The sequence below is a fragment of the Thermaerobacter sp. FW80 genome, from assembly GCF_004634385.1.
GTDB lineage: Bacteria > Bacillota > Sulfobacillia > Thermaerobacterales > Thermaerobacteraceae > Thermaerobacter > Thermaerobacter composti.
Genome location: NZ_CP037895.1, coordinates 461372 through 519042, shown reverse-complemented (window position 1 = coordinate 519042; position 57671 = coordinate 461372). Strand labels below are relative to the sequence as shown.

The window sequence follows — 57671 nt, the reverse complement described above, 5'->3', positions numbered from 1 at the left end:
AGCAGGCGCAAGCCAACCTCCGGGCCGCGGGCGTGGACGAGCCCATCCGGGCCGTGGTGGCCGATGCGGGGTACTGGAGCGAGGCGAACGTGAAGCAGGCGCCGGCCGAAGGGCCGGAGCTGTTCCTGGCGACGAGCAAGGAGTGGAAGCATCGTCAGGCGGTGAAGGATGCACCCCCTCCGCGGGGCCGGATCCCCAAGGGGCTGAGCCTGCGGGAGCGGATGGAACGCAAGCTGCGGACCCGGCGAGGGCAGGCGATCTACGCCAAGCGCAGCCAGACCGTGGAGCCGGTGTTTGGGCAGATCAAGGCCGTGCGAGGCGCCGACCGGTTCCTGCGTCGCGGTCTGGCGGCGTGTGACAGCGAGTGGAAGCTGCTCTGCTTGACCCACAACTTGCTGAAGCTCTGGCGAAGGGTGACGGAGAGATCCGCGTCCTTACCCTTTCGTTGCACTGCTGCGGCGCCGGCGTAGAAGGGCAGCGACCGGGGCCCCCTCACCGACGCGATGCTGACCGCCAACCCATGCGATGTTGCTGTATAGGCTCAGTACCTTCCAGCCCGTCCCGATCAAGTCAGTGTCCGTGAAACAGGCTCTTCAGCGGCGAAGATTTCGGAGGCCAGCTGTCGGTGCAGATCGTGTAGGTACTGGCCGGCGAGCCGTCCTTGTTGGAGGCACAGCAGCGGGGGTCGTCTAACCAGGCGACGGGATGATGGAGGCTGACCCTCCGGTTGCGGTGGCACCCCCCGACGCCTCAGCGACCCACGCGCCGGTTGTCGACGCCTCCGCCGCGAGGAGGTTCATGGACGATCCAGAGGACTTGCTCGAGGAGACCGCGGTCTACTGATGGTGCGATTTAGGGGATCCGCTGGCGAAGGTAGGCCAGCACCCTCTCCCGGGGGACACGGATGAGGCCCTCGCTGTTGTGCTCCGCGGCATCTACCTCGCCAGCGTCCTCCGGCCAGCCCCGCCGTCGGCAGACCGCCACCACTTGGGCCGCCTGATCTTCCGGCACCCCGTGCTCAAGCAGCAGGCGCCGAATGCGACGCAGGCGGCCGGCACGGCGCTTGCGGATGCGGCGCATGCGGCGTTTCTCCGCTCGGCCCTTAATGCGGTGTCGGATATGGTCCTGCCCGTGCTCCAGATCCACGACCAGCATGTAAACCGGCTCAGCAGGTCCCTTGTCCGGGATCTGGACGACCGAGAGGCCGATGTAGCGTTGGGATCCATCCCTAACCGATAGCGTCACCCAAGGCTCCCCCTCCCCGGCGGCCATGAGCGGCCCGGTCGACTGCGAAAAGGAAGACCTCATCGCTCTTGAAATGGCTGGTGTTGGTTCCTCGCGTCTCAATTTTACAGTGCGTTCTGGCCTTCTCCAAATTTAGGCGCCTTGGCGAAGCACACTGAATGAGCGTCGAGAAGAAATGGAAGGGAGGGTAGGATAGCGGCTGTCCGAAACGGTCGAGGGCACTTAGAGACTATCGAGGGTGCGGAGGAGTTCGTCGAAGTCGGCCATCGCGAACGCCTTCGTGTTCTAGCACTCGTCGAGCCCGAGACGGTCTATTCGATTCCGCATACGGCGATCCGCCATCGCCACCGCAGCATACGGAGGTACCGCTCCGAGATCCTCGATGTCCATGATATCGCCTTGCTTTTACCTCCGGCATTTATGGGGCTCCTGAGACCGCCGGCTCTGGACCCGACACGATATATGCCATCGAGATCGGAGCGGTTGCCACGCGCGGTTTACACCGCCACAAAGGAACTCACGTGGCTCTGGAGAATTACGGAAACACGTTCTTAGGCCAGGGATGAGGGGGCCAGGTAGTAGCTTGCCAATCCTGCAAGCAGACTGGCGGCTGGATTTGGTCGGCCCCTCGTCCCGGCTTCGATCAGGACAGGAGGTTAAGGCGATGGTTGAGGGATGATTTTTCAATCTATACGGGTGCCTGTTCTAAAGACATCATTGTGACGAAGTGCAAGAACATTATCATATGACGACAGCCATATCTCAATTAATGCCTTACCAGGCGCCATAGTGAGGAAAAAGGCCACTCTCGGAACTGAAAGGGGAGGTATAAACTATGCCGAGGACATCACCCATCCAACGTCGACTGTTGGAGGAATTCAAGAATTATATTTGAGCCTGTTTCACGAACCCAGGTATTTCCACAGGATTGCACCCACGTGGGTTTAAGTGAGGCCATTGGTTCGCATTCGCCATCGCCCGAGGTGTCCCTATGGCCTACAACTTTCGCCCGGTGAACCGTGACCAACTGTACCTGCTCCCACCGAGCCTTCGCGACTGGCTGCCTGAGGACCACCTGGCCTGGTTTCTGATCGACGCCGTCGAGCAGATGAACCTGCGGGCTTTCTACGAGAAGTACCGCGTCGACGGTTGGGGCGGAGAGAGTTACGACCCGACCATGATGGTGACGCTGCTGCTGTACGCCTACTGCGTCGGCGAACGGTCGAGCCGGCGGATCGAGCGGTTGTGCCTCGAGGACGTGGCCTTCCGGGTGATCACCGCCAACCAGAAGCCGGATCCCGTGACCATCGCCCGCTTCCGCCGGCGCCATGAGCGGGAGCTGGCCGCGCTGTTCACCCAGGTGCTGCGGCTGTGCCGCGAGGCGGGGCTCGGGAAGGTGGGCGTGGTCGCCCTTGACGGGACGAAGATGAAGGCCAACGCCTCGCTGGCGGCCAACCGAACGTATGATGTGATTCGCCAGGAAGTGGAGAAGATGCTCCGGGAGGCGGAGGCCACGGACCGGGAAGAAGAGGAGCGGTACGGCCCCGGGCGCCGTGGGGATGAGTTGCCGGAGGAACTGCGCTCCCGCCAGAGCCGGCTGGAGCGGCTGAAGGCATGCAAGCGGCGGCTGGAGGACGAGGCGGCCCGGGAAGCGGCTCGGCTGCAGGCACGCATCGAGGAGCGGAAGGCGCAGGAGCAGGCGACCGGCAAGAGGCGGCGGGGGCGGAAGCCGAAGGCGCCGGATGCCTCGGTGGATCCGGCGGCCAAGGCCAACGTGACGGATCCGGACAGCCGGATCCTCAAGACCCGGCAGGGCTTTGTGCAAGGGTACAACGCCCAGGCGGTGGTGACCGAAGACCAGCTCATCGTGGCCGCGGCGGTGACGCAGGACGCCAACGACGTGGGCCAACTCCACCCGATGCTCCAGCAGGCGCAAGCCAACCTGCGGGCAGCAGGAGTGGACAAACCCATCCGGGCCGTGGTGGCCGACGCGGGGGCCTGGAGCGAGGCGAACGTCAGACAGGCGCCGGTCGAGGGGCCGGAACTTTTCCTGGCGACGAGTAAAGAGTGGAAGCAGCGCCAAGCCTGGAAGGATGCACCCCCTCCGCGGGGCCGGATCCCCAAGGGGCTGAGCCTGCGGGAGCGGATGGAACGCAAGCTGCGGACCCGGCGAGGACAGGCGATCTACGCCAAGCGCAGCCAGACCGTGGAGCCGGTGTTCGGGCAGATCAAGACCGTGCGAGGCGCCGACCGGTTCCTCCGTCGGGGTCTGGCGGCGTGTGACAGCGAGTGGAAGCTGCTCTGCCTGACCCATAACTTGCTGAAGCTCTGGCGGAAGGTAACGAAGGGGTCCGCATCCTCACCCTTTGGTTGGATGGCGGCCGCGTTGGCGTAGAAGGGTAACGACCGGGCCGGGTCAAGTCCCGAACTGTCTGTAAAAGCGGTCTGGGTCATGCCACGGTGGCAGCGGGTGAAACCTCTTTCTGCGCCGCTCTTTGCCGTTGCCGCTCCTCGATGTAGCGCTCCAGCTGCTTTCGTTCGTGCTCGCTGAACTGCACCCGCCGCCAGCGCTCACTCGCCCGCCACAGCACGGCGAAGACCAGCTTCAGGCACTCCCGCTCGCTCCGAAACCGCGGGATCACCTTGGCGCGCCGCCGCTCCTCCTCGAAGCTGCGCTCCACCAGGTTGGTGGTCCGGACATGCTTGCGGTGGGCGGCGGGTAGCCGCAGGTGCGCCAGGCTCGCTTCCAGGTCCTCCTGCAGGCTCCGCATGGCCGAGGGATACTCCCGCCCGAACCGCTCCACCACCTCGGCCACCAGCCGCCGGCCCTGCTCGATATCCGGTGCGTCCCGGATCGCCTCCAGGTAGGGCTTGAGCACGGGCCGCGCCTCCTCCGGCACCTTGTCCAGCACGTTCCGCATCTTGTGCACCCAGCAGCGGATGCGCTCCGCCTCCGGCCACATGGCTTCCACCGCCTGGATCAGCCCCGGCGCCCCGTCCGTCGTCACCGTCAGCGGCGTCTTCAGCCCCCGGCGCACCAGATCCCGGAAGTGCTCCAGCCAGTCCTCGTAGCGCTCCTTGTTGCCCAGGCTCAGGTGCACCAGCACCTTGCTGCCGTCGCTCAAGATGGCCCAGGTGACCAGGATGCCCTCACGGCAGCCCGCCTGCCGGCGCAGCGACTCGTCGATGGCGTCGGCGAACAGGTACACCACGTCGAGGCCCGACAGGTCCCGCTGGGCAAAGGCCTCGAACTCCTCGTGGAGCGCCTCGGTGATCCGGCTCACGGTGGACCGGGTCAAAAGCGGCGCCTCGCTGCCCGCCAGCTCCGCCAGCGCATCCTCGATGTCCCGAGTCGAAAGTCCCCGGGCGTACATCTCCACCACCAGGCGCTCCAGCACGTCCGTCCGCCGCTTGAGGGCCCTCCACAGCGTGGGCTGGCACAGTCCCACCATGCCCCGCACCTGGGGGACGTCGATCTCGAGGCGCCCCTCGGCGCAACGCAGCGTCCGCGGCTTGTAGCCGTTGCGGGCGCCTTCCTGGCCAGGCTCGCGCCGCTCGTAGCGTCCGCGCCCCTAAAGCTCCGTGACCTCTGCCTCCAGCAGCTCCTGGATGAGCTTGCGGGCGCCCAGGCGGACGAGGGCATGGGTCAGGTCCTCGACCTCCGTACCCTCCCGGGCCTGCGCGGCCAGCTGCGGGCCAGCCGTGTCAAGTCAGCTAAAAATGTTACCCAACGGGTCCTGATCACTCACGTAAGGATGTTACCGAACACCTCAATCGGCGGACATGGCCGTTTCCGGGGGTTGCTGGAGGCCAGCGATCAGGTCGTCCAGCTCCCGATGGAGCTTTAGGGGGTTGAGAGACTGGCGAAGGGCCAGCCAGCGCGCCCGTTCCTCGGGCGAGAGCACGTCGCGCTCGAGGATGCGATCCAGCGGGGGCCGGGCGGCGTCGTAGGATTTGCGCACCCGGGCGCCGTCCCGGACCTTGTTCTTGAGTTTCCGGGTTGGGAGGAACAGGTTGGCGTAGAGGTCCAAGCGGGCGTAGAGCCGGTTGAGCTGTTCGACCTGCTCGGGGCGGTCGTAGCGGGCATAGCCGACGATCTCCCGGACCAGCTGGCGGTTGCGCTGCTCGACGTGGGCGTTGTCGTTCTTGCGATAGGGGCGGCTGCGGGTGAACGTCAGGTGGTGTACCTTGGCGTACCGCTGCAGGTGATGGTTGACGAACTCGGCACCGTTGTCGGTGTGCAGGCCCCAGACGGGATAGGGCCATTGGGCGATCAGGTCCTGGATGGCTTCGTGGACGGCGCGCTGGCTTCGGCCGAGCAAGGCGCGGCGGCGGCTCCAGCCCGTCACGATGTCGACCATGCTGAGGGTGTACGCGTACTGGCCGGCGGTCGAGCCGCCGTTATGTTCGACCAGATCGACCTCCAAGGCCCCGGGCCGGGCTTCGTCCCAGTCGTAGGTGGCCATGGGGATCTGGCTTTGCAGAAGCCCCGGTCGCGGACGAGGAAGCCGACGGCGCGGCTTGGGCGAGGGCATCGCAGCGAGGCGGCGGGCCAGGGTGGCGCGGCTGATCTTCTGGAGGGCCTCGCGCACGGCGTCTGTGAGGACGACTTCCCCGTGGGCGGCCAGGTGCTCGGCCATGGGCAAGAGCACCGGGTGAAGCCGTTCGGCGCAAGGGTAGTCCAGTGCTTCCCAGATCCGTGCGATGACCGGCAAGGCCTCGAGGTAGCGCAGGGCCCGCTTGCGACGGCGCTTGGCCGGGGCCGGCGGCGTGGCCTGTCGGAGGACCCGGATCGCGTACTTGCGGTGATACCCACAGACTTGCTGGACTTCGTTCAGGATCTCGGTTCGTTCCCGGCGGGTTCGGGCCGCCCAATACCGTTCTCGCATGGTGGCGAGATACTCCCGGCGGCTGGCGAGCGACATTGGCACAGCACGTCCCTTCGGTAAGATTTCTCCGTCAGTGATCCGGGACCCCTTCGGTTACATTTTGGCTGAGTGATTGCGCGCCATTGACGCCAAGGACCGCAGGTGGCTACGATATGATTAAACGATTGTGAAAGTGTTAAATGAGGGGGAACCACCCGGTGACCACAGCGCGGGAAGGAGCCCGCAATGACGTGTGCTCGAGCTTCGACCCCAACGGCGAGCGCGTCACTGCCCTGCGCGAGCGACTCGTGGAAGTGGCGGGTCTGTCCGAGTTGTTCCGGGCCCTGGCCGACGAGACGCGGACCAAGATCCTCTACCTGCTGGCGGACGAGGAACTCTGCGTCTGTGACCTGGCGGCCATCCTCGACCTCAGCCTGCCCGCCGTCTCCCATCACCTGCGCTTGCTGAAGACCATGCGCCTGGTGAAGTACCGGCGGGAGGGCAAGAACGTCTACTATTCCCTGGCCGACGAGCACGTCTTGCGGCTTATCCAGGTGGCCCAGGAGCATTACGAAGAAGAACGCTGACCCGCGCTACTGAGCGTGCTGGAGGGATTGCGGGTGAGCACGGACACACGGCGAGAACGCATGCAAAGCTATGTCCTGGAGGGCATGGACTGCGCCAGCTGCGCGCAGCGGATCGAGGATGCCCTGCGCCGCGAGCCGGGCCTGGAAGAAGCCACCGTGAGCTTCGCCACGGGGTCCGTCCTCCTGCCCCCGGAGCGGGTCGAGCGCGCCCGGGAGATCATCGCCCGCGTCGAACCGGGGGTCCGGCTCGTCCCGCCGCGTCAGGATACCGGGGCTGCCGCCCGGAACGGGACTCTTCAGGAGAGCGTTCTTCCCCACGGGCCGCACCCGGCGCCGGGCGCGGCGGCCCATCCCGCGGGGGAAGCCGTGGCAAGGGCCACCGGGGAGGCGGTGGCGCCTGGTTCTTCCGCCAAGGAAAGGACGGGCGCGACGGGCCAGGCGGAGCGGCCGGCTGAAGAGGAGGAACGTCACTCCACCTACCGCCGCCTGGCGGCCATCGGCCTGGCCACCCTGGCATTCCTGGCGGCGACCTTCCTCCACCCCCGGCTGGAGGGCACGTCCCTCGCCCTGGCGGTGGACGCCGCCTTGCTGGCCGTTTACGTGTGGGTCGGCCACGGCGTGATCGGGGCCGCCCTGCGCAACGCGCGGCGCGGGCAGTTCTTCGACGAGAACTTCCTGATGACCCTGGCCACCGCGGGCGCCATCGCCATCCACGAGCTGCCCGAGGCGGTGGCGGTCATGCTGTTCTACACCGTCGGCGAGTTCTTCCAGGACCTGGCCGTGCAGCGCTCCCGGCGCTCCATCCGGGCCCTGATGGACCTCCGGCCCGACTACGCCCACGTGCGGCGGAACGGCGAGATCTTGCGCGTCCCGCCCGAGGCGGTGGCCGTGGGCGAGGAAATCGTGGTCCGGCCCGGCGAGCGCATCCCCCTGGACGGGGAAGTGGTGGAGGGCTCGTCCTTCGCGGACACCTCCGCCCTCACGGGAGAATCGGTACCCCGGCGGGTGGAACCCGGCGACGAAGTGATGGCGGGCATGGTCAACACCCGGGGCCTGCTCACCGTGCGGGTCAGCCGGCCCTTCGGCGAGTCGTCGGTGGCCAAGATCCTTCGGCTGGTGGAGACGGCGGCCGCCCGCAAGGCGCCCACGGAGCGGTTCATCACCACCTTCTCGCGCTATTACACGCCGGCGGTCGTGGCGGCGGCCCTGGCCGTCGCGGTGATCCCCCCGCTGGTGGTGCCCGGGGCGGCGTTCGGCGACTGGCTCCGGCGGGCGCTGGTCCTGCTGGTGATCTCGTGTCCGTGCGCGCTGGTGATCTCGATCCCGCTGGGTTACTTCGGCGGCCTGGGCGGCGCCTCGCGGCGGGGCGTGCTGGTCAAGGGCTCCAACTACCTGGACGCCCTGACGCGCCTGGACACCGTGGTCTGGGACAAGACGGGCACGCTGACGCGGGGCGTCTTCAAGGTGGTGGAGGTCACGCCCTTCAACGGGTTCTCCCGCGACCGGGTCCTGGAGCTGGCCGCCCACGCCGAGGCCTTTTCCAGCCACCCCATCGCCGCCTCCATCGCCGAGGCCTACGGCCGGGCCGTAGAGCGGTCGCGCGTGGCGGGCTACGAAGAGGTCGCGGGCCACGGCGTGCGTGCCCGCGTGGACGGGCAACTGGTCGTTGCCGGCAACGACCGGCTCTTGCACCGTGAGGACATCCCCCACGAGACCTGCGAGGCCGAGGGCACGGTGGTCTACGTGGCGGTGGACGGCGTGCTGGCGGGACGCATCGTCATCGCCGACGAAATCAAGCCCGAGGCGGCGGCGGCCGTGCGCGCCCTGCGGGAACTGGGTGTCCGGCGCCAGGTCATGCTGACGGGGGACGACCGGTCCGTCGCCGAGAAGGTGGCCGCGGCCCTGGGCCTGGACGAGGTGCGCGCCAACCTGCTGCCCGAGGACAAGGTGGAGGCCGTGGAGCGGCTGGACGCCGAGCGGCGCCGCGAGGGACGAATCGGCGCCCTCGCCTTCGTCGGGGACGGCATCAACGACGCGCCGGTGCTGACCCGGGCGGACATCGGCGTGGCCATGGGCGGCCTCGGCTCCGACGCGGCCATCGAGGCGGCCGACGTGGTCATCATGGACGACAGCCCGGCCAGGCTGGCGACGGCCGTGTCCGTGGCCCGGGCCACGCGGCGCATCGTGAAGCAGAACATCGCCTTCGCCCTCGGGGTCAAGTTGATCTTCGTCCTCCTGGGGGCCGCCGGCGTGGCCTCCATGTGGGAGGCGGTCTTCGCCGACGTCGGCGTCTCCCTGCTGGCCATCCTCAACGCCACCCGCGTTCTCCGCGCGGGGTAGGACCTTCGGCCTTCGTATGCGGCCGCGGTGGACCGGCATTTCTATAGATGAGAATGCGGGGCCTTTGCCGCGGCGCGCGGCCGCCCGCCGGCGGCGCGCAGGGTGGAAGGAGGTAGGTGTGGAGGCGTGCGGCTGGAACACGTCAAGGCGGAACTGGAGCGCTGGGGCGAGGTGATCGTGACCCTTGCGTCCGGCCAGAAGTTCGAGTTGCACCTCGGGGACACCCAGTTTGACCTGCCGAACCGCCTGATCCGGATCACCGCGCCGGCGGCGCAGTTCGTCCTGGACGGCGACCAGATCGAGCACCTCGAGATGCATTTCAGCCATCCCATGTCGTGACCGAGGAGTGGCGGGTCGCTAGCCGCCCCGCCGGGCGCTGCGGCGCCACGGGGAACCGCCATCCTCTCCCGGGCGGCCGGGGACCAGGAGCCCCGGCCGCCTCTTCTTCTTCCCTTTCCCCCCATGATGTTCCCCGCGTGATTGGCCGTGTCACCTGTGATCGAAGTCAAGGCGCCAGCGATCAAGCCACTCTTCGCCGACGGTGGGGTTCCTCGAGGATGTCAGGCCAAAGGGCCTCGGCCACCGCATCCCAATCGACAACAGCCTGTGCCGCCTCCCTCAGGCGCCGCTGCTTTTGTGCCACGAGCTGCGGCTTCGCCGCCCGGTAAGGCTGGCCCGTAAGGAGCATGCGCCAGGCAACGATGAGGAGCTTGCGGGCCAAGGCCACGATGGCCTTGTGGCGCCCGATCTGACGCTGCTTCCGGTGGTAGAACGCACCCAGGGGGCCCTGATCGTGACGGGCGACGGAGTGAGCTGCTTCAACTAACGCGGTGCGGAGCAGTTTGCTGCCATTCCGGCTGATGCGCCCCCGGTGGTCCTGTTCACCGGATTGAAGGACGGACGCGTCCAGGCCGGCATACCGCGTCACCTGCTTGGCCGTTCGAAAGCGGCTCGGATCCCCAAGATACGCCCAGACGGTGGCCGCAGTGATGAGGCCCACCCCGGTGATCGTCAGCAGAAGCTGAACGCCCGGCTGGCCGGCCACCTGCCGCGCAATCTCCGCTTCCACGGCCTGGAGGTCGGCGTCCACAGCCTCCAGCTGCCGGAGCGTGTTGAGGAGAATGACGCGTTCGGCCTGCGGCAACTGGCTCAGGGCTTCTCGGTTCAGCCACTGCCGGGGGTCCACCTTCCGCGGGATGGGGAGCCCGTGTCGCTGGAACACGGACTTGGCCTGGGTCAGGTACCGCCGCCGGTTCCGGACCAACCGGTCCCGATATTGCAAAAGGCACCGGACGTCGCGGACCTCCCGCGGTGGCACCCACACGGCCGGCACCATCCCCAGGGCCAGCATCTTGGCCAGCCGTTCGGCATCCACGCGATCCGTGTGCCGACCTGCTCCCAAGCGCTTCAGCTCCAGGGGGTTGGCCAGCAGGACCTTACCGGCATACGACGAAAGCAAGTCGTGCACGTTGAAGGCGTTTCCGGTGACCTCGAGGGCGATCTCGTCATCAGCACGCAGTTGCTCAACGAAGGTCGCCCACCCGGCTTCCGAATTGGGGAACCGGAAATGCCTTCCCTTTTGCGCGTCCACCTGCCATTCGCAGCCGTGGACGTACCGTTTGTGAAGGTCCAGCCCGAAATACCGTGGCACGGCGTTGCTCCCCCTCTCCCGGGCTCTTGGGGCGCAGACGGCAATCGCAGCGCACTCACCTGTCCGGGCTATCGGCCGAAGCCGCGCCCATGTAGGCGGTTCGCAGGAGGGGGCCGACCAGACAACTCACCGAGCTCGAAGCCCACGACACGGCGCGGCCGTCCCTCCTGCCTGCGCCCCGCCAAACGGCCGCCTACGGGTCTGCACAGACCCTTACCGAGGCGGCCACGCTTGTCCTGCCGCCCGCTGGGGGCTTGTACTTCGATCATGCCGACAACTCAGCTAAAAATGTTACCCAACGGGTCCTGATCACTCACGTAAGGATGTTACCGAACACCTCAATCGGCGGACATGGCCGTTTCCGGGGGTTGCTGGAGGCCAGCGATCAGGTCGTCCAGCTCCCGATGGAGCTTTAGGGGGTTGAGAGACTGGCGAAGGGCCAGCCAGCGCGCCCGTTCCTCGGGCGAGAGCACGTCGCGCTCGAGGATGCGATCCAGCGGGGGCCGGGCGGCGTCGTAGGATTTGCGCACCCGGGCGCCGTCCCGGACCTTGTTCTTGAGTTTCCGGGTTGGGAGGAACAGGTTGGCGTAGAGGTCCAAGCGGGCGTAGAGCCGGTTGAGCTGTTCGACCTGCTCGGGGCGGTCGTAGCGGGCATAGCCGACGATCTCCCGGACCAGCTGGCGGTTGCGCTGCTCGACGTGGGCGTTGTCGTTCTTGCGATAGGGGCGGCTGCGGGTGAACGTCAGGTGGTGTACCTTGGCGTACCGCTGCAGGTGATGGTTGACGAACTCGGCACCGTTGTCGGTGTGCAGGCCCCAGACGGGATAGGGCCATTGGGCGATCAGGTCCTGGATGGCTTCGTGGACGGCGCGCTGGCTTCGGCCGAGCAAGGCGCGGCGGCGGCTCCAGCCCGTCACGATGTCGACCATGCTGAGGGTGTACGCGTACTGGCCGGCGGTCGAGCCGCCGTTATGTTCGACCAGATCGACCTCCAAGGCCCCGGGCCGGGCTTCGTCCCAGTCGTAGGTGGCCATGGGGATCTGGCTTTGCAGAAGCCCCGGTCGCGGACGAGGAAGCCGACGGCGCGGCTTGGGCGAGGGCATCGCAGCGAGGCGGCGGGCCAGGGTGGCGCGGCTGATCTTCTGGAGGGCCTCGCGCACGGCGTCTGTGAGGACGACTTCCCCGTGGGCGGCCAGGTGCTCGGCCATGGGCAAGAGCACCGGGTGAAGCCGTTCGGCGCAAGGGTAGTCCAGTGCTTCCCAGATCCGTGCGATGACCGGCAAGGCCTCGAGGTAGCGCAGGGCCCGCTTGCGACGGCGCTTGGCCGGGGCCGGCGGCGTGGCCTGTCGGAGGACCCGGATCGCGTACTTGCGGTGATACCCACAGACTTGCTGGACTTCGTTCAGGATCTCGGTTCGTTCCCGGCGGGTTCGGGCCGCCCAATACCGTTCTCGCATGGTGGCGAGATACTCCCGGCGGCTGGCGAGCGACATTGGCACAGCACGTCCCTTCGGTAAGATTTCTCCGTGAGTGATCCGGGACCCCCTTCGGTTACATTTTGGCTGAGTGATTGCGCCAGCTCCGCCAACTGCTGGCTGGGTGGTATCCTGGACATCGGTCTGGGTCCTCCTCGGTATGCCCCAGCTGGGACGAGTTTTCCGACGCCATCGATGGTAGCCCAGACCGCTTCGTGTTTACAGACAGTTTAGGACGTCACCACAGTGGAAACGCGCTAGCCATCGTATCGCTGATATGAACGAGGCCGTCAAGCCCCGTCCGCAACAGCTGCGGTAGTCGGGTGAGTCCCGGGTATGCTTCCGACGGTTGGCACGCTGATATCCGCGGGTTGGTTACCGCATCCCACGCCATCCGTCGGGGGCTGCCTCAGACTAGGAGCACGGGTCGACGAGGCCGTGCCTGCCGCATAGCGACCGTCGAGGGTTCCCCCGTACCGGTCCCGGAATTCAACCCGCCTACCGCAAAACTGCCTTCACCCCCACTCCTTACGCTGGTAGACCCTCACGCAACGGTCTGGTCGTCCTGCTGCTGCCTCTCTACCCAACAAGCAATCGCCCACATGAAGCCCAGCAATTCGCGAGCGACGGCGGTCACCGCGACGGCGTGCGGCTTGCCCCGCGCGATCATGCGCCGGTAGCGGCGGCACAGGCGCTCCTGCGCCTTCCACGCCATCCGCTGCACCTCTGGCGGTTGCCCCTCGTAGCGCTGCCGAATCTTCGCCTTGAGCGCCGGCGGGTGGCGGTAGGACCACGCCGCCTCCACCAGCACCCGGCGCAGGTGCGCGTTGCCCGTCTTGGTGATCGCACCGCGCCTGCGGCGTGCCCCGCTGGAATACTCGCTGGGCACGATCCCCGCGTACGCCATCAACTGCCGCGCCCGGGCAAAGCGTAAGAACGACCCGACCTCGGCCACCGCCGTCACCGCCACCACCTCGCCCACCCCGCGCAACGCCTGCAGAGCCTGAATCACCGGCGCGTGCACGCTGGCCGTGGCCTGCTCGTGGATCTCCGCTTCCAGGCGCTTAAGGCGCTCCTCGATCTCATCGATGGCGTGGACGTACTCCCGCAACACCCGCTGCAGGACCGGTTGCCCCAGCTCCAGCCCCTCCAGCCACTCCCGATACCGGCCCGACCACCGGCGCACCCCCTGCGGCGGCCGGATCCCGTGCCGGAGCAAGAACTTGCTCAGCCGGTGGCGTGCACGCAAAAGGTCCTGCTTGGCATCCTCCCGCGCCCGCACCAGGTCGCGCAGCGCCTCGTCCTCCTCGCCGGGCACCCACACCGGAGCCAGTTCGCCGGCCCGCAGCAGCTCCGCCAGACGCACAGCATCCCGGCGGTCGGTCTTGACCCGGTCCCCGGGGCGCGTGGGCGTCAGCGCCGGGGCCACCACGATGCACTCGATCCCCAGGGAGGCCAGCAAGCGCTGGAGCCCGTATCCGGTGGGCCCTGCCTCGTAGCAGACCAAGAGCCGCTCCTTGGGCCCCAGGTTAAAGTCCCGGGTAGTGGTGGACTTTCCGGCCAGGGTTTAGGCGTGGCTGGTGGCCGTTGACAGCAGCGGTCACCGGCGGCTTCCCTTCGGGTTGGACAAACCCGAGCACGAAGGGAGGTCGGACCACCGGTGACCGCTGACTTCAGGATGGCACTTCTCGAACTGCTGCGCCAGTACCAGGGCGAGCCCGAGGTCGACGCCCTGCGGGAGGGCCTGCGCTGGCTCGCCCAGCAGCTGATGGAGGTCGAGGTCAGCGAACTCATCGGCGCCCAGCGCTACGAGCGCACCCCGTCGCGCACTACCTACCGAAACGGGTACCGCCCCCGGCGCTGGGACACGCGCGTGGGCACCATCGAGCTGCAGATCCCGAAGTTACGCCGCGGCAGCTACTTCCCCAGCCTCTTGAAGCCGCGGCGGCGCGCGGAGCGGGCCTTGCTGGCCGTGGTGCAGGAGGCCTACGTGCACGGGGTGAGCACGCGCAAGGTGGACGAGCTGGTCCAGGCGCTGGGCGTCGGGGGCTTGAGCAAGAGCGAGGTCTCCCGCATCTGCGCCGAGCTGGACGAGCACATGGAGCGCTTTCGGAACCGGCCGCTGGAAGGCGAGTACCCCTACGTGTGGCTGGACGCCAAGGCGGTGAAGGTGCGGCAAGACGGACGGGTGGTGAACATGGCGGCCGTGATCGCCGTGGGTGTGCGGGAGACAGGGGAACGGGAGGTCCTGGGGTTCGACGTGGGCGCGGCCGAGACGTACGAGTTCTGGCTGGACTTCCTACGTCGCCTGGTGGCCCGGGGGCTGAAGGGCGTGCGGCTGGTGATCTCGGACGCCCACGAGGGCCTCAAGCGAGCCATCGGTGAGGTGCTGGCAGGCGCCACGTGGCAGCGGTGCCGGGTGCACTTCATGCGGAACCTGCTGGCGCGGGTGCCCAAGCACGCCCAGTCCATGGTGGCAGCGCTGGTACGGACCATCTTCGCCCAGCCGGACCGTGCCTCGGCTCGGCAGCAGCTGGAGCAGGTGGCGGCAAACTTGGAGCGGCGGTTCCCCCAGGTGGCGAGCCTGCTGCGGGAGGCCGCGGAGGAGGTTTTGGCCTACATGGACTTCCCGCCGGAGCACTGGCGGGGGATCCACTCGACGAACGTCCTGGAGCGGCTGAACCGCGAGCTGGCGCGGCGGTGCGACGTGGTGGGCATCTTCCCGAACGTGGCGGCGGTGCTGCGCCTGCTGGGTGCGCTGCTGGAGGAGCAGCAGGACGAGTGGCTGGTGCAGCGGCGGTACTTTAGCCAGGCGTCGATGGCGAAGCTCAAGGGCGGTGACGCGTTGGGGAGTGACTCGGTGAGCGCCTTGGCTGTTGCAGCGAGGTAAGCCCATGGAACCCGAGGGGGAGCCGCTTTTCCACCACTTGCCGGGACACGGCCGGCCCCAGCTGCTCCATCAACCTGCGCACGGCTTCCGGGCGGTGCGGGATGGTACCCCAGTACCGCCCGCGACCGCCCTCGCGGTCCGCCACTCCGACCGCGATCGTGTCCCGGTGGACGTCCAGACCCACGAATTTCGTGATATTCTTCATACCACCGGCCCCTTTCGCATGTGGCTCTGCGCCTGGGACGCAGGCACGTCCAGCGTAACCCACGCACCTGCGAAACGGGGCCGGCCTCGTTCATTGTGACTAGCCCTCAAGATACCAAGCGAAATAGTTCAGCATCGTCTTCAGACAATGCCTCTTCAGGCAGCGAAGCCTTTTGTCTCAGTGCGGCAATGCGAGGGAAGGCGGTGCCAACCTCACTTCGGAAGCTCCCCTTTCCTTAATTGCACCTTGGCCGCCGGGCCTAACTGCCTCAACAGGGCCGGAGGGAGCGCCGTCAAGTCTGGTCCGTAAGCATCCACAGAGCGCCCAGGAGGAGTCGCGCCGCGGTTAACAACGCCTCGGGTTCGACCACGCCGGGAACGTCGGAAGGAAGATGGCTCCGGTCGCCGCCCGTGGCAATACCCACGGCGGGAAAGCCCGCCGCTGCAAAGGCACGGTTGTCGGAGGCCACAGGACCGAGCTGCAGGGGAATGTCCAGCGCCCGCCCGGCCCGGTCCAGGGCAGCCAGGAGGGGGTCTGCACCTGGACCGCCTTCCACCCAGACCGCGTCGCGGAGGCGGGCCACGGTGTCTACGTTGATCACCTGGACCAGACATCCCGGCCGTACCGGGGCCGACCGAGCCAGCATACGGGCAAGACTCCGGCTGCCCCGGGCGCCCAGTTCCTCCGCATCAAAGAAGACAAAGGCCAGTTGAAGGCCGTCGGGACGGCCGACCCGGGCCAGGATCCGCGCAACCTCTAAAACCACTGCCACGCCGGTGGCATTGTCGGACGCCCCCGGGAAGCGGGTCCCGTCCGTGTCATCCCCGACGCCGTCGTAGTGGGCACCGATCAGGACGAGTGCCTCCCCGATGGCACCAGGGAACCGGGCGAGGATGTTGGCCCCACGAACAACTTGCTCCGTGCTCCCCGGGAGGGCGACCTCCAGCATCCCGCCGGTTAAGTGCTGTGCCAGGTCGGCACGTACTGTAAGAACCGGCAACGGGAGAACTGGGCCCGTGGAAACATGCTTAGCGAGCCATCCATCGGGACCGGCGCGGCGAGGCACCACAACCCCGAGGGCACCCTCGGCGGCAAGGGTGGCGAGCAGCTCACCGCGCCGCACCTCTCCGCCCGACAGCAGAACCCATGCATCACGTGGGACAGTACGACCATCCCAGACCTTGAGCGGGCCACGGGCAGGCGCGGGAACCGGAGCGGAGCGCGGGTGCTCGGTGAAGTCGACCCAGCGTCGCAGTGACCTAGCTGGCCCTTTCAAGAGGGTCCACACGACAGTCGCCGTGCCCAGGCTCTGGCGGGTTCTCACCTGGAAGCGGTGTAACTCTGGGCGCAGGCCTAGCCGGCGGAGGCTGGCCATCAGCCAGCGCCGGGCCCGCGCCTGTCCCGGCGAGCCCGTAGCCCGCCCGCCAAGTTCCGGGCGGCAGAGAGCGCGGACAGTGGCCAGCATGGCCTCCGCGTCGAGGGCCGCCAGTGCCTGCCGCAACGGCTCTGGGATCGCCTTCTGCATCCCGTGCTCACCCCACAAACCGGGGCCCTTTCTGGAGACACTCCGGTTCCCGCGTTGCCGTGCCTGATCGTTAGCAGCAGTCGTCGCAGCACGCCGGCTCTTCGCAACAAGCCGTAGCCTGCTCAGGCGTATCGCCGCAGCACGACTCCTCGCCGCAGCAGCCGGTGGTCGCCGGCGCCGCGGCGCCGAAGCCGCCTGGCTGCTGGTGCCGGCGCTCGCGTGGATCACGCGTGTCCTTCATCTTTGTCACCCCCTTTCCGTCCAGGTCCGCCCCGACCCCCGCGTCCCGCGAGCGGTCCGCCGGTTCGGGAGGACGGGCTGAAGCTAATGCGGACAGCTTGTCGGCCAGCTCCTTGAGGACCGTGCGGTCCAGGGCGTAATAGGACCAGCGGCCGCGCCGGGTCTCGCGGACCAAGCCGGCTTGCTTGAGCAGACGGAGGTGGTATGAAACGAGGGACTGACGGAGGCCGAGGAGGGACTCGAGTTCGCAGACACAAAGCCCATCGTCGGGTCCCGCCGGAGTTCTCTGTTCCAACCCCTCGCAGCACGCCCGGCCCTCAGCCAGGAGCAACAGGATACGGATCCGGGCGGGATCGGACAGGGCACGCCCCATGCCGGCCAGCCAGCGCGCTTCGTCCGGTTCCGCGGCATCTACGGTTCTCGGTCTCGTTAGTTCCAGCACAACTGCCGCCTCCCATCAGTAGGCCACCGTTAACAGCAGGCGTTGCAGCAGGCGTTTGTCTGCGGCGCCACGGGACCAAAGCTTCCGGGTTGCTCCCCGCACCTGCGCCCACGGTCAGCCTGCACCCGGGTCATCGCCATCGCGCCCGAGTCCGCGGCCGACTCCGTAGCCTGTGACCTCCACTCCGGTTTGGTGGGAGGGAAGGCCGCCACGGCGGAGAGCATTGCAGACAAACTCCTGAGGACCCCGGACCATGACCAGCGAGTACGCAGGGGCTCACGAGCCCGAGAGCCATCTGTCATTCCTCGCAGGTGGTCCGGCATCCGGGACTGACCCCAGCCGAAGGTGGCCTCCGACTCAGCGTCCATTACTGCCGCCATCCCCTGGGGTTCCAACATGGCCCCCAGTCCCATCAATATATGTTGATGGCTCTATTATTAGATCAAGAAACCTTGATATGTCAATGGGCTATCCGTCCTGTCAAGTGGGGGGGCAGGTATTTACGCGGCTCAGGCCCCTGCCCTAGGTGCGGCGTTTTGGGGCCTACGGGTCGCGCCAACAAAAAAAGGCCCCTTCTCGGGGCCGTTAAGGGGCTCTCGTGACGATCCGCCGGAGGCCGTCAACCTGACCAGTAGCCAGGCAGCCGGGGATTGTCGGTGCCGGGCATTGCAACTTTCGCCCTCTATTCATCAAATTCAGGTGGCCTCCACCCCTCGAGGTACTTGTCTACCAAACGGAGTAGTTCCTTATCTTCGTCAGACAACGATTCTTCAGGCAACGATGCTTTAAGCCGGTTTACTCGTTGCCTGAGACATTCCTCGTCGCCGAAGACTTCAACCAAGGAATCCCAATAAAGTCGTGGCGATCGTCGAATAGCTCGGCTGCCTATTATTACGCTACGTACTTCGGTTCGTGCGGCGCGCAAAATGGCTAGGGTAAGTTCCGGCATGTCGGGAATTTCAGGGGCAGGTTCATCAGGTTCTGCATATCGTTTTGCAACCAGAAGTACCCGCAAAAGATCGGCCTCGTGCTTGAGCTCAGTAACGGGTGCGGCACGAACCTCGGACCGCCAGGTCCTTTCGAATTCGGCTGCTGCTGTCTCCGATACAAGTTTATGTCCCACGTGTTCACGATAACCCACAATGTCAATCAACTGTAGTTTGGCAGAAAGAGAAGTGAGTTCCGGCCAAATGGCCCTTACGGCGTTTTCTACAGCAACGGGATCGTTCAACGACCGCAGGAGCCGGTAGACCACGCGGCCCACGACGAGGCGAGGGTCCAGATCGAAGAGGCCTCGCGGACGCTCCGGGAGTTCGGGACGTAGGTTGAGAAGAACAATTGTCCCAGGAACTACATGTTCTTTAGAAAACCTATCTTCAAACACCTCTAGCGACGCGATCACATCCTCCAAGCGTTGCGGGTCAAGAGACCGCAAGTACGTCTCGAAGAGCTTTCTATCCGCCATTACTGAGAACGCTCGTTCTGCATCAGTAAAGGCCTGTAACCCCTCTCCGGCAACGCGCTCAAGATAAAGTCTCAGGATATCTTTGTGTGCGACGCGCCGCTTTCGGAGCCATATGTTTATCCACTCTGGGCCATAGACGTTGTTCTCGATGTGCCGTCGTGCCGCGGGAAACAGCCGTCGTATCATGGATTTGACTACCTCTGAGTGGGTCTCGTTTGCGTTGATAAGGGTATCGATCGCGGCCTTAAGGTGATCGTCGCTTCTACTTATGGAGTCCGACACTGTGGTAAGTGCGTCTACTGCGAAAGGTAGTTGAGCAAAGACGTCGGGAAGAAATAGGCGAATCGCCTCGAGCGCTAGAACATCAGTGAGTGCAATTTGTTCATTGAGACTCCTGACGGTGCCCCGTATTGTTGTGGCAAATCGACGGACGTCTCGCATATTGCGCACGAGGGGTCGAATAACTTCCATGAAGATATCAGGCCATGCGTCTGCGTAAAACGGTCCGGGATCGTCGATCCCCGCTAGGGCCTCATCAATGGCCTGGAGTAGTTGTCGCTGCAAAATGTCTGGGGTCACCGCCGGCAGATCTACGACGAGTTGAAGTATCTTCTCAAGGTAGTCGCGACCTGAAATTCCTGGCTCTCGGAGAGCCTTCTCAACCATGAGTCGGTCGAAGGCTAACACGTAGATGATGTTAGGAAAGCGAGCTATTAGTCGCACCAATTTGAATACTTCTCGGATTTCGTTTCTTGCCAACCGATCAATGTCGTCCATTACTACAATGATTGGTTGTGGCAGAGATAATAGGGCGTCTTCGACCCGTTTGCGGCGAGTATCAAGATCGGTTTCTCCATTGCCAAATATTTTTCTTAAGACATTTGCCACACTAACTACAAGGTCGATCCATGGGGTCATGCCGGAGAAGGCTGCAGCATATTCCTCGACAAGTTTAGCAACTTCCGATAACTCCTTTCGAAGCTTGAGTTTGGCAGTCAGCTCACTAAAGAAGTGGTTAAGCAACTGTTCAGTTCCGCTGAACATCCACGGGTTGAAATCAATAACAGTTAGTCCTTTGTCCTTGAGATAACAACAGGCAAGATTGATAAATGAGGTCTTACCGGAACCCCAAGGTCCGAGCACGCCGACAACGATGCCTTCTGATGCATCAAGTGACAGAATCTGTTCGGCAAATGAACGAGCTGCTGGCGCTCGACCTAAAGTATCATGCTCAGGTCGTCGGATGGGATTGTCAGCGATCACTAGGAACTGCACCTCGCATTCAATAGTGTGTTCAACAAGTAGAGCGAGGCAACCGTTGATGGACGACGCTCATGCACCCGCCGGCAATCCGGAGAGGCGCTCCGCGTACCGCTGTCAGACGAGCACCCTCATTTCAATCCGGACCAGCTCTCGTTATGCTCATGCGTAGCCTCGCGCTGCCCTCCCTCCAGAGAGCGAACCGCATCTGCTGGGGCTGCACTTCCGGGCGTCGGATTTGCAGGGGCTTTCGCTCACCTCCTTCGTGGGCGTCTTACGCCGGCGTAGGCGCTCTACCCATTCCAGAAACTCTTCCGCCAAGGCCAGGAAGTCCTTACTGGCCCGTCGCTTCGGCCCATAGTCCAGCACCGGCAGCCCGTGATCCGCCGCCTCCGCAATCGCCACATGGACCGTAATGTGCGTGGTTTCAAACACAAGGGATCCCTTCTTTTCCCAGACGGCTGGCCGCTACCTCATCCCGTAGGCCAGCGCGGTACAGCCGGTAATTCAGCACATAGCCGATACATGGGGCCTCATGACTTGGAATCCGTAGAAGGTCCTCCACCAGCTACTCAAAGGTATCGAGCCCTTGCAGTGCAAACGGCTCCGGCTCTAGCGGGATGAAGTCTGCGGCAAGCAGGCCGATGGTCGTCAGGGTTCCCGCAGACGGGGGAGTGTCCAGGAGCACGTAATCAAAGGGCTCCTCCGCAGTTAGGAGCTCGTTCAGTTTCTCCCGGAGCATGCCGTAGAACTTGCCGACATCGCCGATGCACCGGCCCGGAGCCTCGCCAACTGCGATCTGGAGCAGCAACACGTTCGCAGTGTGGTCGATCTCATCCCCCCCAAATCATCCAGTGGCGCCAGCCAGAGACGCTAATCCACCTTCGCCGGAAGAAGCCGGAAGAATGATCTCCCACAGGGGCTTTCGCCCGTCAGCCCCAGTCACATTCACTCACACCAGACCACGCTGAGTCACGCAAGTAGGTCAAGTCCCGAACTGTCTGTAAAAGCGGTCTGGGTCATGCCACGGTGGCAGCGGGTGAAACCTCTTTCTGCGCCGCTCTTTGCCGTTGCCGCTCCTCGATGTAGCGCTCCAGCTGCTTTCGTTCGTGCTCGCTGAACTGCACCCGCCGCCAGCGCTCACTCGCCCGCCACAGCACGGCGAAGACTAGCTTCAGGCACTCCCGCTCGCTCCGAAACCGCGGGATCACCTTGGCGCGCCGCCGCTCCTCCTCGAAGCTGCGCTCCACCAGGTTGGTGGTCCGGACATGCTTGCGGTGGGCGGCGGGTAGCCGCAGGTGCGCCAGGCTCGCTTCCAGGTCCTCCTGCAGGCTCCGCATGGCCGAGGGATACTCCCGCCCGAACCGCTCCACCACCTCGGCCACCAGCCGCCGGCCCTGCTCGATATCCGGTGCGTCCCGGATCGCCTCCAGGTAGGGCTTGAGCACGGGCCGCGCCTCCTCCGGCACCTTGTCCAGCACGTTCCGCATCTTGTGCACCCAGCAGCGGATGCGCTCCGCCTCCGGCCACATGGCTTCCACCGCCTGGATCAGCCCCGGCGCCCCGTCCGTCGTCACCGTCAGCGGCGTCTTCAGCCCCCGGCGCACCAGATCCCGGAAGTGCTCCAGCCAGTCCTCGTAGCGCTCCTTGTTGCCCAGGCTCAGGTGCACCAGCACCTTGCTGCCGTCGCTCAAGATGGCCCAGGTGACCAGGATGCCCTCACGGCAGCCCGCCTGCCGGCGCAGCGACTCGTAGATGGCGTCGGCGAACAGGTACACCACGTCGAGGCCTGACAGGTCCCGCTGGGCAAAGGCCTCGAACTCCTCGTGGAGCGCCTCGGTGATCCGGCTCACGGTGGACCGGCTCAAAAGCGGCGCTTCGCTGCCCGCCAGCTCCGCCAGCGCATCCTCGATGTCCCGGCTAGAGAGGCCCCGGGCGTACATCTCCACCACCAGGCGCTCCAGCACGTCCGTCCGCCGCTTGAGGGCCCTCCACAGCGTGGGCTGGCACAGTCCCTCCATGCCCCGCACCTGGGGGACGTCGATCTCGAGCCGCCCCTCGGCGCAACGCAGCGTCCGCGGCTTGTAGCCGTTGCGGGCGCCTTCCTGGCCAGGCTCGCGCCGCTCGTAGCGTCCGCGCCCCAAAAGCTCCGTGACCTCTGCCTCCAGCAGCTCCTGGATGAGCTTGCGGGCGCCCAGGCGGACGAGGGCATGGGTCAGGTCCTCGACCTCAGTACCCTCCCGGGCCTGCGCGGCCAGCTGCCGGGCCAGCTCCGCCAACTGCTGGCTGGGTGGTATCCTGGACATAGGTCTGGGTCCTCCTCGGTGTGCCCCAGCTGGGGCGAGTTTTCCGACGCCACCGATGGTAGCCCAGACCGCTTCGCGTTTACAGACAGTTTAGGACGTCACCCGCTCCCGTAGAGCCTTTACTCGGTGGGAATGTTGCAAGTCGCTCCCGCAACCCGGGAGGAGAAAAACGGAGGCTGTAACCGGCTGTATCCGCCTCATGATGATCGCCCCCCTTAAGGGTGCCTTCCAACCGGTACGATCCAGGCGGGGTCGCGGGTTCTTCCGGCGCTCCTTCCTACCCACCAGCAGTGAAGTTATGGCGGCGGCGCCAGGCGTCGGAGTGACTGCAATTGACTGCAATCTTACTGCAATCGAAGCAGGAAAGGTCCTGATGCACGGGGATGCACGGGGACACTGAAGAGCCAAGAAATCTTGCAGAACAAGGCTTTCCGGGACACAGGGGGATGAGACGCCCTAGGATCAAGTCCCCGTAGTCGGGGATGTGATCTTTGACAAAGCGGCTGCTGAGGAACGTGCCCGTGGGCGCTACGCGGCCTTGGGCTGTTGCCGCTGGCGACGAGCGGTCTCGAACACAGCGGCATTGTAGGGCCGGCGATCCCGCCACATGGCGAAGAGGACCCGGAGGGCGTGGTGGGCCACGATGCGCAAGGCTTCATGATGGTGACGCCCTCGGTCGCGGTGGGCCTGGTAGATCTCCCGGGCCCAGTCGTGGTGCCGGATGAGCTGCTGGGCGAGCTGCTGGACCGTGTTCCGAGCCTGCTTGTTGCAAGCGCGACGGAAACGGACCCGGACGGTCTTGCCGCTGCGGACGGTGACCGGGGCCGTCCCCGACCGGCATTGGACGGGGCGGACGCTGGGGACGGCCTGGCGGTCCTCCCCGAAGACGGTGATCAGGCCGGCGGCCAGGACCGTGCCGATGCCTTTCATGGATCGAAACAAATCCCCGTCCGGGTGCGCCTGCACGAGGGTCTCCAACTGCTGGTGACAGGCCTCGAGCTCGCGGCAAACGGCTTCGAGCTGATCCACCAGAAAGAGCATGCGGCGAGCCCAAAGGGCCACGGTGGCCGGATCGGCCGGGAGTTGGGGCTTGCGAGCGAGCTCGAGCAGTTCGGCGGTCTTGGCGGCGACGCCAGGGTAACGGTGCTGGCGCAACAGCTTCTCGATCCGGGACCGGCGGGCGCGGGCGAAGTGAGCCGGGGTCGGGAAGGCGCGCAAAAAGGCCCAGGCCACCGGCCGGCCCAGGTCGGCAAACAGCTCCAGGGCCCGCGGGTAGTAAGCCCGCAGGCAGGCGGTGAGCTGATTCAGAAGCCGGGTGCGTTCTTCCACCAGGGTCTGGTGATGGCTGTAGACCACCCGGAGCTGGCGTAGGGTTTCGCTCTCCAGGCGCAGGGGCTGGAGGCGGTGGCGGTCCGTGCGCAGGATCTCGGCCAGGACCAGGGCATCCCGGCGGTCGTCCTTGCTGCCGGCCGGGGAGAAGCGGTCCCGGTAGCGGTCCACCGCCTTGGGGTTGACGGGATAGACCTGGAAGCCCGCGGTGAGCAGGGCCGCGACGAATAGCCCCTGCCCCGAACCTTCGATGGCCACGTGAACCTGCGCCGGGTTCGGCTCCAGACGCCGGATCGCTGCGAGCAGTTCCTGCAGGCCGTCGGCATCGTTGGGGACCCGGAGGTAGGAAGGGGCCTGCCCCTCGGGAGCCAGGCAGACGTCGTGATGTTGGCTGCCCTGGTCGATTCCGACGCGCAGCATGCTCCAAACCTCCCGGGCTGGATGTCGATCGCCACCAACGGTGCCCTCGTGGAACCGGTGCTCACGGCACGACGCCCTAGCAACCGTTTGGTAGCGAATTCGCCAGGTGCCGGAGGGGTCGGTCTCACGTAGGCCGTCGCACGGCGAGGAGGGATTGGACCTCCTCCGGCCCTGACGAAACTTGGCGAAAATTGGGGTCCAAACCTGCTTGGACTATAACCCACGAGGGGGGATAACCGGCCGAGAACTCACATTCAAGAGGTCGGAGGTTCGAGTCCTCCCGCGCCCACCGAACGCCCACAAAAGAAGGCCAAGCGTGGCAAGCGTTTTGGGGCCATACCCGCACAGGGTATGGCCCCTTTGTCTCTCGCGAATGCTGCAGTCTTACTCCAACCCCGCAGACTACGGCGGTGCGGCCAGCGGCTGGTCCTGCGGCCCGGGCGGGAGAAGAGGACGTCCACCCCCCACGAACGACGCGGAACGACGCGCCGTTGCCAGGCCCACCGGGGCGCGCGTCGTGGAGTGGTCCCACGAAATTGGGACTTGTGGCCCATGTCTTCCCGCGGGATGCGCCGAAGATCTTTTGAAGTGAGTGGCATCGTCGATTCCATCATCCGCGGGGGTGGTCAGAGTGGGTCGGAAACGCCTGCTCGCCGTGGTTGTGCTTGCGGCTACGCTGGTGAGCGTCATGGCTGGCCTGGCCCTGGCGGGCGGCAAGCGCAGCGGGGACGCGTCGTCCAAGTCCGGCGCGGGCCCGTCGTCCCGAGGGAAGGCCGTCGTCGTCGATGGGAAGGCAGAGGCGCGCCACGACCAGGAACGGGACGACGGCGACCGGACCGAGCAGCGGGAGAAGACTCCCGAAAGGAAGGCTCCCGGGAAGAAGGCTCCCGCACCCCGGTCGAAGACCGTGGAAGGGGTGCTGGTGGCCGACGAGGACGGGTTCGTGATCGTCGCCGCCGGCGGCGAGTACGCCTTCCGCGTCGTGGCGCGCGAGGGGTTCGACCTGGCCCCGTACACCTGGAAGCGGGTACAGGCTCGACTGGAGGCCAGGGAGGGCCAGTGGATCGTCGTCGCGGTGAAGAAGGCCAAGGCGGTGCGGTTCGTGGCGGCACCTGAGCCCAAGGCGAAGAAGCCTGCTCCGCGGCCGGCGCCGGAACCCGAGCCGCAGCCCGAGCCGCAGCCCCAGCCGCAACCCGAGCCGCAACCTCAGCCGCAACCCGAGCCGCAACCCCAGCCGGAACCTGAGCCGCAGCCCGAACCGGCGTCCGCTGGGGTCGCGCGGACGGACTGAAGGGCGGGCTCGGCCGAGGAGCGCGGGCGGGCGCCGCGACGGGCGGCTCCGGGGACCGGGTTGGCGTGAGAGGCGACCCGGGTGAACCCATGGACCGGCGGCGGGTTCCTCCAGGTCGCGGCGCTGACTGGCTGCGGCACGGGTGCCGGACCTAGCCGGCCAGCTCGGCGACCACCTCGCCCGTCCGCGTCGTGTCGTAGCCGCCCAGGGCGGCGAGCTGGGCCCGGACCCACCGGTTGTCGAGGGTGCCCAGCAGCGCCTGGACCGCCGGTTCGTCCAGGTACTCCCGGCGCACCACCAGATCGTAGCGCACGGCCCGCAACGGGACGAACCCGAGGCCGTAGGCGGCCGCCACCGACGCCGTGCTGACCCCCGCGTCGGCTTGTCCGCCGGCGACGGCCCGCGCCACCTCCAGGTGGCCGGGTACCTCGCGGTCGAACCCGGCCACCGCCGCCGGCGGCACGCCCGCCTGGGCCAGGCACTGCTCGAGTAACAGCCGTGCGCCCGCGCCCGGCTCGCGGTTGACGATCGCCACGCCGGGCCGGGCGAGGTCGGTCACCCCCCGCACGCCCAGGGGATTGCCCGGGGCCACCACGAGCCCCTCCTCCCACACCCCGAGGTGGACGAGGACGACGGGCTGGCCGCCCAGCAGGCGACGGGCGAAGGGGGCGTTCTCCTCCCCCGTCGTGGGGTCCACCAGGTGGACGCCGGCCGCGTGGACGGCGCCCTGCCGGAGCAGGTGGAGGGCGGTGACGCTGTTGGCGAACAGGCGTCGCACCCGCAGGCCCGGGTGGGTGGTCTCGGCGGCCCGGGCCCAGAGGGAGAGCTCCGGGGAGCAACCGGCGATGACCACCGTTCGTGCCAGGTCCTCCGGCCGGTCCAGCAGGCGCACCCGCCAGCGCCGGGGGGAGGAACCCGGCCGGGCCAGGCCGTCGGCGGGGACCAGCTCCGTCGCAAAGGCCCGCTCTCCCCGCAAGGGGTGGGCCACCCAGCGGCCGCCCACGCGGGCCAGGGCGCAGCGGACGGGCGTTGGTCCTGGGGCCGGCTCCGTCTCGCCGGGATCGATCGTCACGACCTCGGCCTCGATCTCCGGAGGCTCTTCATCCAACCAGAAGAGGTCTTCCACCCGGCACCCCAGGGCCCGGGCCAGGCGCAGCGCCACCGCCGCGGACGGGGCCATCGTCCCCGCTTCGATGGCGCCGATGGCCTGGCGGGTGACGCCCGTCCGCGCCGCCAGCTCCTGCTGGCTGAGCCCCAGGCGAAACCGCGCCTCCCGCACCCGGTTCCGCAGCCGCCCGCTCACAGCCACATCCTCCTCTCGGCCGCCGGCCCATGGGCCCTGCGCCGCCAGCGGGTGCCCGCCCAGAGGGACAGGGCCGCGACGGCGGTCAACAGCAGGGCGAGCCGCCCGGCCACGTCTTCCCGGCCTGCCTGCACGGCGCTGTAGATGGCCAGGGACAGCGTCTGGGTGGACCCCGGGATGTTCCCCGCCACCATCAGGGTCGCACCGAACTCGCCCAGCGAGCGGGTGAAGGCCAGGAGCACCCCGGTGACGATGCCGCGCCACGCCAGGGGCAGGGTGATGAAGCGCAGGTGGTCCCAGCCCGTGGCCCCGTCGATGGCCGCCGCCTCGTGGACCTCCGCCGGGACCTCTTCCAGGGCCGCGCGGGCGGGTTGCACGAAGAGGGGGAGGCCCACCACGGCTGCGGCCAGCACGGCGGCCGCCGGGGTGAAGACCAGGGTGCCGCCGAAGAGCCTTTCCGTCAGCCAGCCGACGGGGCCGGTGCGGCCGATGAGTTGGAGCAGGTAGAAGCCCAGGACGGTGGGGGGCAGGGCCAGCGGCAGGGTCACCAGGATGTCCACGAGGCCCCGGCCCCGCCACCCCGGCCGGGCCAGCGCCACCGCCAGCGGCAGCCCCGCGGCTACCACCAGGGCCGTGGCGCCGACGACGATGGCCAGGGAGATGCGCAGGGTGACCCCGAGCTCCGGGCCGTCCACCATCTCACCTCGGTTTCCCTCACGCCTCGGCTTCCCTCAGCGCGGCGGCAGGAAGCCGTGGCGCTGCAGCACCGCCTGGCTGCGGGCGGAGAGGAGGAACTCGACCACGGCCGCGGCCTCGGCGGGGTGGCGGGAGTCCTTGAGCACGGCCATGGGATAGACCACCGGCCGATGGCTGCCGGGCGGGGCCTCGGCGACGACCGCGACCCGGTCAGACGTGGCCGCGTCGGTCTGGTACACGATGCCCGCCTGGGCCTCACCCGCCGCCACGTGGTGGAGCACCTCCCGCACGTCCTGGTCCAGGACCAGCTTGGCGTTCACCCTCGCCCACAGGCCCAGGTGCTCCAGCACCTGGCGGCCGTACTGGCCGGCCGGCACGTGGGCGGGGTCGCCGATGGCTATGCGGCGGACCTCTTCCGCGGTCAGGTCCTGCCACCCCCGTACACGCCCGGCCTCACCCCGCGGGACGATGAGGACGATGCGGTTGCGGGCGAGGACGCGCACGGCGTCGCGGTCGACCAGACCCTTCTCGACCAGCCGGTCCATGGGCTGCTGGCCGGCGGCGATGAAGACGTCGGCCGGCGCTCCGGCCTCGATCTGCTGGGCCAGGGCCCCCGAGGAGCCGAAGTTGAAGCGCACGCGGATCGCCGGGTGATCCCGGCCGAAGTCCGCCATGGCCTCGCGCAGGGCGTCCTGGAGCGAGGCGGCGGCCGACACCAGCACCTCCACCGGTCGGGCTGCGGCGGCGTCCTGGCCCGGCACCGGCCCTGGGGAGCTCGGTGCGGCCTGACAGGCGGTGACGCCCCCAGCGGCCAGGAGCACGAGGAGGAGCGCGCCGGCGACGCGGGCCGGGCGCGGGCGGATCCGGTAGGACACGACCATCCCCCGCTTCCGTCCTGGGGCACCTCGCCGCCGTTCGAGCCGTACCATCCGCCGGACCGGCGGGACGAGGTGTCTCCTTTCTAGCAACGATCGATGACTTGATGCAAGTGGCAGTGGCGATCCAGGACCACGGGCATCGCGCCCGGCGCAGCGCCGCGGCGACGCCGGCGGCCCCCCGCGAACCGCGCGGTGCGGACCTGCAAGCCGGCTGGGGGAGACGGGGTCGGCCATCGTGCCATCCGCCCGGCGACGGGGGATCCGTCGCGGCGTCGCGTCCGTCGGTGCCGGCCGGCGGGCCAGGCTGGCGCACCGGCTCCGCCGTGCGGGACGGTCCGAACGGGGCGGTCCGAAGGCCGGCACGCATTCGTGCCCGCGGCAGGAGATTCGCGTCCGCGGCGGGAGGAAGTGGAGCTTCCGTCGATAATCCTCTTGTGGGCTTGGAGGGCCCGACGCAGAGGCAGCCGGGTCGCCGGCGGTGGCCGGGCCGGTGGCCCCATCAAGCGTCCATTCCAGGGGGTGGGCCGCAGGTGCCGAAGCGCAGAGGCGCGTCGCTCCTCGTTGCGTTGCTCCTGGTTGCCTCCTTCGTCCTCGCCGCTTGCGGTGGCGGCGGCCAGCAGGCGCAGGAGGGCCAGGGCGGCCAGGAGGGGCAGCCCCAGGCGAAGGACCCGGAGGAGCTGGTGATGGGGTTCGTCCCGTCCCAGAACGCCACGACGCTTCAGGAGACGGCGGAGCCGCTGGGGGAGATGCTCTCCAAGGAGCTCGGCATCCCCGTCGAGGTCTTCGTCTCGACCAACTTCATCGGCCTCGTCGAGGCCATGGCGGCCGAGCAGGTCCACATCGGGTTCCTCAACCCCTTCGCCTACGTCATCGCCAAGGACCGCGGCGATCCGGTCGAGGTGATGTTCAAGACCGTCCGCCAGGGGGAGGACAGCTACCGGGCGCAGATCTTCGTCCATGCCGACAGCGGCATCACCGACCTGCAGCAGCTGAAGGGGAAGAAGTTCGCCTTCGTGGACCCCGCGTCGACCTCGGGGTACCTCTTCGCGGCGCACGTGCTCAAGCGCAACGGCATCGACCCGGAGAAGGACATCCAGCCGGTGATGGCCGGGAGCCACGACGCCGCCGTGCTCAGCGTGTACAACAGGCAGACGGACGCCGGTGCCAGCTTCGAGGACGCGCGGACGCTGCTCCAGAAGGACTACCCCGACGTCATGGACAAGGTCAAGGTCATCGCCTACAGCGATCCCATCCCCAACGACACCATCTCGGTGGTCAGCTGGTTGAGCGACGACCTGAAGCGCCGCATCCACGACGCCTTCGTCAAGATCGCCCAGACGGAAGAGGGCAAGAAGGTGCTGTTCGACATCTACGAGATCGAGGGGCTGACCGACGCCCAGGATGACGACTTCGACATCATCCGCAGCGTGGCGAAGGACATGGGCATCGATCTGGAGGAACTGGCCGACTGACGGGCGCAGAGCATGGACGGCAAGGTGAACCCGTTGATCGAGTTCCGACGCGTGAGCAAGGTCTACCCGGGCGGCGTGCGGGCGCTGCGGGACGTGTCCCTCAAGATCAACCCGGGCGAGTTCGTGGTCATTGTGGGCCTGAGCGGTGCCGGCAAGTCCACGCTGCTCCGGTGCATCAACCGGCTGGTCGAACCCACCGAGGGCCAGGTCCTGGTGGACGGCGTCGACGTGGGCAAGCTCAAGGGACCCGAGTTGCGGCGCCTGCGGTCGCGCATCGGCATGATCTTCCAGACCTTCAACCTGGTCAAGCGCTCGTCCGTGATCAAGAACGTGCTGGCCGGCCGCTTGGCCCATACCCCCGCCTGGCGGGCGCTGCTGGGCTGGTTCCCGCGGGAGGACGTCGAGCTGGCCCTGGAGTGCCTGGCGCGCGTGGGCATCGTCGACAAGGCGTGGGTGCGCGCCGACCAGCTGTCCGGCGGCCAGCAGCAGCGGGTGGCCATCGCCCGGGCCCTCTGCCAGCGTCCCAAGATCATCCTGGCCGACGAACCCGTGGCGAGCCTCGATCCGCCCACCTCCCACGCGGTGATGCGCGACCTGCGCCGCATCAACCGGGAGGACGGGATCACCACCATCGTCAACCTGCACTTCATCGACCTGGCCCTGACGTACGCCGACCGCATCATCGGCATGCGCAACGGCGAGGTGGTCTTCGACGGTCCCGCAGCGACGGTGACCGAGAGGACCTTCGAGGAGATCTACGGGCGGCCGGTCCGCGCGGAGGACTTCCGGGGCGGCGCCGAAGGGGTGGCGCTGGGTACGGGCCAGGGCGCCGTCGGTGCCGTGCCCGCCCAGGGGGAGGGGGACCGCCGGTGACGGCGCCGCGGGACGTGGGCGGGACGAGTCCCAGGGGAGCGGCGGCCGACCCCGATCCGGGCCCCAGCGGCCCTGGCCGGCCGGCCTGGGCTCGTGCCCTGCGCGGGCGGGTCGAGACCGTCTTCTGGTTGGTGGTGCTGGTCGTCCTCTACCTGTGGAGCTCCGCCGGCACCGATGTCAACCTCCGCAGCCTGTGGGAGGGCATCGACACCGTCGGCCGCATGCTGCGTCGCATGTGGCCGCCCGAGTGGGAGTACCTGCCCGAGACGCTGGGTCCACTGCTGGAGACCTTGCGGCTCGCCCTGCTGGGGACCACCCTGGGCGCCATCCTGGCGGTGCCGCTGAGCCTGCTGGCGGCCCGCAACGTGGCCGGCACGGGGTGGCTGTACCAGGTCTCCCGCGCGGTGATGAACCTGGTCCGCTCCATCCCCGACCTGGTGTGGGCCGCGCTGCTGGTGCCGGCCGTCGGCATCGGTCCCACCGCCGGCGTGTTGGCCCTGACCCTCTTCTCCACCGGCATCGTGGCCAAGCTGGTCAGCGAGTCCGTGGAGGCCATCGACCCCGGCCCCCTGGAGGCCCTCGACGCGGTGGGCGCCTCCCGCCTGGCGCGGGTCGTCTACGCGGTGGTCCCCCAGGTGTTGCCGCACTTCATCGCCTACACCCTGTTCATGTTCGAGATCAACCTGCGCACCTCCACCGTCCTCGGTCTGGTCGGCGCCGGCGGCATCGGCTCCACGATGATGACCCAGCTGACGTTCTTCCGGTACGACCGGCTGATGGCCATCGTGATCATGCTCTTCGCGCTGGTGGTGCTGGTCGACTGGATCAGCACCCGGTGGCGGCAGCGGCTGGTGGAGGGGGCCGCCGCGCCGGGCGCCGGCGACCGGGTGGTCCTGGCGGAGGAACCCGGCCTGGCGCGATGGCCCCAGGGCGCCGCGCTTCCCCGGGACGGGGCCGCGGTCCAACCCACGCGTCCGGCCGAGGTCGCGGGCGACGCGGGGACTGGGGCCGCTGCGACGGCGGCGGGCAGGCAGGGTTCGGGGGGGACTGGGACCGCTTCGTCGTCCCGCCCGCCGTCTTGGCCCCCGCCGCCGCGGCGGCCGTGGTGGCGGGTCGGGCTGGGCATCGGGGCGCTGGTGGCCCTCTACGGCTGGGCGCTCCGCGGGATGGACTTCGCCCTGGTCGGCGACGCGGGGCCCGTCTTCCGCGGACTGCTCTCGCCCAATTGGGACTACGCGGGGAAGGTCTTCGAGGGGGTCGCCGAGAGCCTGCAGATCGCGTTCCTCGGCACCTTGATCGCCGCGGTGATCGCCATCCCCTTCGGCTTCCTGGCCGCGCGCAACGTGGCAGCGACGGCCGCGGTGGTGGGCAAGGGGGTCTTGGACGCGATCCGCACCTTCCCCGAGCTGGTGCTGGCCATCGTGTTCATGGCGGCCGTCGGGCCGTCGCCCTTCGCCGGCGTCCTGGCGGTCGGGCTCCACTCCATCGGCACCGTCGGCAAGCTGTATGCCGAGGCGGTGGAGGCCGTGGACCGCGATCCCATCGAGGCCCTGCAGGCCGTGGGGGCGTCGCCGCTGTTGACCTTCCGCCACGGCGTGTTGCCCCAGGTGCTCCCGGAGTTCCTCTCGTACGCCCTCTACCGCTTCGAGATCAACATCCGGGCCGCGACGGTGGTCGGCGTCATCGGCGCGGGCGGCATCGGCACCTCGCTGATCTTCAACGTCCAGCTGCGCAACTGGGAGAACGTCGGCATGGTGCTGCTCGGGATCCTGGCCACGGTCCTGGTGGTCGACGCGGTCAGCTCGCGTCTGCGCGGGCGGCTGGTCTAGCGGCCGTCGAGGTCGGGGTCGCGTCGGCAGCCGGGGCGGAGGCGCATCCATCCGCTCAGACGTCCAGGACCACCCGGGCCCGCCAGCCGCCCCCGGGGGTGGCCCCGGCGTGGCGGCCATCGCCGCCGCGGTCGCCGTCGGCGAGCCGGGCGATCTCGAGCTGGTGATACGTGGCCGCCTTGATCTCGCCTTGCCAGCCCATGGCCTCGACGTCCAGCGGGGTGCCCCACCCCCGCGCCGCGAGCGCCCACCCGTCGTCCCCCGGGACCGGGTCCAGGGCCAGGGCGACGGGCACCAGCCGCCGGTCCTGGACCCAGTAGAGCAGCTCGTTGATCCACCCCACCAGCAGGCCCTCCAGGTCCGGGGCCGTGAGGCGTGCCTCCAACGGCTGGAGCCTGCCGTCCGGACCCGCCGGCCTGGGCTCCCCTCCGCCGGGGGCCGTGGAGGGCGGCCGGATCCCGGGCTCGCCGCGCGGCACCGGCGACGGCCGGTCCGGGTGGCCCTGCACCAGCCGGGGCGGACGCTCCAAGAGGAGGCCGAGAACGGCTTCCGTGGCGGCGTGGAAGAGGGCCGGCAGGTCGGGTGCCTCCGCCCAGAAGGCGACGTCGGCGGTGTGATCCAGGTAGCCCCATCGGGTGACGACCGGGGCAGCGCGAGGTCCGGGGCCATCCCCGGGCCCATGGGGTCCGGTTAGAAACGGCTTCCGCGTCATCGTCGAGGCCCTCCCGGCGGACGCACCTATCCCTTGACCACGATCAGCGGCCGCAGCCGCGCCACCCGCCGGCCGAGGCCGGCGCCCTCCACCGCCTCGACCACGTCGGCCACGTCCTTGTAGGCCTCGGGGATCTCCTCGTCCACGGTGGCACGGGTGGCGGCCCGCACCAGGATCCCCCGGCGCGCCAGCTCGCCCACCGCGTCCCGCTGGCGCGCCACCTTCTTGGCCTGGCTGCGGCTCAACCGGCGGCCGGCGCCGTGGCAGCTGGACCCGAAGGTCTCCGCCATGGCGCCCTCGGTGCCGGCCAGGACGTACGAGTACCGCCCCATGTCGCCCGGGACCAGCACCGGCTGGCCGACGGCGCGGTAGCGGGCGGGCACGTCGGGGTGGCCGGGGCCGAAGGCGCGGGTCGCGCCCTTGCGGTGGACCAGCACCCGGCGGCCGCCGTGTTCCTCCCACTTGGCGTTGTTGTGGGCCAGATCGTAGAGGACCCGCAAGCGGGTCGAACCCGGCCCGAAGCCGGCCCGCGTAAAGGCCTCGCGGGCGTAGGCGGTGATCACCTGCCGGTTGGCGAAGGCGAAGTTGGCCGCCGCGGCCATGGCCCCGAGGTACCCCTGCCCCTCGGGGCTCTCGATGGGAGCCGCCGCCAGCTGCCGGTCGGGCAGCTCGATGCCGTGGCGCCGCGCGGCCGCCAGCATGCGGTCGACGAAGTCCTGGCACACCTGGTGGCCGAGGCCGCGGGACCCGGTGTGGATCAGCACCGTCACCTGCCCGGGGAAGAGGCCGAAGGCCTCAGCCGCCTCCGGATCGTAGACGTGTTCGACATATTGAACCTCGAGGAAGTGGTTGCCGCTGCCCAGAGTTCCCAGTTGCGAACCGCCCCGTTCCAGGGCCCGCGGCGAGACCCGGTCGGGATCGGCCCCTGGCAGGGCGCCCCCGGATTCGATGCATTCCAGATCGCCCGGATCGCCCAGGCCCTGCTCCACCGCCCAGCCGGCGCCACGGGTCAACAGGCGCGGCCAGTCCGCGGCCGTGAGGCGCAGCTCGCGTCGTTCGGAGCCGACGCCGGCCGGCACCAGCCGGAACAGCGCATCGGCCAGCGCCTCCTTGCGGGGTTCCAGCTCCTCCCGCGTCAGGTCGCTGCAGAGCAGCCGCACCCCGCAATTGATGTCGAAGCCGACGCCCCCCGGGCTCACCACCCCACCCCGGCGCGGGTCGAAGGCGGCCACCCCGCCGATGGGGAAGCCGTAGCCCCAATGGATGTCGGGCAAGGCGACGGCCGGCTCGACGATGCCCGGTAGGGTCGCCACGTTGACCAGCTGGTGCAGGGACTGGTCGCCCTCCGCCTTGAGGTCGCGGGCGATGTCGGGCGACGCGTAGAAGACGGCGTCGACCCGCATGGCCCCCTGACGGGGGATGCGGTAGCGATACGGCCCGTCGCGCTCGATGCGCACAGCCCATCACCTCGGCGACCCGGAGTGTCCCCATCGCGGAACGGGTACCGCGACCTGGGTCGGGCGGATGCGGGAAGGGCCCTATCGCATGCGGGAAGGGGCCCTCTATAGGATAACAGGGCCGACACGAAGCCCGGGCCCACGCCGAGCCCAGAACGGCGAGATCGCGGTGGTCCTCGGGCCCGAGCACGAGGCCCGGGCCCACGCCGAGCAGCTGCGGACGGTGGCCGGCCGACGGGCGGGGCTCGTGGCCGGCGTCCCAAAGATGCTACCATTTCGAGGGGATGGCCCTGCGTTTCGCATTCGAGAGGGTGCGCCGCGTTTTGCGTAGGATGCGTGTGCCTGCCGACGGGATCCGCCTCCGAGGGGACGGGATGCGTCGGCGAACCCTCGCGCCCGGTGCGTCCGGCGTGACCGGGGCGGCGAGGGCGAGGAGGGACGGACGATGACGCAGCCGTCGGGGTCCTCCACCGCAGGCTGGGCGGCGGCCCGGGAGGGGCAGCCCGCGAAGCCGGGCGCCGCGTCGGCCGGTTCGTCCCGGTCGCTCCGGGTGCGGGTGCGCCTGTTCGCCGTGGTCGCCGAGCGGTTGGGCACCCGGCAGCTGGAGCTGGTCGTGCCCGGCGGCGCCCGGGCGGCCACGGTGCGGGACGAACTGGCCCGTCGCAACCCGGCCCAGCGCGGTCTCCTCGAGCTGTGTCGCCTGGCCGTCAACGGGCGCTACGCCGATCCAGAGGTGCCCCTTCGTGACGGCGACGAGGTGGCCCTGATCCCACCGGTCAGCGGCGGAGCCGCGGATCCCGGCGCCGCGGAGGTCGCCGCCCCGGGCCGTGGCGGGGCGGGGCGGATCACCGCCGGCCAGGACGGCCGTTTCTTCGTCACCGCCGCGCCCCTGTCGCTGGACGAGCTGTTCCGCGCCGTCGCCCGGGACGACCACGGGGCCGTGGTGCTCTTCGTCGGCATCACGCGCCGGTTCACCGGCCCGCGGGAGACGCGGCGCCTGGAGTACGAGGCGTACCTCCCCATGGCGGCCGAGGAGCTGGCGCGCATCGGAGCGGAGGCCGAGGCCCGCTGGCCCGGCGTGCGGGTCGCCATCGGCCATCGCACGGGCCCGGTGGCCATCGGCGAGGCCAGCGTGGTGGTGGCCGCCGCGGCGCCCCACCGGCCGGATGCCTTCGCCGCCGCCCGCTACGCCATCGACGCGCTGAAGGTGCGGGCGCCCATCTGGAAGCGAGAGCACTACGCCGACGGCCGGGTGGAGTGGGTCGGCGTGGGGACGGACCCCGCGACGGCGGCAGGCCCCGAGGCAGCGGGCGCGGCCGGCGGCGAAGCCGACGGCACCGGCGGTGGGGGGTGAGGGGCCGGAGCGGCATGTCGCGAGCCGCGGGCGCGCCGTGCGCCGCGGGCGTGCCGTTCACTGCGGGCAAGGGCGCCGCGCCGGGGCCCGGTGCACCGGCGCGGCGGCGGGCCAGGCCCAGGCCTAGACCTTGGAGGCCCGCGCCCCCACCGGCTGCGGTCCCACCCCGTCGAGGGGGAGGAGGGGACGGATCTCGTCATGGCGTCGACGCGGACCGGGCCGATCACGTGGGATCCGGCCGAGGTGCCGGAGCTGGTGGGATGGGACCGCCAGCTCCCGCCCATCCGCATCCCGGTGACCGGCAACATCCCCACCACCCGCCGGTTGCGAGCCCTGGTGGACAGTGCGGCCTTCCAGCGGCTGCGCCGGGTTCGTCAGACGGGTCCGTCCTATCTGGTCTATCCCGGCGCCGTCCACACCCGCTTCGAGCACTCCCTCGGGACCTACGAGATGGCGCGGCGGCTCGTGCTGGCCCTGCTGACGCGATCGCGGCGCACCGGGCGGGGTGGCGACGACGTGCCCGACGCGCCGGGAGGGGCGGACGGCGCCGACGCACCCGGGGAGGGGAGGGGCGGTGACCTCCTCACGCCCGACGACGTGGCGACCTTCCTGGTGGCGGCGCTGCTGCACGACGTGGGGCACTACCCCTTCTCCCACACCATCGAGGAGATCCCCGACGACGACCCGGTGCTGGCCGGCCGGCTCCCCCGCCACGAGGAGCGGGGTGCGGCCATCATCCGCGAGAACCCGGAGATCCGCCAGATCCTGACCGACCTCTGGGGGGTCGATCCGGCCCGCGTCTGCCAGGTGATCCGGGAGGAACCGGCCCCGGGCGACGCGGCCACGGCGCGCCTGGCCAACCTGCTGGCGGGTCCCATCAACCCGGATCGGCTGGACTATCTGGCCCGCGACAGCGAGCACATCGGCGTCCCGTACGGGCGCGGCATCGACTACCAGCGGCTGCTGGACGCGGTGTGCTGGACGCCCGACGGCATGGGGGTCGGGGTGACGCCCAAGGGCATCTCCGCCGTGGAGACCCTGATCTTCGCGTCCTACATCATGTACCGGGACGTCTACTGGCACCACACGGGACGCATCGCCGCCGCCATGCTGCGCAGGGCGCTGACCGAGGCCCTGCGGGCTGGTGCCTTCGCCATCGACGACTTCATCGACCTCGATGACGAGCAGGCCCTGGCCCTCCTCCGGGGCGTGCCCCACCCGGTCACCCGCGACCTCGTGGAGCGCCTGACGGGCGCCGGCCGCCGGCTGTACAAGCGGGTGGCCCGCCTCAGCTACCCCCGCGCCCTGGCGGGCGAGTACGGCACGGAGATCCGCGACCTGGTGCGAGCGGGCTACTGGGAGCGGGAGGCGTGGTCCCGCGACGCCTGTCGCGCCCTGGCGCGCCGCCTGGCGCGGCCCGTGGAGGAGCACCACCTGCTGGTGGACATCGTCGGCGGCGGCAAGGAGCTCTTCTTCGAGGTGCCCGTGGTGGCGGGCGACCGCGTCTACACCACCGCCGATCCCGAGGTCTCGGTGCTGGCCCCCAACATCGCCCGCAACTTCCGCGAGCAGGCCAAGTACGTCCTGCTGGCGGCGCCGGCCGAGTTGGCCGACGCGTTCCGGGCCATGCTGGGCCTCCCCGCAGGCTGGCAGCCCTCGTGACCGGCCGGCGGCCGTCCTCGGGGGCTGTCATCGTCCCGTAACGGAACGCGCAACAATCCTGCAAACTCCCGCCCGAGGACGGACGCCCACCGCCCGGGTGTAACGATTGCGACACCCGCCTCTTGCATTTCTGTTACACATCTGTTACTATCACCGCGCCATGAGCCACAGCGACCCACGCGCGGATGCACGACCGGCGAAGCTGTTGCAGGCAGGCGTGTGGACGGGCATGCTGCTCTGGGCCTTCACCGCCGTGGCGCCGCGCCACGACGTGCAGGCCCACGGGCCGGCGGCGCCGGTGCCGTCGGTGGAGCAGCGGGCCGAGGTCCACCGCGAGGCGGCGGAGAGCCGGGCGGCGCTGCGGGCGGCCGAGGTGGAGCGCCGCCACAAGCTCGCCCTGGGCCGGCGGATGTGGACGGCGCGGTGGGAGGAACGGGCGCGACGGGAGCGGCTGGCGCGGTTGCGTCAGCAGGAGGAGGCCCGCCGTCGGGAGGCTGCGCGCCAACGCGAGCAGGCTCGGCGGCAGGCCGTCCGCAAGGCGGAGGCGGCTGCACGGGCCGCCGCCCCCAAGGCGGAAGCCCGTCGGGCCTCGGCGCGCACCGCCTCGGCCGGCCGTCGCACCGCCGCCGACCGCGTCGCCGTCCGGCTCGACGAGCTGCAGCTGCTGGCCCGCATCGTCCAGATCGAGGCCGGTGGCGAGCCGTATGAGGGGAAGGTGGCCGTCGCGGCGGTGATCCTCAACCGGGTTCGGAGCCCGCGGTTCCCGGACTCCGTCCGGGCCGTGATCTACCAGCCGGGTCAATTCCCGACGGCGGCGGAGCGGATCCCGCAGATCCGGCCGAGTTCCGCCGCCCTGCGGGCGGCCCGGGACGCCCTGGCCGGCCGGGATCCGTCCAACGGGGCGCTCTACTTCTACAACCCGGCGCGGCAGCGCTGCGGCGAGGGGGGCGGCGGGTTCCTCTGCGCCCTCGAGGTGACCGCCAGGATCGGCAACCACGTCTTCGCCCGGTGAGACGGCCTCACCCCATGGGGCGCGCCGGCGGGCCATGGGGTGCCTGTGGCGTGGTGGCGTGCCAGGGGGCGTGCCGGCGGGGCATGGGCTTTGGCTATTGGTGGCGGGCCAAGGGACGGGGTGCCGGGCGCGGTGGCGGGTCGACGGGCGGGGCGTGGCGGCGGGCAGGCCATGCGGACGACGGTGGGGGGTGGGCGCAGGCCTGGCGCCACGCACGCCAACGGAGGGCCGGGGTCCGCCGCGGACCCTTGCCGCTGGTGCGATGAGGCACATCCCGGGGAGGGTGCCGGGCGAGGGCCGGCAGCCGGCGGCTGCCGGCCCTCGCCATGCCGGGGCGGGCGGCAAGGCCCAGGCGGTGGTCCCAGGAGGTGGCGGTGGCGCGGGGCGCGGGCAGGGGCAGGGCATGGGCGTACCGCCGCCCGCCCGCCACGAGGCCGCCCCCGCGCCAGCGTGCCGCGGCCGGCCCAGCGGCGGGCCGCCCACACGCCGACGGCGCCACCGCGCGCGCCGGCGGGCCGCCCACGCGCCGACGCGCCATCGCGCCCACCGGAGGGCCGCCCACACGCCAGCGCGCCACCGCGCCCACCAGCGGGCCGCCGCTCGGCGGCCGAGCGCCGGCCTCAGGGCCCCGCCGGCCGGGCCCGTCGGGCCCCGTGAAGCACGGCGGCGGCGCCCAGTCCGGTGAGCAGGGGCGCAGAGGCGGCCGCCAGCCCCCACACCTCGGGGCCGGGCAGCGTGGGATGCAACCCGGCCAGGTAGTCGACGGCGTCGTTGAACAGGCTCCACGCCGTGGCCGCCCCCACTCCGCGCAGCGAACCGGGGTAGGCGCGGAGGTAGAGCAGCGCCTCGAGGGCCATGCCGGCGTGGGAGGCGATGAGCAGTGCGGCCTCGCCGTCGACGAAGCCCGCCCGCAGCGCGTAGCCGCCCAGGACCACCACCGTCCAGAGGCCGTACTTGATCATCACCAGGTAGGCCCAGGAAGCCAGGGCCGGGACGGGCCGACGCGCCAGCTGCAGCACCAGCACCATCGTGAAGAGGGTCGAGGCCGTGGGCGAGTCGGGGACCACGGGCCACTGCCACGCCGGGGTGGCGAGGAGCTGGTCGCGATACCACCAGAACCCCCAGATGGAGCCCACGGCGTTGACCAGGACCAGCAGCGCCGTGGCAGGGCGGCTGGCGGGAAGGCGCCCGAGCCAGGCCAGCGCGGCCGCCGCCAGCCGGCGCCCCGGTCGACGCGGGGCGCCGGCCCCCACCCCCGGGTGACTCCCGGGCGGGGACGGCGCCCGTCTGGCCGGTGATAGCGGACGACGCGGGGCGTCGGCCCCTACCCCCGGGTGTCCGGACCCCTGGCCCGGCTGGGATCGGTCTCCGTCGCGGCCCATCGTCGGGTGACATCCCGCTCCTTCCCGGCCCCTTCCACCTTGTACCACCACCGTGCCCACCACCACAGGCTGGCGCTCCCCGGGAGCCGGAGGCGAGTACCGCCGGCCCCCTGGGCCGGCCGCCCCGCCCGGGGGCCCCGCACCTGGGAGGGTTCCCGTGCCGTCCGCCCCATGCCGCCCGTCGCCCCCGTTGGGCGGGGGCGCCACGACCGTGGGCCGCCATCGGGCCGAGGCCGGTGGCGGGAGGCGCGGGGCTAGGTTACATTGGTGGGCGGGGTGAGGACCGTGTCGCGCCCGTCCTGGCCGTGGATCGTCGTCCTGGCGGCCACGCTGGTCCTGGCGCCGTGGCTGGCGTGGCACCTGGGGCAAGCGGATCCCCTGGAGCGGGAGGCGCGGTCCCTGGAACGGGCGCTGCGCTGCCCCGTGTGCGAGGGCCAGTCCGTGGCCGACTCCAACTCGGCGGTCGCCCTCCAGATGCGCCAGGAGATCCGCCGGATGCTGGCCCAGGGCCGCAGCCGGGACGAGATCCTCCAGACCTTCGCCGACCGCTACGGCGCCTGGGTGGTGTACATGCCGCCCCGCCACGGCTGGTATCTTCTCGGTTGGGCCGGCCCCTTCCTGGCCGTCGCCGCCGGCGCCGGCGTGCTGGTCTGGTGGTGGCGCGGCCGCCGGCCGGACCTCGGTGGGCTGTCGGCCGGCGCGGCCCCCGCGGCGGCCAGCCCCCCGGATGTGCCTTCCCGGCCGGCCGCGGTCGCCAGCAGGGACGAACCGGCCGTCCGCGGCGCCCCCTCCCCCCAGGCCCCCCGGACGACGGCCGGCTGGACCGGACGGCGAGGACGGGCGAGGCCGCTTCCCACGACGAGCGGGCGCCCGCGGCGCCCCTGGATGACGAGGTCCGCCGGTGGATGTGACGGCCGACACCCGGTGTCGACACCCAGGAAGGGGCGGTGAGGTCGAACCCGATGGCCCAGGTGGGACATGCCTCGACGGTGCTCGCCCTGGGGCTGGCCGTGGCGCTGGCGGCGTGGGCGCCCCTCGAAGGGCGCTACCGCTGGCGGCTGCGCTTCCTGCCGCCCGCCCGGTGGCTGGCGGCCGCCCTGTTCGGCGCCGTCACCGTCGCCGTCGCGATCCTGGTCCACGCCCTCTTCACCGACGACTTCTCCTTCCGCTACGTCGCCAGCCAGTCGAGCCGGTACATGCCGATCCCGTACAAGATCAGCGCCCTCTGGTCCGGTCAGGAGGGCTCGCTGCTGTTCTGGCTGTGGCTGTTGAGCGGCTACACCGCGGCCGTCGCGTTCACGGCGCGGCAGGCCGTGCCCACCTTGCTGCCCTACGCCCTGGGCACCCTGGGCGGCGTCGCCGCCTTCTTCGCCCTGCAGGTGGCGGTGGTGGCCAGCCCCTTCGCGGTGCTGCCCGATCCGCCCAGCGACGGACGGGGGATGAACCCCCTGCTGCAGAACCCGTGGATGGTCTCCCACCCCCTGACCCTGTATCTGGGCTACGTCGGCATGGCCGTGCCCTTCGCCTTCGCCGTGGCCGCCCTGTGGACCCGCAACGCGGGGGACGCCTGGATCCGGGTGACGCGGCGGTGGACGCTGCTGGCGTGGCTCTTCCTCTCCATCGGCATCCTCATCGGCGCCCGGTGGGCCTACACCGAGCTCGGCTGGGGCGGGGTCTGGGCATGGGATCCGGTGGAGAACGCGGCCCTGATGCCGTGGCTGCTGGCCACCGCCTTCATCCACTCGTCGCTGGTGCAGGAGAAGCGCGGCATGCTGAAGCGGTGGAACGTGGGGCTGGCGGTCTTCATCTTCCTCTTGACCATCTTCGGCACGTTCATCACCCGCAGCGGCATCCTCTCGTCCGTCCACGCCTTCATCACCTCGCCCACCAGCCCCTGGTTCCTCGGCTTCCTGGGCCTGGTGCTGGCGGTGACGGCGTACCTGCTGATCGACCGGGCGCCGCTGCTGGCCGACGAACGCCGGCCCGAGTCGGCGTTTTCCAAGGAGACCGGGTTCCTCCTGAACAACCTCCTCTTGGCGGGGCTGACCTTCGCCGTCTTCTGGGGCACGATCCTGCCGCTGGTGACGCCGCTCTTCGGGGTCCAGGTGTCGGTGGGGCCGCCCTTCTTCAACTGGGTCGGCGTCCCGCTGTTCTTCGCCATGATGGTCCTGATGGGCGTGGCGCCGGTGCTCGCCTGGCGGCGGGCCTCGTGGCCGCGGGTGCGCCAGATGCTGGCGCTGCCGACCCTGGGCGCGCTGGCCCTGGCGGTGGCGCTGTTCGCCTTGGGGCTGCGCGAGGCCCCCATCGTGGCCGGGTTCGCCATCGCCTTCTTCGTCGCCACGGCCACCCTGGCGGACGTGGCGGCGGCCTACGCCGCGCGGGTCGCGGCCACCGGCGACCGCTCCCTCCGCGGCTTCTGGCAGATGCTCAACCGCAACCCGCGCCGCTACGGCGGCTACGTGGTCCACCTGGGCGTGGTCCTAGTGATGATCGGCCTGACGGGCATGTACGGCTACCAGCAGGTCCAGGCGGTGGGCCTCGCGCCGGGCGAGAGCTACACCATGGGCGGGTTCACCATCACGTACCACGGCCTGGGCGAGCGGATCTCCGAAGGCGTCCCGGCCGTGTACGCCGACCTCACGGTCTCCCGGGACGGACAGGTGGTCGGGCGGCTGCAACCCGAACGCCGGTTCTACCCAGCGTTCGCCGAGACCATGGGGGCCACGCCGGAGGTGGCCATGCTCACCTCGTGGAGCCGCGACCTCTACGTGGTCCTGGGCGGCTGGGAGGGGGAGACCGCCGGCTTCGAGTTCTACCTCAACCCCATGGTGGCCTGGGTCTGGGTCGGGGGCTACCTGCTGGTGGCGGGGACGCTGTTCTCGCTGTGGCCGCGCCCGGCCATGGCGTCGGTGCGCGCCCGGGTGATGGCCGAGCTGGCCGAGCTGGAGTACGACTACCGCGTGGGCAAGATCGGCGCCGCCGACTACGCCCGGCTGCGCCAGGGCCTGGTGGCCGCCGCCACGGCGGCGCTCAGCGGATGGTCCGAGGCGGAGCGCAGGGTGGCGGCGGAGATCGACGCCCTGGCCCAGGCCGGGGCCGGGCCCCGGGTCCCGGCGCCGTAGACGTGCCGATAGGGCCCCTGCCCCCTGTCGGCGAGGTGCAGCCAACGGAACGCACCGAAGGCCACCGTAGGCAGGGTACCGCGCGACGCACGCCGCCCGCCGCCCGGCACGGCGCCGGACCTGTGGCCCCGGCGTCCGGGTCCCAGACCCACCGCGGTCGCCGGGGCCGACCTTCGCGCGGGCGGCCGCCCGGGAGGAGGCGCCATCCTTGATCGAACAGGGCATTGCCGGAGCGGACCCGCAGACCCCGTCCCCCACGGCCGGCGCGGCCAGCGGTGGCGCCGCGCCCACCCATTCGCCGCTGGTGGTGGGATGCCACCTCTCCGTCGCCAAGGGCTTCCCGACGGCGGCGCGGGTGGCATCCCAGGTGGCGGCCAACGCGCTGCAGTTCTTCCCGCGCAATCCCCGGGGCGGGGCCCAGCGCCAGGTGGACGAGGCGGAGCGCGCCGAGTGGCTGCGGCAGCGGGACGCGGTGGGCCTGCGCTTCGTGATCGCCCACATCCCGTACACGGTCAACCTCGCCTCGCCCAAGGCCCAGGCCTATGCGTTCGCCCGCCGGGTCCTGCAGGAAGACCTGGAACGCTGCCGCTGGGTGGGGGCGGATGCCGCCGTGACCCACCCCGGCAGCTATGTGGAGGGGGATCCCGCCGACGGGATCCGCCGCGTCGTCGCCGCCATCGAGCCGGTGCTCCCCCTGTTGGACGAACCCGGCGCCCCCTGGCTGCTCTTGGAGACCATGTCGGGTCAGGGCACCGAGATCGGCGGCCGGCTGGAGGAGCTCCGCGCGATCCTGGACGGGTTGGGGTGGCCGGAGCGGGTTGGCGTCTGCCTGGACACCTGTCATCTCTTCGCGGCCGGCTACGACTGGCGCGACCCCGCCGCCGTCGATCGGCTGGTGGACGACGTGGACCGCGCGGTGGGGTGGGGGCGGGTCCGGGCCCTCCATGTCAACGACAGCAAGTTCCCGTGCGGCAGCCGGCGCGACCGCCACGAGAAGGTCGGGCAAGGGGCCATCGGGCGGGAGGGATTCGCCAACCTGCTCCGGCACCCCCGCCTGCGAGCGCTGCCCATGTTGCTGGAGACGCCGGTGGACCGCGAGCTGGAGTACGCCGACGAGATCCGCTGGCTGCGGGAGCTGGACCGGGCCTTGGGGGACAGCTGACGGCCCGCGCCCGAGGGCACCGGCAGCCCCACCGGCAGCCCCCCACCGCGCTCGGGCCCCCGGGTCATGCAGCGCGGACCGCCTTGCCACCTGGACGGTTCCGCCGAGGGAGCCCGGGGTGCGGCCGTCGGGGAGCCGGGGAGGGGCGCGCGGCCTGCGGACGCCAGCGATCCCGCCGTCGGCCCCGATGCCGCCCGGGTGACCCTGGCGGCCGGGTCCGGTGCCCTGGGGGATGCGTGTCAGCCTTTCCGCGGCCGGACGCGCCCGCCCCGCGACGGCGGTCAGCGATCGCCGGTCCGTCGATTTCCCGGGAAATGCGTCGGGACGAACCAGCCGCCGCCGACATCCTCCGGCATGTCGGGCGCGGGCTGCCAGGCGATGGCGAAATCCGCGGCGTCCACGGCGGCGGCCACCGGGAGGTCGGCCGCGAACCCCGCCTCTACCAGCAGGCGCCCGTGCCGGCAGCCGGCCAGGGCCTCGGCCAGCCGGGGCCGTGCGGTCTGCCAGAGCTGCAGGGCGGCGACGGCGGCGTCGGAGAGGCGGCACGGTCGGGGGCCGGTCGGCGGGCGGGCGGCCGCCGGGGGTGTCACCGCCGCCCCGGACGGGGCGGTCGGCTCGGGTCGGTGGGTTGCGCTGCCGGGAGCGCCGATCAGCGCCTCGATCACCGCCCCGGCGCCGATGGCGTCGTCCAGGGAGAAGCGGCCGTGGGTGCCCGCGCAGATCAGGGTGATCCGGTCGACGCTGGGGTCGGCCAGCAACGCGCGGGCGGTGGCCGCCCGGTTGCGCAGCGACGCGGCGAACAGCCGGCGACACCCACCGCGCAGGGATGCGACGGCGGCCCGGGTACCGTTGGTGGTGCACATCACCAGGGTGCGGCCCGTGACCCGCTCGGCGGTGAACTCGCGAGGGGAGTTCCCGAGATCGAACCCCGGCCGGCGTTCCATCCGCTCCTCCCCGGCCAGGAGGGGGGCGGGCGTGAGGCGTTCCCGCAACACGAGGGCCTTGGCGGGATCGGCCACGGCCACGACGGCGCGGGCCCCCGCGGCCAGGGCGGCGGTCATCGTGGTGGTGGCGCGCAAGATGTCCAGGAAGGCTGCTGCCTCGCCGGGCGCGAAGGCGTGGCGCTCGGCCTCGTCTGCCGTCCAGAGCACGTCGACGACCGGCTCGCTCAATCTGGAGGCCTCCTTCGACCGGTTGGTACCGCCGTGGTCATCCTACGACGCCAGCGGGCTGGGCTCCTACGACGCCGGGCAGCCGGGCGGCCGCGCTCTCAGGGCGGTCGGACGGGGACCCGGGGCAGCGCCACCCGGTTCCCGGCCTGCACCCCCTTCTGCGCCGGCGCACCGGCCCGGCGTGTCGGCGCGGAAGGTGCGGCCCAGTTCCCGCCCCAGCTCGAAGTAGTGCCGGAAATTGTAGATCAGCGGTCGCCAGGCCCGCGGGTCGATGTGATGTGGCCCTGCGACGATCTCCGGATGGGCGTGGACTCGCACCGCCTCGACCACCACGATCCACGCCGCGTCTCCAAGGGGATACCACCGGTCGACCCGGGCCTCGATCTGCAGGCGGCATTCGGCGACCCGGGGGGGGGGGGGGGGCGCCACCACCTGGTATCCATCCCGTAAGGTCGGTTGTCCGGGACCAGCCTCTCAACGCAGCGGATTGAGGACGCGGCTTCGGGCACGGATCCCGGCGCTGCACGGGCCCCACGCTGACCGCGAGTGGGTCCGGGCGCTCCGCCATCTGGCGGTCCTTTTCGTGGCATGACAAGACCGTGGACCGGGCTGACGCCTACCGAAGCTTGATGCAGTCGAGTGATCGCGCCGGGTTGCCTTTCGTCGGGGCCTGCGCTATGATTAGGGCTGCGCCGCGACGAGATGGGCGCCGCTCCGGGTGCCGGCCGCCAGCCGGTCGATGCAGGGGATTGTTCCAGGTGAGCCGACGCACCCGGGCGACCGAGGACCGAAGACGGTGTCTCGGGACATGCGGAAGGAGCTCAACACGCGGGAGTAGCTCAGTGGTAGAGCGTCACCCTCCCAAGGTGAAGGCCGCGGGTTCGATTCCCGTCTCCCGCTCCATCCTCGTCCCGCCCACCAAGGGGCCGGCAGGCTTGGCCTGCCGGCCCCTTGCATTGCACACGGCCGACTGGGTGCTCAACGGCGCGGGGCGCGGCCGGTCTCCTCCTCCTCCCGCTCCGAGGGGGCGACGCGGGCGCTGACCCCGGCCGCCGCCGGGTCCGTCCCTGCGCGGACGAACTCGGTGTTGCGGCAATCGGGGCACGGCGGCAGGCGATCCCCGGCGTCGTCCAACCGCACCGTCTGGCCGCACCGCGTGCAGGTGTAGACGCCCGGGCCGGGTTCCTCCCCCGTGCGGGGCATCGGACTCACCCCCGCGCATAGGGTGCCCCGCCTGCCGGGGGCGACCCCGTCGGCGACCGCGAGGCGGGCGCCGCGCCCTCCGGCTCGGACGGCCAGACGGAGGGCAAGGACGGGCAAGGACGAAGAGGGCCCACCGCCATCGCGGCGAGGGCCCCGCACGAAAAAGGCGCCTCGCGCGTCGACCGAGGCGCCAGGCGACGGTTCCGCCCGATGGGACTCGCGGTCGGGTTTGCACCCGATGCCGGCATGGGAGCGCGCCGCGCAGGCCTTCGCGCACCGGGCCGGCCCACGGCCTTCGGGGCGCCGGGCCGGTCCTCAGTCGCCGGCCACCGCCACCCCGACCCGCTGGAGCATGCGGCAGTGGGCGCATACCTCGGCGGTCGTAGGCTGGCCGCACACCCGGCACGGCCGGACCTCGACCCGTTCGCGCTCCTCCTGGAAGTGCGGTCGCCCATGCTCGAGGAACCCGAAGAGGAAGCGCGCCTTGGCGCCCGGGGACAGCTCCTCCAGCTGGTTGAGGATGTGCTTGTACTGGATGGATTTGGCGCCCTTGGCCATGGGGCACTCCTCGACGATGTAGTCGATGCCCCGCAGCACCGCGTAGGAGGCGATCTCGCGTTCCGTCAGCCGGTACAGGGGCTTGACCTTCTTCACCAGATTGGGCGCGGTGGCCTCCAGCACCGGCGACTGCCGCGCCAGGTACCCGGTGTTCCAGTGCAGCACGTTGCCCAGCAGGGTGGCCGCCTCGTCGTCCAGGTTGTGCCCGGTGACCAGGACGTCGTAGCCGCCCTCCAGGGCCTCGCGGTTGAAGATGTACCGCTTGTTCAGGCCGCACGCCGAGCAGGCGGGACGGCCGGCCTTGCGCGCCAGCTCGGTGGTGCCCAGGCCGTACTCCTCCTCCACCGAGACGATGCGGAGGACCGCGTCGCGCTCCTCCGCGAACTTGCGCACCTTCTCCGTGGAGCGCTTGGAGTACTCCCCGATGCCCAGGTCGATGTACAGGCCATGGGCCTCGTACCCGAGGCGCAGCAGCACGTCCCAGATGGCTAGGCTGTCCTTGCCGCCGGAGACCGCCACCAGGATCTTGTCGTCGTGGGTGAACATGCGGTGCTCTTTGATGGCCCGCTGGACCTGGTTGTCGAAGTACTCGAAGAAGTGCTCGGTGCAGAAGGCGGCGTTGTGCCGGCGGATCGGCACCACCGCCTGTTCGCCGCACTTGGTGCACTTCATCGACGCCACCTCCTTTCCCCGGCGGCGGGAACGGGTCGGGACGGACCGGAACGGGCCGGAACGGCCGGCCGCCAGTCAGAGCCTACGGCGGGACCCGGTGGGAGCCACCGCGGCTCGCGGCCGCGGCGCTCGCGCCGACCCGTCCGACCCCGCGAAGGGCGACGGAGCCGGTGACGAAGTCGGCCCGTGCGACGCCGGCGATGCATCCGCCGCCGGCGCCGCCCGACGGCGTCCCCTCAGCGGCCCCCACCCGAGATGGCCGGCCGCACCTCGATCTCGGCGTCGTCCGGCACCCGCGCATCCGGCGTCAAGAGCCGCTTCTCGTAGATCACGATCACCGACTCGTAGGGCAGGCCGAGTTCGTCCAGGATCTCCTTGACGCGCTTGGGGCCCTTGATCTCGTACACCTTGCGCACGGGGATCGGGACGGTGACCTTCATGGGAAAGCCCCCTTTGCGGGTTCGCCCCTTGCGTGCCCATGATAGCAGCGGCGGCTCGGCAGCGGCAAGGAAGGCGCTGCGGCATGGGCGACATGGCAGAAGCAGGCGGGGTCCAGGGGCTCCTCGAAGGCCCGGATTGCCCGGTGCCTGCCACCCCCGACGGGCGCCCGGCGCGCCGGCGATCCGAGGGCGCGGCATGCCCCCTTACGGGCGGGCGCGGCACGCCGTGGGCAAGCCGCGGAGCGGGACGCGTCGCACCGGGCCGCCTCCGACGCGTCGGGTCCGCCCGTCGCGCGACGGAAGGGGGGCCGGGAAGCGGGATGCCGAGGCGGCCGACAAACCATGGGAGCGGGGTCGTGTAGACGGTGAACCCGACCACCGGGCGGCGCCGATGGGACCGGCTGGGACCGCGCCTGGAGGCGGTCCTGGCGGCCGTCGGCCGCGCCCGGGTGCTGGCCGACGTCGGCACGGACCACGGCTACCTGCCCGCGGCGGCGATCCTGCGGGGCCAGGCGCAACGCGCCATCGCTACCGACCTGCGCCGCGCGCCCCTGGAGGCCGCCCGCCGCGTGGTGCGGGCAGCCGGCGTCGAGGGGGCGGTCGAACTCCGCCAGGGGGCGGGGCTCGAGCCCCTGGCGCCCGGCGAGGCCGACGCCGTGGTCGTCGCCGGACTCCACGGCAAGACCATCGCCGCCATCCTGCGGGACGGCGCGCCGCGGCTCCTCCCCGGCACCCGGATCGTCCTCCAGCCGACGCGCGGCGCCGACGCCCTGCGCCTGCCGGCGCTGGCAGCGATCCCCCGGGCAGCCTCCCCGGCGCCAACCGCCGGTCCCGCCGGCCGCGACAGCGGGGCCGGGCATCCCCCGGCGCCGCCTGGCCGATGGACCCTCTGGATCGCGCTCGAGGGCGAGGGGTTGGTCACCGAGGGGCGCCACACCTACGTGGTCATCCGCGGCCGGGTCGTCGGCCGCGGCGTGCCGCCGCCGGGCGAGGGAGGGGGACCGACGGGCGGCGGGGCGGCAGCGTCCCCGCACCCGAAGGGGGAGCCTGCACCGGCAGAGGCTTGGTTCGACATCTCGGACGAACCTGCGTTCGTCTGGCTGTGGGACGGCGCCACCTCGGCGGCGGCCCTGGCGCTGGCCGCCCTGGCGCGCCGCAGCGGCGTGGACCCGCGGGAGGCGGTGGCGCGCGTCGGCCCTGCCCTGCTGGTCGCGGAGCGGGGCGGGCCGCACCCGCAGCTGGCGCGATGGTTGGACGAGCTCGGTCGACTGTGGCGGCGCGCCCTGCAGATGAACCCAGGTTCGACGCAACGGGCGGTGGCGTCTCGCCGGCGCGCGGCGGCATGGCTCGCCTTCCTCCGCGAGGTGGGGCGGCTGGCGGGGGTGGCCGACGCGACGCCCGCGCCGAACTAGCGCGGGACGCACCAGGGGGCGGGCCGCACCGAGGACGGGCAGGGACGGGCGAGGAGGGTTGCGTGTGGGCGAGGGCCCGTGGCGACTGCACACGGACGGCGCGGCGCGGGGAAACCCGGGGCCGGCCGGCATCGGCGTCGTCCTCATCGATCCCCATGGCCAGGTGGCGGAGCAGCTGGCGCGCTACATCGGCACGGCCACCAACAACGTGGCGGAGTACACGGCGCTGATCGCCGGCCTCGAGCGGGCGCTGGCGCGCGGCGCGCGCCGCCTCGACGTGTACTCCGACAGCGAGCTCATGGTGCGTCAGCTCAACGGCGAGTACCGCGTCAAGCACGAGGGGCTCAAGCCCCTCTACCACCGGGTGCGGGAGCTGGCCGCGTGCTTCGACGCCGTGCGCTTCATCCACGTGCCGCGGGAGCGCAACCGGGAGGCCGACCGGCTCGCCAACCGCGGCATCGACCAGGGGGCCGCGCCCGGATAGGGCCGACGGGCACGGGGGCGGGCGCGGCGGGGACGGGATCCGGCGGCTGGTTCGTCCCGACGGAGCTGGCGCGGGGCCACCTTGAGCGCGGCGGTCCGGATCCGTAGAATGGCGGTGGTCATCCCGCTACAACTCCAACCGGTTTGTGTGGGTCGAGTCAGCCGGGTGATCGCGGGCGCAGGGCCGCAAGGCCGCGTCCGAGGAAAGTCCGGGCTGCGCAGGGCACGGTGCTGGGTAACGCCCAGCGGGGGCGACCCCCGGGAAAGTGCCACAGAAACATACCGCCGGCGGGTCGGCGCGCGCGGCGTCGCGCCGCGCGGCGGCCGGCCGCCGGTAAGGGTGAAACGGTGCGGTAAGAGCGCACCAGCGGCCAGGCGACTGGCCGGCTAGGCAAACCCCACCGGCAGCAAGGCCGAGTAGGAGGGCGATGAGGTGGCCCGCTGAGCCCTCGGGTTGGCCGCTCGAGGCCCCGGGCAACCGGGTGCCCCAGATAGATGATCACCCTCGACAGAACCCGGCTTACAGGCTGACTCGGCCCCTCTTCGTTTCGTCGCGCCGTCGCCCCGCCGCCGGTGGCTCGGCGCACCGACGCCCGGCGGCCGGAGCCGGGATCGGGCTGGCCCCGGGCCGGGCGGGTCGTGGGCCCTCGTCCCGGGGCGGCAGGAGGCGTGTAACCGGAGCTTTGGGGGAGATGCCCGTGCCGGGCCCCATCCACGGGCAAGGCGACGGCGCCGGACCCGGCGGGCCGGGTTCGTCCGCTCCAGCGACGCCGCCGCTTTCCCTGCCATGCCGTTCGCTGTGGCGCCGTCACCACCGGCCCGAGGATCCGGATCGCTTCCTCCAGGCGTTGCGCGACGAAGCCCGGCGCCGCCGGGCGCAAGGCGCCGAGGCCCTGGAGTTCCACGCCGACGCCTGCGTGCTGGACCCGCGCTACGCGGTCCCCGCCCCCTGGGCCGAGGCGGCGGCGATCCTGGCGGCCGAGGGGCTGGCGGCCACGGTCCACCTGCCCTACGCATGGCCCGACCTGACCGCGCTGGATGCCGCCGTGTGGGAGGGCAGCGTGACCTCCGTGGTCACCGCGCTCCGGGCCACCGCGCCCCTGCGGCCCCAGCTGGCCGCCGTCCATCCCGCGAACCACGCCACCCAAGCGCTGGTGCAGGCCACCCCTGCGGCCGACCGGCCCGCCCTGTTGGACCAGCTGGCCGCGCGCCTGGTGGCGGCGCTCCGGCGGATCCTGGCGGAGGCTCCGCCCGAGGGCGCCGCCGCCGTCGCCCTGGAGAACCTGGAGGGCGTGCCGTGGCCGCTCTTCGAGGCGGTTTGCCGGGAGGCCGGGGTCGCCGTCTGCCTGGACGTCGGCCACGCCATCAGCAACGGCGACGACCCCCTGGTCCTGTGCGCCCGCGTGGGGCCTCGGCTGCGCGGCGTGCACCTCCACGACGCCGTGCCCCCGCCGGTCCCGGCGCGCGCGGCGCCGCCGATGGCAGTCCAGCCCGGCCCGCCGACCGCGGGACGAACGCCGCCGGAGCCGGGGGCGGGGGCGGGCAGGCTGGGGCGGGCCCACCTGCCCCTGGGCGCAGGCCACCTGCCGCTGCGGGCGCTGGTGGCGGTGCTACGGGGCGCAGGCTTCCGGGGCCCCGTGGTGCTGGAGCTCGACGACGAGGAGGCGCTGCAGGCCTCCGCGGCGCGCTGGCGGGAGGCGGCCAGCTCGTGACCCAGGCGGCGCGTCACGGAGGCGGCGCGGCTGTGACCCAGGCGGCGCGGCTGTGAACGGGGCGGCCACGCCGTGACCCGAGCGGCCAGGGCCTGAGCCGGAGCGACCAGGGCGTGAGCCGGGGCTCGGCCGTGGCCCGGGTGGGCCGGCGGTGACGCGGTGCGCCGTGACCGAGACGGGTCGTTAGACGGGTCGATCGGGCCGGGCCGGCTAGGCCGTGACGCGATGGGGTGCCTTGTCGCCGCCGGCCGACGGCTGGGGGCTGCGGGATCCGCTGGGGAAGGCGGGCACCCCCTCGAGCCAGAGCGCCAGCCGGGGGAAGCGCTCGGCCAGCTTCGCCAGCACCGCCGTCATGGCGAGGCCCCCCAGCCAGTAGACGCCCCAGAGGTCGAGCCGCGGGTCGCCCACGGCGACGTGCAGCAGCAGGGACAGGAGCGGGAACGCCAGGCCCACGTGGAAGCCCAGCACCACCATGGAGTGCCGCCCCAGGTAGCCGAAGACGGCCCGCGGGAGGGGCCACGCGGCCAGTGCCCTCGCCAGCCGCACGGCGACGAGGCAGGCCGCCCAACCGCCGAGGTAGAACCACAGCGGCTCGCCGTAGGCGCGGGTGTTCACCGCCACGGGACCGTTGAGGGCCAGGGCCGCTGCCCAGACCCCCAGGGCCGCGACCAGGGCAGCGGGGTGCTCGAGCCAGTCGCGCCGGGCCGCCTGCCGGAGGAACCATCCCGCCCAGAAGAAGGGCTGGGCCGCCAGGGCCACGTCCGCCGCCCAGGGCAGGTGCACGCGCTGCCCGATCAGCACCCCCGCGACGCCCGCCCCCAGCGCCGCGACGGCCTGCACCGCCGGAGGACGCCCGCTGACGGCGCGCAGCAGCAGCCAGAACGACAGCTGGCCGCAGAAGGAGGCCGGCAGATACCACAGCGGCAGGTTGAAGGCCATCCAGTCGGCGTGGCTGCTGCCATAGAGCCAGCCCCACACCGGCCGATGCCAGGGGATGGCGGCGGCCGCCGGCTCCAGGGGCCGCCGCACCAGGAGCCAGAACACGAAGGTGAGCAGGCCCGCCGTGGCATACGGGATCAACAGCCGCCGCGCCCGTTGCCGCACGAGGCGCAGGGGTCGCTCGCGGTAGCGATCCCAGTTGAACAGGTAACCAGAGATGAAGAACAGGAAGGGCAACCGGACGGTGCTCAGCGGCCCGTTGAGCCAAGCGGGGAGCGTCGTGTGGCCGAGCACCACCAGGCTGACGCTCAAGCCCCGGGCCACGTCGACCACGGGCAGCCAGCCCGGGACCTGGGCTCGGACGGCCGCGCGGTCGCGCGGGCGGGGACCGGTTCGGTTGGGTGCCTCCGCGTCCTTGCCCATCGTCTTCCTTTTATAGCGTTCGAGCCGTGGTCGGACGAAGGCGGCCCGCCGCCATGGGGACCGCTGGCGCGGCGTCCCGCTGGGCCAGGGCGACCATGCGCCACCGGGACGCAGGAAGGCGGCGGGGCACACCGGTGTGCACCGGCGTGCCCCGCCGCGGGGCGACATGGCGACATGACGCGTTCCGGCCCGGGCGGCTTGGCGCCCGGGAGGGTGGGCTTGGCGATCAGCGCCGGCCGCCGCCGTGGCCCCGATCGCTCCCGGGCCGGCGTCCGGGGGATCCCAGCTCCAGCTGGTAGTGGACCGCGGTGCCGGAGTCATCGGGGGTCAGGTGGGTGACCAGCACCAGCTGGCGCTCGGCGTTGCCCCGACCCAGCGTGGCCTGCAAGGCGTTCAGGTCCTCCTGCCCGGGCTTGCTCCGGAGGCGGAAGTCCCGGGCCTGCACCTTGCCGTTGCGCTCGAGGTCGACTACGGTGACCAGGTACTGGACCGGCTGGCCGGTGGCCTCGCCGAGGCTTAGGAAGCCCTCCAGGCTGCTGCCGTCGAACGGCCCGGCGATCACCCGATCCCCCGCCTGGACGGTCACGTTGTCGATGAACCAGCCGTCGTTGCTCGGGTCGTCGTCGTTGCCGGCCACCGCCCAGTCGGTGACGTAGCGGAAGGCCAGGAGGACCCGCCGGCCGTCGTAGGCCGAGAGGTCGAAGGTCTCGTGGCGCCACCCGCCGGACGAACCGGTGAAGCCGGGCAGGTTCTCCCGCACCCGCGGATGGGCGTTGGGATCGACCACGTCGGTGGTGTTGGCGTTGGCCAGGCTGGTCCAGGTGGCGCCGCCGTCGGTGGAGACCTGCACGAAGCCGTAGTCCCACCCGGTCTCGATGTCGTACAGGTGGTCGAAGCGCAAGGTGCTGCCGGAGGCCTGCCGCAGGTCCAGGGAGAGCACCAGCCAGTGGTCGAGCAGGTCACCCGAGCCGCTCCAGAGGGCGTCGCCGTCGCCCCCGGCGGGCGCCGTCACCGCCGTCCACGGGATGGGCAGGTAGTCGTCGCCGTTGAACGCCACCCGCGTGGCGCGGCCGTCGGTGCGGCTCCAGGTGGCGGCGACGTCGGTGGCCCAGCCCGCCACGACGCCGTCGCCGTAGGTGGCCGCATCCAGGTTGACCCCGCCGTGGCTGCCGAACCGCCGGAGGTCGATGCTCGCGAAGGCGTAGCGGTCCGCGGCGCGCTCGCGGCCCGCGGCCAGGATCGCCACCTGGAAGTCCCGGTAGAGGGAGGGGAAGCGATCCCGGACGCCCAGTTCGGCCAGCACCGCGTCCACGCCCCGGCTGCCGTTGGCGGGGTGGGCCACCAGGCGGCGGATCACCTCGGGGCCGAACCGGTCGTGCAGGTACAGCTGGAAGAGGTAGGCGACGCCGTAGTCCGCCAGGATCTGGCGATCGCCCTGGTCGCCCCAGGCGGTCAGCGAGTTCTCCGGGTTGTCCAGGAACCAGTCCACGTGGCTGTCGGGATGCCCGTAGCCGACCAGGAACTCGGCGAAGTCCGAGATGCCCTCGTTGACCCACGTGTCCTCGTCGCTGTCGTAGTCGTCGTGGATCAGGTGCTGGAGCTCGTGGGCCAGGGTGGCCTCATAGAGGTGGGGTCGGCCGGTGGCCGGATCGCGGCGCCAGGGGGCGTCGTCGGGGCCGAGGCGCTGGGCCCAGTCGAAGGCGTCCAGGGTCACGATGTTGCGGTCCATGTACGCCTCGTAGGCCGAGGAGTAAAACCCGGCCACGTAGGAGGGGTAGGTCGGGTCGAAGTAGTTCTCGTCCTTGACGTTCTCCACCAGGATGATGTCCCGGGCCTTGCCGTCGGCGGACGTGTAGTAGCCGGGCGGCACGTAGCCCCATTCGGCCAGCAGCGCCTGGGATCCGTCGTGGACGTCCCACGGGCCGAAGAAGGCCTCCTCCTTGGGGCGGATGTTGTCCTCGTACTCGTCCAGCAGGTAGGCGACCTGCTCGTCGGTGACCTGGACCCGGTCGTTGCGCGGGTCGCCCGCCGGGAAGGCCAGGTCGTCGGCGACCCACACCTCGGCGTGCTCGCTCACGCCGCGCAGGGTGAACACCGTGGGCACGTAGACCCCGCGGGCGTAGTCGAGGGTGAAGAAGGTCCGGCGCGTGCCGGGCACCGGCTCGTACGCGGCGGAGGCGGCGCGCGCCCGCAGGCCCCCCTGGGGCTCGACGCCGACCACCGCGCCCTTACGCTGGACCGGGAAGAGCTTGTGACGGATCTGCGGGCCGACGTCCACCGGTTCGGGGTCGGCGGGGCCGGCCGCCGTGACCGCCGGGGTGCGGGGGCCAGGGCCCTGACCGACGCCGTCGTCGCCTGCGGCCGCCAGGGCGGCGCCCGCGGGAGCCAGGGCGGACCAGCCGGCCACCGCCCACGCGGCCACCGCCAGGGCGACCCACGGAGCGAGGCGGCGGCATCGGGAGCGTCCGGGCCGACGTTCCATCGGGGATCCCTCCTCGCTGCGACCTTGTCCCACCGACCTTGGATTCCCCTTCCACCCCGGCGATCCTCGTTCGAAACGGGACGAAAGGACGCGGGCTGCAGGGGCGATGGCTGGCGAAAGGGGCAGGCGCGCGTCGAGGGATGCCGACGACGGTCACCGGCTGTCGCTCGCGGCTGCGCAGGGCCCGCCGCAGCGCCCGGCACCCGGTGAGGATGCACCTCCCCGCCGCGCCGAGGGGGCCGCACCGGGGTTGGCGCCCGGGCCCCGCGCCTGGGGGCGGGGCGGGGGCGGGCGGCTCCTCCCCCGCCCGCCGCGGCGGGTCGCGCCAGTGCGCTTCGCACCCGGGGGCGGGCGCGGGCTCGCAGGACGTCAGCCTGGGTGCCGCGGCCGCGCAGGCGAGGGGCCGGTTCGTCCGGGAAGAACCGGCCGCCCGGTGGCGGCAGCCCCGAAGGGGCGCGGGCTTCGCTCGCCGCCGCGGGCGTCGCCGCGGGCGGCGTGGGGGCCGCCCGCCCTGCCGGACGGCTCGGGACGGCGAGGGGCCGATGCCCCGGCGCCGCGGGCAGCGAAGGCGGTCTTCCAGCCCGCCCAGGTGGGTCGCACCACCCGCCCGAGGCTCGGGGCGCCGGACGCCGTCGCCGGCGGCGGGGGCGGTGGGCAAGTGCAGGCCGGCGGAGCGATCGACGGAGGCGCGGACGCGGGCGTCGACGAACGGGCGCCGGTCGGCGCGGGTGGCGCGGTCGGGGACGGTGGCGAGCCGATGTCGGCCGGCACGGGTGGTGCGCTGGGCGGCGCAGGCGAACGGACGGCGTCCCGTTCGGCTGGCGCGACCGGTGCAGGCGGCGCTACCGATGCAGCTGGCGCGACCGGTGCAGCCGGCGCGACCGGCGTCAGCGGTGCGGCTGGCGCGGTCGGCGGAGGGGATGCGGGCGCGGTCGGGGAACCGGCCGTGTCTGCACCCCCGCCTGCGGCAGCGGATCCCCGGTCGCGGGCCGCACCGGACCGACGGGCGGGGCGCCGGCGGAGGCGACGGCTGGGGACGGCGCCACCCCCGCTCCGCCCCTGGACCGAGCCGCTCCCGCCGGGGGCTTCGTCCGCGCCGTCGGTGGGCCGGTGGGCCGGGGAGGGCGCGGCCCTGGCCGCGGTGCCGGTCGAGGCACCAGGGGCGGGCTGGGGCAGGACAGGGCGCGGAGCCCACCGGGGGAGCAGGGGCCGGGGCGGCCCGCCGCCGGGGGCGACGGGCGCCCGCGGCGCCTGCCCCAGGGACGCCGGCCGGGACGGATCCCCAGGGGCGTCCGCGGACGCTTGGCCGGCCGGGGACGGCTCTCCGGCCGGCGGGGGCGCGGAGGTCCCAGCTGGCCCGTCGGCCGGGGCGGCGCCGGGCTTGCCGCCGGCGCGGGAGGCCCCTGGGCTCGCGGCGCGCATCGTCACCACCGCGGGCGGCGCCGTCGCGTCCGCGCCGGCCGGTGTCGCGGTGAGGCACCAGCGGCTGACGGCGGCCGTCAAGCTGCCGGCGGCGGCGCCCGCCAGGCCGGCGAGGGCGGCGAGCGCGGCCCACCCCAGCGGCGTCGACGCGGCCCCATGGAGACCCGCCGGGACGGGACCGGCGTCCCAGCGACCGGTCAGCCCGAGGAGGGCGGCGTGGACGGCCCCGAACAACGCCGCGACGGCGACGGCCAAGGCCAGCTCCCGCGCCGCGGCACCCCACCGGCGCAGGGTCGTCTG

Annotated in this window: 45 protein-coding genes, 1 tRNA gene, 1 other RNA gene and 1 pseudogene (2 of these 48 running past the window's edge); 22 read left to right on the top strand and 26 right to left on the bottom strand. The window is 70.9% G+C overall.

From position 1 onward, the window contains the following. On the top strand, positions 1-470 hold the end of the coding sequence (locus E1B22_RS02115) for an IS1182 family transposase (protein ID WP_135224107.1). 934 nt of this gene lie to the left of the window's left edge; the window shows 470 of its 1404 coding nt (coding positions 935-1404); its start codon lies beyond the left edge, outside the window; the stop codon is at positions 468-470. 235 nt (positions 471-705) lie between these two features. Further along, positions 706-843: a hypothetical protein gene (locus E1B22_RS12845; RefSeq protein ID WP_207669915.1), complete on the top strand. Its 138-nt coding sequence runs from the start codon at positions 706-708 to the stop codon at positions 841-843. A 9-nt stretch (positions 844-852) separates the two neighbouring features. Here the strand turns inward: E1B22_RS12845 and E1B22_RS02110 are convergent, their stop codons facing one another. After that, entirely contained in the window at positions 853-1245 is a 393-nt protein-coding gene (locus E1B22_RS02110; protein WP_135224370.1) for a hypothetical protein, read from the bottom strand. Positions 1246-2236: 991 nt separating this feature from the next. Between E1B22_RS02110 and E1B22_RS02105 the strand changes: the two genes are divergently transcribed. Continuing rightward, positions 2237-3640, top strand: a complete 1404-nt coding sequence (locus E1B22_RS02105) for a transposase (RefSeq protein WP_135224369.1) — start codon at positions 2237-2239, stop codon at positions 3638-3640. Between the two features lie 55 nt (positions 3641-3695). Here E1B22_RS02105 and E1B22_RS02100 read toward each other — a convergent pair. Together E1B22_RS02100 and E1B22_RS02095 are read right to left on the bottom strand one after the other, a co-directional pair. After that, positions 3696-4802, bottom strand: a pseudogene (locus E1B22_RS02100) (IS256 family transposase); the annotation flags it as partial. Between the two features lie 213 nt (positions 4803-5015). Next, positions 5016-6170, bottom strand: a complete 1155-nt coding sequence (locus E1B22_RS02095; protein ID WP_135224364.1) for a DDE-type integrase/transposase/recombinase — start codon at positions 6168-6170, stop codon at positions 5016-5018. A 161-nt stretch (positions 6171-6331) separates the two neighbouring features. Between E1B22_RS02095 and E1B22_RS02090 the strand changes: the two genes are divergently transcribed. The 3 genes from E1B22_RS02090 (at position 6332) to E1B22_RS02080 (ending at position 9379) form a co-directional block, all read left to right on the top strand. Continuing rightward, positions 6332-6700 (top strand): metalloregulator ArsR/SmtB family transcription factor, encoded by a 369-nt coding sequence (locus tag E1B22_RS02090; RefSeq protein WP_135224368.1) that lies wholly within the window; start codon positions 6332-6334, stop codon positions 6698-6700. Positions 6701-6733: 33 nt separating this feature from the next. Beyond that, entirely contained in the window at positions 6734-9040 is a 2307-nt protein-coding gene (locus E1B22_RS02085) for a heavy metal translocating P-type ATPase (RefSeq protein WP_135224367.1), read from the top strand. Positions 9041-9166: 126 nt separating this feature from the next. After that, positions 9167-9379, top strand: a complete 213-nt coding sequence (locus E1B22_RS02080; protein WP_135224366.1) for a hypothetical protein — start codon at positions 9167-9169, stop codon at positions 9377-9379. 181 nt (positions 9380-9560) lie between these two features. Here E1B22_RS02080 and E1B22_RS02075 read toward each other — a convergent pair whose 3' ends face one another. The 3 genes from E1B22_RS02075 to E1B22_RS02065 form a co-directional block, all read right to left on the bottom strand. Then, entirely contained in the window at positions 9561-10691 is a 1131-nt protein-coding gene (locus E1B22_RS02075) for an IS110 family transposase (RefSeq protein WP_135224365.1), read from the bottom strand. A 338-nt stretch (positions 10692-11029) separates the two neighbouring features. After that, positions 11030-12184: a DDE-type integrase/transposase/recombinase gene (locus tag E1B22_RS02070; protein ID WP_135224364.1), complete on the bottom strand. Its 1155-nt coding sequence runs from the start codon at positions 12182-12184 to the stop codon at positions 11030-11032. A gap of 526 nt (positions 12185-12710) precedes the next feature. Further along, complete coding sequence (locus tag E1B22_RS02065) at positions 12711-13673, bottom strand: IS110 family transposase (protein ID WP_167758832.1); 963 nt, start codon at positions 13671-13673, stop codon at positions 12711-12713. A gap of 153 nt (positions 13674-13826) precedes the next feature. On the opposite strand from E1B22_RS02065, the gene E1B22_RS02060 reads away from it, so the two are divergent. After that, complete coding sequence (locus E1B22_RS02060; protein WP_135224084.1) at positions 13827-15056, top strand: IS256 family transposase; 1230 nt, start codon at positions 13827-13829, stop codon at positions 15054-15056. Positions 15057-15553: 497 nt separating this feature from the next. Here the strand turns inward: E1B22_RS02060 and E1B22_RS12645 are convergent, their stop codons facing one another. The 6 genes from E1B22_RS12645 to E1B22_RS02030 all read right to left on the bottom strand — a co-directional run bounded on the left by E1B22_RS12645 (position 15554) and on the right by E1B22_RS02030 (position 24248). Next, positions 15554-16210, bottom strand: coding sequence for a M28 family metallopeptidase (locus E1B22_RS12645; protein WP_167758831.1), 657 nt, complete (start codon positions 16208-16210; stop codon positions 15554-15556). Between the two features lie 646 nt (positions 16211-16856). Further along, positions 16857-17321: an ArsR/SmtB family transcription factor gene (locus tag E1B22_RS02050; protein WP_371413481.1), complete on the bottom strand. Its 465-nt coding sequence runs from the start codon at positions 17319-17321 to the stop codon at positions 16857-16859. 829 nt (positions 17322-18150) lie between these two features. Next, positions 18151-20196 (bottom strand): P-loop NTPase fold protein, encoded by a 2046-nt coding sequence (locus tag E1B22_RS02045; protein ID WP_167758830.1) that lies wholly within the window; start codon positions 20194-20196, stop codon positions 18151-18153. Positions 20197-20761: 565 nt separating this feature from the next. Then, positions 20762-21004, bottom strand: coding sequence for a ParA family protein (locus E1B22_RS02040; RefSeq protein ID WP_207669914.1), 243 nt, complete (start codon positions 21002-21004; stop codon positions 20762-20764). Between the two features lie 208 nt (positions 21005-21212). Continuing rightward, complete coding sequence (locus E1B22_RS02035; RefSeq protein ID WP_135224086.1) at positions 21213-22499, bottom strand: IS256 family transposase; 1287 nt, start codon at positions 22497-22499, stop codon at positions 21213-21215. Between the two features lie 528 nt (positions 22500-23027). After that, positions 23028-24248 carry an IS110 family transposase gene (locus E1B22_RS02030; protein ID WP_135224359.1) on the bottom strand — a complete coding sequence of 407 codons (1221 nt, stop codon included), beginning with the start codon at positions 24246-24248 and terminating at the stop codon, positions 23028-23030. A 679-nt stretch (positions 24249-24927) separates the two neighbouring features. On the opposite strand from E1B22_RS02030, the gene E1B22_RS02025 reads away from it, so the two are divergent. Further along, positions 24928-25539 carry a hypothetical protein gene (locus E1B22_RS02025; RefSeq protein ID WP_167758789.1) on the top strand — a complete coding sequence of 204 codons (612 nt, stop codon included), beginning with the start codon at positions 24928-24930 and terminating at the stop codon, positions 25537-25539. 151 nt (positions 25540-25690) lie between these two features. On the opposite strand, the gene E1B22_RS13810 is transcribed toward E1B22_RS02025, so the two are convergent. The 3 genes from E1B22_RS13810 to modA are packed head-to-tail and all read right to left on the bottom strand — an operon-like array spanning position 25691 to position 28419. Further along, on the bottom strand, positions 25691-26842 hold the full coding sequence (locus E1B22_RS13810) for a substrate-binding domain-containing protein (RefSeq protein ID WP_305791208.1): 1152 nt from the start codon (positions 26840-26842) through the stop codon (positions 25691-25693). Beyond that, positions 26839-27540 carry a molybdate ABC transporter permease subunit gene (gene modB, locus E1B22_RS02015; RefSeq protein ID WP_135224356.1) on the bottom strand — a complete coding sequence of 234 codons (702 nt, stop codon included), beginning with the start codon at positions 27538-27540 and terminating at the stop codon, positions 26839-26841. The genes E1B22_RS13810 and modB overlap by 4 nt, the downstream gene beginning before the upstream one ends. Positions 27541-27573: 33 nt before the next feature. Further along, positions 27574-28419 (bottom strand): molybdate ABC transporter substrate-binding protein, encoded by an 846-nt coding sequence (modA, locus tag E1B22_RS02010; protein ID WP_243123623.1) that lies wholly within the window; start codon positions 28417-28419, stop codon positions 27574-27576. A gap of 527 nt (positions 28420-28946) precedes the next feature. On the opposite strand from modA, the gene E1B22_RS02005 reads away from it, so the two are divergent. From E1B22_RS02005 to phnE, 3 genes are read left to right on the top strand one after another with little or no spacing between them, the layout of a single operon-like run. Continuing rightward, on the top strand, positions 28947-29888 hold the full coding sequence (locus E1B22_RS02005; RefSeq protein WP_135224354.1) for a phosphate/phosphite/phosphonate ABC transporter substrate-binding protein: 942 nt from the start codon (positions 28947-28949) through the stop codon (positions 29886-29888). A gap of 12 nt (positions 29889-29900) precedes the next feature. After that, on the top strand, positions 29901-30761 hold the full coding sequence (gene phnC, locus E1B22_RS02000; RefSeq protein WP_371413480.1) for a phosphonate ABC transporter ATP-binding protein: 861 nt from the start codon (positions 29901-29903) through the stop codon (positions 30759-30761). Then, positions 30758-32590, top strand: coding sequence for a phosphonate ABC transporter, permease protein PhnE (gene phnE, locus E1B22_RS01995; RefSeq protein WP_243123621.1), 1833 nt, complete (start codon positions 30758-30760; stop codon positions 32588-32590). Before phnC ends, phnE begins: the two co-directional genes overlap by 4 nt. A gap of 55 nt (positions 32591-32645) precedes the next feature. Here phnE and E1B22_RS01990 read toward each other — a convergent pair whose 3' ends face one another. Continuing rightward, positions 32646-33302 (bottom strand): archease, encoded by a 657-nt coding sequence (locus E1B22_RS01990; protein ID WP_135224353.1) that lies wholly within the window; start codon positions 33300-33302, stop codon positions 32646-32648. Between the two features lie 26 nt (positions 33303-33328). Next, entirely contained in the window at positions 33329-34705 is a 1377-nt protein-coding gene (locus E1B22_RS01985) for an RtcB family protein (RefSeq protein ID WP_371413491.1), read from the bottom strand. 499 nt (positions 34706-35204) lie between these two features. Here E1B22_RS01985 and E1B22_RS01980 point away from each other — a divergent pair, with 499 nt between their 5' ends. The 3 genes from E1B22_RS01980 to E1B22_RS01970 all read left to right on the top strand — a co-directional run bounded on the left by E1B22_RS01980 (position 35205) and on the right by E1B22_RS01970 (position 38787). Next, the gene (locus E1B22_RS01980; protein WP_135224351.1) at positions 35205-36113 is read left to right on the top strand and encodes a molybdenum cofactor biosynthesis protein MoaE; all 909 of its coding nucleotides are present in this window, start codon (positions 35205-35207) and stop codon (positions 36111-36113) included. A 198-nt stretch (positions 36114-36311) separates the two neighbouring features. Beyond that, on the top strand, positions 36312-37775 hold the full coding sequence (locus E1B22_RS01975) for an HD domain-containing protein (RefSeq protein ID WP_135224350.1): 1464 nt from the start codon (positions 36312-36314) through the stop codon (positions 37773-37775). A gap of 205 nt (positions 37776-37980) precedes the next feature. Further along, a complete protein-coding gene (locus tag E1B22_RS01970) occupies positions 37981-38787 on the top strand; it encodes a cell wall hydrolase (protein WP_243123620.1) in 807 nt (268 codons plus the stop codon). A 620-nt stretch (positions 38788-39407) separates the two neighbouring features. Here E1B22_RS01970 and E1B22_RS01965 read toward each other — a convergent pair. After that, a complete protein-coding gene (locus E1B22_RS01965) occupies positions 39408-40040 on the bottom strand; it encodes a DUF1405 domain-containing protein (RefSeq protein ID WP_243123619.1) in 633 nt (210 codons plus the stop codon). A gap of 414 nt (positions 40041-40454) precedes the next feature. Here E1B22_RS01965 and E1B22_RS01960 point away from each other — a divergent pair, with 414 nt between their 5' ends. From E1B22_RS01960 to E1B22_RS01950, 3 genes are all read left to right on the top strand, one after another. Further along, positions 40455-41120 (top strand): cytochrome c-type biogenesis protein, encoded by a 666-nt coding sequence (locus tag E1B22_RS01960; protein ID WP_167758828.1) that lies wholly within the window; start codon positions 40455-40457, stop codon positions 41118-41120. A gap of 11 nt (positions 41121-41131) precedes the next feature. Then, complete coding sequence (locus E1B22_RS01955; RefSeq protein WP_135224346.1) at positions 41132-43291, top strand: heme lyase CcmF/NrfE family subunit; 2160 nt, start codon at positions 41132-41134, stop codon at positions 43289-43291. Positions 43292-43499: 208 nt separating this feature from the next. Then, on the top strand, positions 43500-44453 hold the full coding sequence (locus E1B22_RS01950; RefSeq protein WP_243123618.1) for a deoxyribonuclease IV: 954 nt from the start codon (positions 43500-43502) through the stop codon (positions 44451-44453). Between the two features lie 281 nt (positions 44454-44734). Here the strand turns inward: E1B22_RS01950 and E1B22_RS01945 are convergent, their stop codons facing one another. Beyond that, positions 44735-45625, bottom strand: a complete 891-nt coding sequence (locus tag E1B22_RS01945; RefSeq protein ID WP_135224345.1) for a 2-phosphosulfolactate phosphatase — start codon at positions 45623-45625, stop codon at positions 44735-44737. Positions 45626-45691: 66 nt separating this feature from the next. Continuing rightward, positions 45692-46057 carry a hypothetical protein gene (locus E1B22_RS01940; RefSeq protein ID WP_135224344.1) on the bottom strand — a complete coding sequence of 122 codons (366 nt, stop codon included), beginning with the start codon at positions 46055-46057 and terminating at the stop codon, positions 45692-45694. Positions 46058-46453: 396 nt separating this feature from the next. Here E1B22_RS01940 and E1B22_RS01935 point away from each other — a divergent pair. After that, positions 46454-46528, top strand: a tRNA-Gly gene (locus E1B22_RS01935). A gap of 75 nt (positions 46529-46603) precedes the next feature. Here the strand turns inward: E1B22_RS01935 and E1B22_RS01930 are convergent. The 3 genes from E1B22_RS01930 to E1B22_RS01920 all read right to left on the bottom strand — a co-directional run bounded on the left by E1B22_RS01930 (position 46604) and on the right by E1B22_RS01920 (position 48498). Next, a complete protein-coding gene (locus E1B22_RS01930; RefSeq protein WP_135224343.1) occupies positions 46604-46828 on the bottom strand; it encodes a hypothetical protein in 225 nt (74 codons plus the stop codon). A gap of 315 nt (positions 46829-47143) precedes the next feature. Further along, positions 47144-48058: a TIGR00269 family protein gene (locus E1B22_RS01925; RefSeq protein ID WP_135224342.1), complete on the bottom strand. Its 915-nt coding sequence runs from the start codon at positions 48056-48058 to the stop codon at positions 47144-47146. A gap of 236 nt (positions 48059-48294) precedes the next feature. Beyond that, a complete protein-coding gene (locus tag E1B22_RS01920; RefSeq protein WP_135224341.1) occupies positions 48295-48498 on the bottom strand; it encodes a MoaD/ThiS family protein in 204 nt (67 codons plus the stop codon). A gap of 365 nt (positions 48499-48863) precedes the next feature. Between E1B22_RS01920 and E1B22_RS01915 the strand changes: the two genes are divergently transcribed. From E1B22_RS01915 to cbiR, 4 genes are all read left to right on the top strand, one after another. Continuing rightward, a complete protein-coding gene (locus E1B22_RS01915) occupies positions 48864-49910 on the top strand; it encodes a class I SAM-dependent methyltransferase (RefSeq protein WP_135224340.1) in 1047 nt (348 codons plus the stop codon). Between the two features lie 64 nt (positions 49911-49974). After that, positions 49975-50394: a ribonuclease HI family protein gene (locus E1B22_RS01910; RefSeq protein WP_243123616.1), complete on the top strand. Its 420-nt coding sequence runs from the start codon at positions 49975-49977 to the stop codon at positions 50392-50394. A 153-nt stretch (positions 50395-50547) separates the two neighbouring features. Beyond that, positions 50548-50932, top strand: an RNA gene (rnpB, locus tag E1B22_RS01905) — RNase P RNA component class A. Between the two features lie 153 nt (positions 50933-51085). After that, positions 51086-52105 (top strand): cobamide remodeling phosphodiesterase CbiR, encoded by a 1020-nt coding sequence (cbiR, locus tag E1B22_RS01900; RefSeq protein WP_135224338.1) that lies wholly within the window; start codon positions 51086-51088, stop codon positions 52103-52105. Between the two features lie 210 nt (positions 52106-52315). Here cbiR and E1B22_RS01895 read toward each other — a convergent pair whose 3' ends face one another. The 3 genes from E1B22_RS01895 to E1B22_RS12840 form a co-directional block, all read right to left on the bottom strand. Beyond that, positions 52316-53467 (bottom strand): acyltransferase family protein, encoded by a 1152-nt coding sequence (locus tag E1B22_RS01895; protein ID WP_167758827.1) that lies wholly within the window; start codon positions 53465-53467, stop codon positions 52316-52318. A gap of 226 nt (positions 53468-53693) precedes the next feature. Then, positions 53694-55949 (bottom strand): immune inhibitor A domain-containing protein, encoded by a 2256-nt coding sequence (locus E1B22_RS01890; protein ID WP_135224336.1) that lies wholly within the window; start codon positions 55947-55949, stop codon positions 53694-53696. A 369-nt stretch (positions 55950-56318) separates the two neighbouring features. Next, a protein-coding gene (locus E1B22_RS12840) for a hypothetical protein (RefSeq protein WP_207669913.1) crosses the window boundary here: on the bottom strand, positions 56319-57671 show its 3' portion. 1020 nt of this gene lie beyond the right edge of the window; 1353 of the gene's 2373 nt are visible here — the last part of the coding sequence; its start codon lies beyond the right edge, outside the window; it ends in the stop codon at positions 56319-56321.

Bases quoted from the DNA above. Each gene is read 5' to 3' on its own strand.
- E1B22_RS01990 (WP_135224353.1), bottom strand. From the start codon at position 33,302: ATGACGCGGAAGCCGTTTCTAACCGGACCCCATGGGCCCGGGGATGGC.
- E1B22_RS02095 (WP_135224364.1), bottom strand. From the start codon at position 6,170: ATGTCGCTCGCCAGCCGCCGGGAGTATCTCGCCACCATGCGAGAACGG.
- E1B22_RS01955 (WP_135224346.1), top strand. From the start codon at position 41,132: ATGGCCCAGGTGGGACATGCCTCGACGGTGCTCGCCCTGGGGCTGGCC.
- modB (WP_135224356.1), bottom strand. From the start codon at position 27,540: ATGGTGGACGGCCCGGAGCTCGGGGTCACCCTGCGCATCTCCCTGGCC.
- E1B22_RS02035 (WP_135224086.1), bottom strand. From the start codon at position 22,499: ATGTCCAGGATACCACCCAGCCAGCAGTTGGCGGAGCTGGCCCGGCAG.
- E1B22_RS01980 (WP_135224351.1), top strand. From the start codon at position 35,205: ATGACGCAGCCGTCGGGGTCCTCCACCGCAGGCTGGGCGGCGGCCCGG.
- E1B22_RS01920 (WP_135224341.1), bottom strand. From the start codon at position 48,498: ATGAAGGTCACCGTCCCGATCCCCGTGCGCAAGGTGTACGAGATCAAG.
- E1B22_RS01925 (WP_135224342.1), bottom strand. From the start codon at position 48,058: ATGAAGTGCACCAAGTGCGGCGAACAGGCGGTGGTGCCGATCCGCCGG.
- cbiR (WP_135224338.1), top strand. From the start codon at position 51,086: ATGCCCGTGCCGGGCCCCATCCACGGGCAAGGCGACGGCGCCGGACCC.
- E1B22_RS02030 (WP_135224359.1), bottom strand. From the start codon at position 24,248: ATGCTGCGCGTCGGAATCGACCAGGGCAGCCAACATCACGACGTCTGC.
- E1B22_RS01975 (WP_135224350.1), top strand. From the start codon at position 36,312: ATGGCGTCGACGCGGACCGGGCCGATCACGTGGGATCCGGCCGAGGTG.
- phnC (WP_371413480.1), top strand. From the start codon at position 29,901: ATGGACGGCAAGGTGAACCCGTTGATCGAGTTCCGACGCGTGAGCAAG.
- E1B22_RS12645 (WP_167758831.1), bottom strand. From the start codon at position 16,210: ATGCTGGAGGTCGCCCTCCCGGGGAGCACGGAGCAAGTTGTTCGTGGG.
- E1B22_RS12845 (WP_207669915.1), top strand. From the start codon at position 706: ATGATGGAGGCTGACCCTCCGGTTGCGGTGGCACCCCCCGACGCCTCA.
- E1B22_RS02105 (WP_135224369.1), top strand. From the start codon at position 2,237: ATGGCCTACAACTTTCGCCCGGTGAACCGTGACCAACTGTACCTGCTC.
- E1B22_RS01985 (WP_371413491.1), bottom strand. From the start codon at position 34,705: ATGCGGGTCGACGCCGTCTTCTACGCGTCGCCCGACATCGCCCGCGAC.
- modA (WP_243123623.1), bottom strand. From the start codon at position 28,419: ATGGTCGTGTCCTACCGGATCCGCCCGCGCCCGGCCCGCGTCGCCGGC.
- E1B22_RS01895 (WP_167758827.1), bottom strand. From the start codon at position 53,467: ATGGGCAAGGACGCGGAGGCACCCAACCGAACCGGTCCCCGCCCGCGC.
- E1B22_RS01890 (WP_135224336.1), bottom strand. From the start codon at position 55,949: ATGGAACGTCGGCCCGGACGCTCCCGATGCCGCCGCCTCGCTCCGTGG.
- E1B22_RS02070 (WP_135224364.1), bottom strand. From the start codon at position 12,184: ATGTCGCTCGCCAGCCGCCGGGAGTATCTCGCCACCATGCGAGAACGG.
- E1B22_RS01930 (WP_135224343.1), bottom strand. From the start codon at position 46,828: ATGCCCCGCACGGGGGAGGAACCCGGCCCGGGCGTCTACACCTGCACG.